The organism is Vibrio sp. DNB22_10_4 (assembly GCF_052879755.1).
In genome coordinates, this window is the sequence record NZ_JBNNXW010000010.1 from 1 (window position 1) to 57671 (window position 57671).

Annotated in this window: 53 protein-coding genes, 1 pseudogene and 1 riboswitch (1 of these 55 running past the window's edge); of the genes and pseudogenes, 23 read left to right on the forward strand and 31 right to left on the reverse strand. The window is 47.8% G+C overall.

Going from position 1 to position 57671, the window contains the following annotated elements:
• The first annotated feature begins 518 nt into the window (after positions 1 to 518).
• Positions 519 to 974 (forward strand): RNA-binding protein, encoded by a 456-nt coding sequence (locus ACVA6Q_RS18745; RefSeq protein ID WP_353497367.1) that lies wholly within the window; start codon positions 519 to 521, stop codon positions 972 to 974.
• Here ACVA6Q_RS18745 and murI read toward each other — a convergent pair.
• From murI to ACVA6Q_RS18760, 3 genes are all read right to left on the reverse strand, one after another.
• Positions 937 to 1728, reverse strand: a complete 792-nt coding sequence (gene murI / locus ACVA6Q_RS18750; protein WP_446648536.1) for a glutamate racemase — start codon at positions 1726 to 1728, stop codon at positions 937 to 939. The genes ACVA6Q_RS18745 and murI overlap by 38 nt on opposite strands.
• Positions 1729 to 1815: 87 nt before the next feature.
• A complete protein-coding gene (locus tag ACVA6Q_RS18755) occupies positions 1816 to 2472 on the reverse strand; it encodes a Dph6-related ATP pyrophosphatase (protein ID WP_446648537.1) in 657 nt (218 codons plus the stop codon).
• A 36-nt stretch (positions 2473 to 2508) separates the two neighbouring features.
• Positions 2509 to 4365 carry a TonB-dependent receptor domain-containing protein gene (locus ACVA6Q_RS18760; protein WP_446648538.1) on the reverse strand — a complete coding sequence of 619 codons (1857 nt, stop codon included), beginning with the start codon at positions 4363 to 4365 and terminating at the stop codon, positions 2509 to 2511.
• A 54-nt stretch (positions 4366 to 4419) separates the two neighbouring features.
• A riboswitch (cobalamin riboswitch) is annotated at positions 4420 to 4628 on the reverse strand.
• Positions 4629 to 4782: 154 nt separating this feature from the next.
• Between ACVA6Q_RS18760 and trmA the strand changes: the two genes are divergently transcribed.
• Positions 4783 to 5892, forward strand: a complete 1110-nt coding sequence (gene trmA / locus ACVA6Q_RS18765; protein ID WP_353497371.1) for a tRNA (uridine(54)-C5)-methyltransferase TrmA — start codon at positions 4783 to 4785, stop codon at positions 5890 to 5892.
• 73 nt (positions 5893 to 5965) lie between these two features.
• On the opposite strand, the gene ACVA6Q_RS18770 is transcribed toward trmA, so the two are convergent.
• Complete coding sequence (locus tag ACVA6Q_RS18770; RefSeq protein ID WP_353497372.1) at positions 5966 to 6337, reverse strand: YijD family membrane protein; 372 nt, start codon at positions 6335 to 6337, stop codon at positions 5966 to 5968.
• A complete protein-coding gene (fabR, locus tag ACVA6Q_RS18775) occupies positions 6337 to 6978 on the reverse strand; it encodes an HTH-type transcriptional repressor FabR (RefSeq protein ID WP_338163261.1) in 642 nt (213 codons plus the stop codon). Before fabR ends, ACVA6Q_RS18770 begins: the two co-directional genes overlap by 1 nt.
• Positions 6979 to 7361: 383 nt before the next feature.
• On the opposite strand from fabR, the gene sthA reads away from it, so the two are divergent.
• Positions 7362 to 8762: a Si-specific NAD(P)(+) transhydrogenase gene (sthA, locus tag ACVA6Q_RS18780; RefSeq protein WP_353497373.1), complete on the forward strand. Its 1401-nt coding sequence runs from the start codon at positions 7362 to 7364 to the stop codon at positions 8760 to 8762.
• Positions 8763 to 8848: 86 nt separating this feature from the next.
• Here sthA and dinF read toward each other — a convergent pair whose 3' ends face one another.
• The 3 genes from dinF to ACVA6Q_RS18795 all read right to left on the reverse strand — a co-directional run bounded on the left by dinF (position 8849) and on the right by ACVA6Q_RS18795 (position 12553).
• Complete coding sequence (gene dinF / locus ACVA6Q_RS18785) at positions 8849 to 10195, reverse strand: MATE family efflux transporter DinF (protein ID WP_446648539.1); 1347 nt, start codon at positions 10193 to 10195, stop codon at positions 8849 to 8851.
• A 95-nt stretch (positions 10196 to 10290) separates the two neighbouring features.
• Entirely contained in the window at positions 10291 to 11103 is an 813-nt protein-coding gene (locus ACVA6Q_RS18790; protein ID WP_446648540.1) for a class I SAM-dependent methyltransferase, read from the reverse strand.
• Between the two features lie 832 nt (positions 11104 to 11935).
• Positions 11936 to 12553, reverse strand: a complete 618-nt coding sequence (locus ACVA6Q_RS18795; RefSeq protein WP_353497376.1) for a c-type cytochrome — start codon at positions 12551 to 12553, stop codon at positions 11936 to 11938.
• A 195-nt stretch (positions 12554 to 12748) separates the two neighbouring features.
• On the opposite strand from ACVA6Q_RS18795, the gene yihA reads away from it, so the two are divergent.
• Entirely contained in the window at positions 12749 to 13417 is a 669-nt protein-coding gene (gene yihA / locus ACVA6Q_RS18800) for a ribosome biogenesis GTP-binding protein YihA/YsxC (RefSeq protein ID WP_353497377.1), read from the forward strand.
• 455 nt (positions 13418 to 13872) lie between these two features.
• Here yihA and ACVA6Q_RS18805 read toward each other — a convergent pair whose 3' ends face one another.
• The 3 genes from ACVA6Q_RS18805 to hemB form a co-directional block, all read right to left on the reverse strand.
• The gene (locus ACVA6Q_RS18805; RefSeq protein WP_438356636.1) at positions 13873 to 13920 is read right to left on the reverse strand and encodes a hypothetical protein; all 48 of its coding nucleotides are present in this window, start codon (positions 13918 to 13920) and stop codon (positions 13873 to 13875) included.
• Positions 13921 to 14113: 193 nt separating this feature from the next.
• Positions 14114 to 16903, reverse strand: coding sequence for a DNA polymerase I (gene polA / locus ACVA6Q_RS18810; RefSeq protein WP_446648541.1), 2790 nt, complete (start codon positions 16901 to 16903; stop codon positions 14114 to 14116).
• A 656-nt stretch (positions 16904 to 17559) separates the two neighbouring features.
• Entirely contained in the window at positions 17560 to 18582 is a 1023-nt protein-coding gene (hemB, locus tag ACVA6Q_RS18815) for a porphobilinogen synthase (protein ID WP_353497379.1), read from the reverse strand.
• 132 nt (positions 18583 to 18714) lie between these two features.
• On the opposite strand from hemB, the gene ACVA6Q_RS18820 reads away from it, so the two are divergent.
• Positions 18715 to 19476, forward strand: a complete 762-nt coding sequence (locus tag ACVA6Q_RS18820) for a TatD family hydrolase (RefSeq protein ID WP_446648542.1) — start codon at positions 18715 to 18717, stop codon at positions 19474 to 19476.
• Positions 19477 to 19886: 410 nt separating this feature from the next.
• Here the strand turns inward: ACVA6Q_RS18820 and tatC are convergent, their stop codons facing one another.
• From tatC to ACVA6Q_RS18895, 15 genes and pseudogenes are all read right to left on the reverse strand, one after another.
• Positions 19887 to 20639 carry a twin-arginine translocase subunit TatC gene (gene tatC, locus ACVA6Q_RS18825; protein ID WP_353497381.1) on the reverse strand — a complete coding sequence of 251 codons (753 nt, stop codon included), beginning with the start codon at positions 20637 to 20639 and terminating at the stop codon, positions 19887 to 19889.
• Positions 20640 to 20722: 83 nt separating this feature from the next.
• Positions 20723 to 21127 carry a Sec-independent protein translocase protein TatB gene (gene tatB, locus ACVA6Q_RS18830; RefSeq protein WP_418641802.1) on the reverse strand — a complete coding sequence of 135 codons (405 nt, stop codon included), beginning with the start codon at positions 21125 to 21127 and terminating at the stop codon, positions 20723 to 20725.
• A 3-nt stretch (positions 21128 to 21130) separates the two neighbouring features.
• Complete coding sequence (tatA, locus tag ACVA6Q_RS18835; protein WP_353497382.1) at positions 21131 to 21382, reverse strand: Sec-independent protein translocase subunit TatA; 252 nt, start codon at positions 21380 to 21382, stop codon at positions 21131 to 21133.
• 55 nt (positions 21383 to 21437) lie between these two features.
• Positions 21438 to 23072: a ubiquinone biosynthesis regulatory protein kinase UbiB gene (gene ubiB, locus ACVA6Q_RS18840; protein ID WP_446648543.1), complete on the reverse strand. Its 1635-nt coding sequence runs from the start codon at positions 23070 to 23072 to the stop codon at positions 21438 to 21440.
• A complete protein-coding gene (locus ACVA6Q_RS18845; protein ID WP_446648544.1) occupies positions 23069 to 23704 on the reverse strand; it encodes a ubiquinone biosynthesis accessory factor UbiJ in 636 nt (211 codons plus the stop codon). The genes ubiB and ACVA6Q_RS18845 overlap by 4 nt, the downstream gene beginning before the upstream one ends.
• A 10-nt stretch (positions 23705 to 23714) precedes the next feature.
• On the reverse strand, positions 23715 to 24497 hold the full coding sequence (ubiE, locus tag ACVA6Q_RS18850; RefSeq protein ID WP_353497385.1) for a bifunctional demethylmenaquinone methyltransferase/2-methoxy-6-polyprenyl-1,4-benzoquinol methylase UbiE: 783 nt from the start codon (positions 24495 to 24497) through the stop codon (positions 23715 to 23717).
• Positions 24498 to 24542: 45 nt separating this feature from the next.
• Positions 24543 to 25874 (reverse strand): annotated as a pseudogene (gene rmuC / locus ACVA6Q_RS18855) (DNA recombination protein RmuC); the annotation flags it as partial.
• Positions 25875 to 26124: 250 nt separating this feature from the next.
• Entirely contained in the window at positions 26125 to 26556 is a 432-nt protein-coding gene (gene fliJ / locus ACVA6Q_RS18860; RefSeq protein WP_446648545.1) for a flagellar export protein FliJ, read from the reverse strand.
• Between the two features lie 44 nt (positions 26557 to 26600).
• Positions 26601 to 27950, reverse strand: coding sequence for a flagellar protein export ATPase FliI (fliI, locus tag ACVA6Q_RS18865; RefSeq protein WP_353497388.1), 1350 nt, complete (start codon positions 27948 to 27950; stop codon positions 26601 to 26603).
• Complete coding sequence (fliH, locus tag ACVA6Q_RS18870; RefSeq protein ID WP_353497389.1) at positions 27943 to 28692, reverse strand: flagellar assembly protein FliH; 750 nt, start codon at positions 28690 to 28692, stop codon at positions 27943 to 27945. The genes fliI and fliH overlap by 8 nt, the downstream gene beginning before the upstream one ends.
• 2 nt (positions 28693 to 28694) lie before the next feature.
• Positions 28695 to 29711: a flagellar motor switch protein FliG gene (locus ACVA6Q_RS18875; RefSeq protein WP_446648546.1), complete on the reverse strand. Its 1017-nt coding sequence runs from the start codon at positions 29709 to 29711 to the stop codon at positions 28695 to 28697.
• Complete coding sequence (gene fliF / locus ACVA6Q_RS18880; RefSeq protein WP_446648547.1) at positions 29677 to 31419, reverse strand: flagellar basal-body MS-ring/collar protein FliF; 1743 nt, start codon at positions 31417 to 31419, stop codon at positions 29677 to 29679. The genes ACVA6Q_RS18875 and fliF overlap by 35 nt, the downstream gene beginning before the upstream one ends.
• A gap of 3 nt (positions 31420 to 31422) precedes the next feature.
• Positions 31423 to 31779: a flagellar hook-basal body complex protein FliE gene (fliE, locus tag ACVA6Q_RS18885; protein WP_042502074.1), complete on the reverse strand. Its 357-nt coding sequence runs from the start codon at positions 31777 to 31779 to the stop codon at positions 31423 to 31425.
• Positions 31780 to 31791: 12 nt separating this feature from the next.
• Positions 31792 to 33129: a sigma-54 dependent transcriptional regulator gene (locus ACVA6Q_RS18890; RefSeq protein WP_112480151.1), complete on the reverse strand. Its 1338-nt coding sequence runs from the start codon at positions 33127 to 33129 to the stop codon at positions 31792 to 31794.
• Between the two features lie 15 nt (positions 33130 to 33144).
• Complete coding sequence (locus ACVA6Q_RS18895) at positions 33145 to 33960, reverse strand: OmpA family protein (protein ID WP_446648548.1); 816 nt, start codon at positions 33958 to 33960, stop codon at positions 33145 to 33147.
• 571 nt (positions 33961 to 34531) lie between these two features.
• Here ACVA6Q_RS18895 and ACVA6Q_RS18900 point away from each other — a divergent pair.
• The 18 genes from ACVA6Q_RS18900 to ACVA6Q_RS18985 all read left to right on the forward strand — a co-directional run bounded on the left by ACVA6Q_RS18900 (position 34532) and on the right by ACVA6Q_RS18985 (position 49759).
• Positions 34532 to 35350, forward strand: a complete 819-nt coding sequence (locus ACVA6Q_RS18900) for a FliM/FliN family flagellar motor switch protein (protein WP_446648549.1) — start codon at positions 34532 to 34534, stop codon at positions 35348 to 35350.
• The gene (fliN, locus tag ACVA6Q_RS18905) at positions 35347 to 35718 is read left to right on the forward strand and encodes a flagellar motor switch protein FliN (RefSeq protein WP_353497394.1); all 372 of its coding nucleotides are present in this window, start codon (positions 35347 to 35349) and stop codon (positions 35716 to 35718) included. Before ACVA6Q_RS18900 ends, fliN begins: the two co-directional genes overlap by 4 nt.
• A 6-nt stretch (positions 35719 to 35724) precedes the next feature.
• Positions 35725 to 36513 (forward strand): flagellar type III secretion system pore protein FliP, encoded by a 789-nt coding sequence (fliP, locus tag ACVA6Q_RS18910; protein ID WP_353497395.1) that lies wholly within the window; start codon positions 35725 to 35727, stop codon positions 36511 to 36513.
• Positions 36514 to 36522: 9 nt separating this feature from the next.
• Positions 36523 to 36792, forward strand: a complete 270-nt coding sequence (fliQ, locus tag ACVA6Q_RS18915; protein ID WP_112461405.1) for a flagellar biosynthesis protein FliQ — start codon at positions 36523 to 36525, stop codon at positions 36790 to 36792.
• Positions 36792 to 37568: a flagellar biosynthetic protein FliR gene (gene fliR / locus ACVA6Q_RS18920; protein WP_446648550.1), complete on the forward strand. Its 777-nt coding sequence runs from the start codon at positions 36792 to 36794 to the stop codon at positions 37566 to 37568. The genes fliQ and fliR overlap by 1 nt, the downstream gene beginning before the upstream one ends.
• On the forward strand, positions 37565 to 38692 hold the full coding sequence (flhB, locus tag ACVA6Q_RS18925; protein WP_353497397.1) for a flagellar biosynthesis protein FlhB: 1128 nt from the start codon (positions 37565 to 37567) through the stop codon (positions 38690 to 38692). Before fliR ends, flhB begins: the two co-directional genes overlap by 4 nt.
• 36 nt (positions 38693 to 38728) lie before the next feature.
• The gene (gene flhA, locus ACVA6Q_RS18930) at positions 38729 to 40822 is read left to right on the forward strand and encodes a flagellar biosynthesis protein FlhA (protein WP_353497398.1); all 2094 of its coding nucleotides are present in this window, start codon (positions 38729 to 38731) and stop codon (positions 40820 to 40822) included.
• 40 nt (positions 40823 to 40862) lie between these two features.
• Complete coding sequence (locus tag ACVA6Q_RS18935) at positions 40863 to 41834, forward strand: diguanylate phosphodiesterase (RefSeq protein WP_446648551.1); 972 nt, start codon at positions 40863 to 40865, stop codon at positions 41832 to 41834.
• A 212-nt stretch (positions 41835 to 42046) separates the two neighbouring features.
• Positions 42047 to 42904 carry a lateral flagellin LafA gene (gene lafA, locus ACVA6Q_RS18940; RefSeq protein ID WP_446648552.1) on the forward strand — a complete coding sequence of 286 codons (858 nt, stop codon included), beginning with the start codon at positions 42047 to 42049 and terminating at the stop codon, positions 42902 to 42904.
• A 232-nt stretch (positions 42905 to 43136) separates the two neighbouring features.
• Positions 43137 to 44507, forward strand: a complete 1371-nt coding sequence (gene fliD, locus ACVA6Q_RS18945; protein WP_446648553.1) for a flagellar filament capping protein FliD — start codon at positions 43137 to 43139, stop codon at positions 44505 to 44507.
• Positions 44507 to 44893: a flagellar export chaperone FliS gene (fliS, locus tag ACVA6Q_RS18950; protein ID WP_446648554.1), complete on the forward strand. Its 387-nt coding sequence runs from the start codon at positions 44507 to 44509 to the stop codon at positions 44891 to 44893. Before fliD ends, fliS begins: the two co-directional genes overlap by 1 nt.
• Positions 44877 to 45188: a LafD gene (locus tag ACVA6Q_RS18955; RefSeq protein WP_353497403.1), complete on the forward strand. Its 312-nt coding sequence runs from the start codon at positions 44877 to 44879 to the stop codon at positions 45186 to 45188. The genes fliS and ACVA6Q_RS18955 overlap by 17 nt, the downstream gene beginning before the upstream one ends.
• Positions 45189 to 45192: 4 nt before the next feature.
• Complete coding sequence (locus ACVA6Q_RS18960; RefSeq protein ID WP_446648555.1) at positions 45193 to 46257, forward strand: flagellar hook-length control protein FliK; 1065 nt, start codon at positions 45193 to 45195, stop codon at positions 46255 to 46257.
• An 18-nt stretch (positions 46258 to 46275) separates the two neighbouring features.
• Entirely contained in the window at positions 46276 to 46752 is a 477-nt protein-coding gene (locus ACVA6Q_RS18965; RefSeq protein ID WP_353497405.1) for a flagellar basal body-associated FliL family protein, read from the forward strand.
• Positions 46753 to 46760: 8 nt separating this feature from the next.
• The gene (locus tag ACVA6Q_RS18970) at positions 46761 to 47489 is read left to right on the forward strand and encodes a FliA/WhiG family RNA polymerase sigma factor (protein WP_353497406.1); all 729 of its coding nucleotides are present in this window, start codon (positions 46761 to 46763) and stop codon (positions 47487 to 47489) included.
• A gap of 9 nt (positions 47490 to 47498) precedes the next feature.
• Positions 47499 to 48356 carry a flagellar motor stator protein MotA gene (gene motA / locus ACVA6Q_RS18975; protein WP_429761622.1) on the forward strand — a complete coding sequence of 286 codons (858 nt, stop codon included), beginning with the start codon at positions 47499 to 47501 and terminating at the stop codon, positions 48354 to 48356.
• Positions 48356 to 49363 (forward strand): flagellar motor protein MotB, encoded by a 1008-nt coding sequence (locus ACVA6Q_RS18980; protein ID WP_353497408.1) that lies wholly within the window; start codon positions 48356 to 48358, stop codon positions 49361 to 49363. The genes motA and ACVA6Q_RS18980 overlap by 1 nt, the downstream gene beginning before the upstream one ends.
• A 93-nt stretch (positions 49364 to 49456) precedes the next feature.
• Complete coding sequence (locus ACVA6Q_RS18985; protein ID WP_353497409.1) at positions 49457 to 49759, forward strand: hypothetical protein; 303 nt, start codon at positions 49457 to 49459, stop codon at positions 49757 to 49759.
• Positions 49760 to 49836: 77 nt separating this feature from the next.
• On the opposite strand, the gene ACVA6Q_RS18990 is transcribed toward ACVA6Q_RS18985, so the two are convergent.
• From ACVA6Q_RS18990 to ACVA6Q_RS19010, 5 genes are all read right to left on the reverse strand, one after another.
• The gene (locus ACVA6Q_RS18990; protein WP_446648556.1) at positions 49837 to 53913 is read right to left on the reverse strand and encodes a hypothetical protein; all 4077 of its coding nucleotides are present in this window, start codon (positions 53911 to 53913) and stop codon (positions 49837 to 49839) included.
• A gap of 240 nt (positions 53914 to 54153) precedes the next feature.
• Positions 54154 to 55191 carry a flagellin gene (locus tag ACVA6Q_RS18995; protein WP_446648557.1) on the reverse strand — a complete coding sequence of 346 codons (1038 nt, stop codon included), beginning with the start codon at positions 55189 to 55191 and terminating at the stop codon, positions 54154 to 54156.
• A gap of 44 nt (positions 55192 to 55235) precedes the next feature.
• Positions 55236 to 56138, reverse strand: coding sequence for a flagellar hook-associated protein FlgL (gene flgL / locus ACVA6Q_RS19000; RefSeq protein WP_446648558.1), 903 nt, complete (start codon positions 56136 to 56138; stop codon positions 55236 to 55238).
• A 9-nt stretch (positions 56139 to 56147) separates the two neighbouring features.
• Entirely contained in the window at positions 56148 to 57521 is a 1374-nt protein-coding gene (flgK, locus tag ACVA6Q_RS19005) for a flagellar hook-associated protein FlgK (RefSeq protein ID WP_446648559.1), read from the reverse strand.
• A gap of 5 nt (positions 57522 to 57526) precedes the next feature.
• Positions 57527 to 57671, reverse strand: the 3' portion of a protein-coding gene (locus ACVA6Q_RS19010) for a rod-binding protein (protein WP_353497413.1). 410 nt of this gene lie beyond the right edge of the window; the window shows 145 of its 555 coding nt (coding positions 411–555); its start codon lies off the right edge, out of view; the stop codon is at positions 57527 to 57529.

Below are 57671 nucleotides of genomic sequence, written 5' to 3' on the forward strand. Positions count from 1 at the left end.
GAACGATAATGAATTGACTGTGCCAAGTCTTTCGACTTGATTGGTCACTCAGTTCATTGAAAACCTAATTTGATACCTAGGTATCTAATTTGATTATCATCAACGAGTGCCCACACAGATTGATAGGTCTATATTTTTAAAGAACATTTTCTAACTTTCGGACCGCTTAGCGTCTCGTCGTTAGGGGTGCGTATCTTACGCTTCCCATTTTGAGAGTCAAGCGTTTTTTTCAAACTTTCTTTTCTCTCTCAACCGACTCCGCTTTGTGACTTTCGTCTCACTCCGTGTCGGTGAGGCGGCATTATAGAGATCACAGCATTGATGACAACCCTTTTTTTGAAATTATTTTCCGTTCGTTCAAAAAGCCATCAGACACGGTGTTTTTCGATAAAAATTCAACATTTGAAATACATCACACCAAATAATTGGAAAAATAACGCTCAACTACGTAATATTCCTATATCTATTTGTTAACGATAGATGCCATTATTCGTCAATAAGAAAAGTAGTACTTTAATATGGACTCCAATAAATCTCTTTTTCTAGTAATAGCGATCGCTATTTTGGGCGGTATTGTTTTTTCTCAGTTCGCCGACATCTCACCGGCTGTTGCTTTTGTGCTTGGTGTAGTAGCTACATTTTTCGTTGTTAAGTTTTCTTCTGCTACTCCAACCGTTTCGAAAGACAGTTCTCAATCAACAAAAACTCTTTACGTAGGTAACCTACCTTATAAAGCTAACGAATCTCACGTTAAGGATCTGTTCGCTGAATATGGGGAAGTATTTGCGGTAAGACTAATGAAGGATAAACGCACAGGTAAGCGTCGTGGATTTGGTTTCGTCGTAATGGCGAGCTCCGATGCCAAAGGGGCAATCGAAGCACTCAATGAAAAGGACTATATGCAAAGAACGTTAAAGGTTCGCATTGCCAATGATCCTAAGCATCCTGAATCTGAATCAATTGAACAGGACTAAAGCCGAGATCGTCTAAGGCTTTGTTAAGTGCTTCTTCTTGTATAGGGGAAGCACTGCTAAACACCTCTTTGAACCCTACTCCTTCTTGTTCGCCACTCTCTGCTAATAAGCTCACGACTCTACGAGCGATCGCCATACCCGAATCAATCAATTCGACACCTTTGCCTAGCACTTGCGATATCTCTTCTCGAATCAACGGAAAATGCGTACACCCTAATACGGCTACATCAATTACATCTACGAGTGGCTCTAGGATCTGATGCAAGTGAATCATGTCAGTGGGTTGACCTCTCAGCTTTTGCTCGGCCATATCCACCAGTTGACTGCTACCAAGCAGCTTTACATCTTTATCATCTGCAAAGTCTCGAATCAGATCATGAGTATACTGACGAGTAATGGTGGCAGGTGTGGCAATTAAACCGACAGCTTTTTTCGAAAGTAGAGAAGCGGGCTTGATTGCTGGTACGACACCGACAACCGGAATAGACAACACTTCTCTTAAATGAGGCAGCACGATGGTGCTCGCGGTATTGCAAGCGATAACGACGATATCAATGCGCTGGCGCTGCATCATCTGTTGAATAAGACGACAGGTACGATCAACCAATGTATCTGGTGCTAGCTCACCATAGGGATAGGCTTCGTTGTCGAATAAATAGAAGTAGTTTGCACACGGCAGCAAGTTTGCTATCTCTTTATATACAGAGAGACCACCTACCCCGGAGTCAAATATCAAAATGTTATGTCTATTCATCGCGTATTTCACCGACAGTTGTCGTTATCTATCCGCCGACATGATACTCACTACTGGTTAAGCGGTAAACCTATCTGCTCTCGATGCCTACTTCACTTTGTACCTTAGATGGCTGAATCGCTCAGCGGTTTCTATCGATAAGGAGTCTATCTCTATGGGATGGCTAAAGTACTTTGAATTACACACTAAGGTGTGGAACTCACCATCTTCGCCACATGGGTCAACATTGTCTGGCAACTCCGTGATGAGGCTCTCGGTATAACGCGCACCGCATAAAGACTCCTGCAATACTTGCCTGTCTATTGTCACCAAGACTGTATCAATCCCTCTTTCTATTATCTCTTGAGCTAGCTCTTGGCTATTTTCACCAACTAAAGGAAAAACCGCTTCAAACCCAGCAGGCTCTACATAGCTCTTTCGATACTCTACGATGCCATTGCAGAACATGTCCCCGAAGGCGATACCGTCAACATTAAGTCCTGATGACTTCACGCCGTCTAGTACTAGCGACTGGTATATGTCATTCGGCGGGAACACCTCCGGCAGTTCAATAGACACTAACGGCATACCTAGTCTATCGGCTTGCATCTGAACAACTTCGAGAGGTGTGACTTGGAAAGGCACCTCACCGCTTACGTGAGTGGTGTAAAGACCTACAACATTGTATTCGGAAGACTCCATAAGACGCTCAAAGGTCAATGTGGAATCTTTACCTGATGACCAGCTGATAATGATGTTTTTCATAAATAAAAAGGGGTGACGAGCACCCCTTATGTTTCCCTAGAATTTATAGTCTACGGTTGCAAAAACATTGCGCCCGTCTGCTTTGTAATAGTTTGTGCCTGAACCTAGAGCCGTGTAGATCTCTTCATCCAGTAAGTTATTGACTTTAACACTCACCGCTAGAGCCTCTGTCACCTTGTAGCCAGCGCCTATATCAACCGTGGTATAAGCATCAAGAGTGCCGCCTACTTTATCTTTACGTTCACCTACGTAATTGGCTATCAAAGCCAATTCAAGATCGTTGAGTTGATAGGTCGAGACCAGCTTAAAGTTCTGTTTCGCGCGGCGAATCAGCTGAGAACCGTCTTTCTCATTTACTGGATTTTTAAAATCCGCTGATAACTGGTGTTGAACTCCCCAAGTAGCAAACTGCCCTTGGAGCTCAATACCTTCAACTGACGCTTCATCTACATTACTTGGCACATAGTTACCCGAATCATTCGGCGCCCAGTTAATCAAATCTTTGATATCCGTTTTGTACGCGGTAATTTCCCATGTCATCCAAGACTGGTAACCCCTAACGCCAATTTCAGAAGACATGGAGGTTTCAGGCTTTAACGATTCGTTACCCGCATTGGGCCAATATAGGTCATTGAACGTTGGTGCCTTAAAAGCAGTCCCTGAACTTGCCACGAGTTGAATCGTATCTAGCACAAAGTAACCTGCACCTAGATTCCAAGTTGTGTGTCCACCAAACGCGCTATCGTCATCGTGGCGTGCACTTGCTTCAAGGGAAGCTTTGTTATACTCAAACAAAGCGCTCGCAAATGCAGCTTTGTTGTCTTTGGTTGTTTTGCCGTAGTCTGTGGTGTTGGAGCCACCGCGATTTGCTTTTTCCAGATAGTAATCTAAACCGGCATTAAGAGTTAGGTAGTCAAAACCGCTATAGCTGTTAAACCATAAAATAGAGTTTCGCGATGTGGTGAGTTCTGACTTAGCATTCTTACCTGCCGCATCTCCGTCTCGGCCTTGGTTATAGCTCGTACTCACCTGCAACTCGGAGTTGAATTGCTCCCTGTGGTAAAGAGCGGTGCCTGCGAGTGAATAGTTCGTGGATTCGCTCTCTTGCTTCGTTCCATCAAATGCATTGGCATACTCAACGTCTGATGCAGAACTCATACCATTCAGCTTTAACGTCCAGTTATCGTTGATACTATGGGCAAGATTGCCTATCACTACTTTCGAGTCATAACTGTGCTTGTCGCTCTCTGGTGCCATCTGATACACATTAAAGCCATCACTTCTCTCAGCTTGCAACGTAATGCCGCCAGACGTACTCTCCGAAATTTGCCCTGATGAGCGCCAGCCCAACTGCTTGGTATCGTGTGAACCGTAGCCAAGTCTCGCTTGATGATTGCGAGTCTTAGTCGCTGTTGTAATACTAATAACGCCACCAATCGCGTCGGAGCCATAAACCGCAGCGCGTGGTCCTCTCACGACTTCAACTCTTTCAATCGCGTATGCTGGGATCAAACCAATCGATGCACCGCCATTCGTAGCGGAGTTAAGTCGAACACCATCAAGGATCACTAGGGCGTGTTTCGTCAATGTGCCTCTAATGTAGATGCTTGTCTCTTGAGCATTGCCACCCGATGAATTGATTTCGATACCTGGAACGGTTCTTAGTACATCAAGAACACTGTTCGCCTTAATTTTTTCAATATCTTCGCGCGTAACAACCGTCGTAGGTGCTAACACCGAAGCTTTGCTTTGCTCTACACGGTTCGCCGTGACGACCATGGTCTCATCAGCCGATTTAGATTGATTACTTGAGCTTGTTACTTCTGCCAGTGAAAAAGAAGCATAAGAAGAGAGCGATGCAGTCACTGCTATCGCCAAACATGATTTGTTCATTTGTTGTGTTGTCCTAAATCGCGTAAGTCCTACCTACTCGAGCAATCCTTTTTCGCATCGAGTTGGCTGCTGGCAGGTATTCGGACTTAAGAGCACGAAACCATATTGGTTCCACCTACTGCCTCGACTTCCCGTTTATGTCAAACAGTGTCTTTTGAGGGGTTGTTCTCTCTTACCGCTGCGCGTCAGTTCTGGATTTGCACCAGATTCCCTTTTCAGTGAGATATCCATTTGATTCTCACACCAGCTAGGGGCCATGGTATTAACTGATTGATTATTTGTCCATAACGGATTGAACTAAGCTATAAGAGCACAGAGATAATGCGAGACAATTCTGGGAAAAACTGGACAACGACGGGAGATTGAATAAAATCTGCCCTCCTTAATACAACTCATTACCGACGATAGGCAACTACCATGGCAAATCTCGACTTCACACCAGAAGGCTATCAAATCCAGCTTGAAGAAAAATCTCAACGTTTGATCGATATGATGGCGCCGTATTCTGCTCCTGAACTCGAAGTATTTACTTCCCCAGAAAAGCACTATCGTATGCGTGCTGAATTCCGCGTTTGGCATGAAGGCGACGACATGTACTACATCATGTTCAACCAGGAAACGCGTGAAAAGTACCGAGTTGATCAATTCCCAGCAGCAAGCCGTCTTATCAATGACCTAATGCCACTGCTGATGGATGCGATGAAAGGCAACGAGGTATTACGAAAGAAACTGTTCCAAGTCGACTTTCTCTCAACCTTAAGCGGTGAGATCTTGGTATCTCTGCTCTACCACCGTCAACTAGATGATGCATGGAAAGAGCAAGCACAAGCACTGAAACAGCAGTTGAATGATGAAGGTTTCAAACTGAACCTGATTGGTCGTGCTCGTAAGATGAAAATCGTCATGGATCAAGACTATGTGGTGGAAACTCTGCATGTTAATGGTCAGCCATACCACTATCAGCAAGTGGAAAACAGCTTCACGCAACCCAATGGTCCTGTCGCGCAAAAGATGTTGGAATGGGCTGTTGATTGTACCCAAGACAGCAAAGGTGATTTGCTAGAGCTTTACTGTGGTAACGGCAACTTCTCATTGGCATTGGCACAAAACTTCGAGCGAGTCCTTGCGACGGAGTTGGCGAAGCCTTCAGTAGAATCGGCGCAATACAACATTGCAGCCAACAAGATTGATAATGTACAAATCATTCGCATGTCAGCGGAAGAGTTTACTGAGGCTATGGAAGGCAAACGTGAGTTCCGACGTTTGCAGCAGCAGAATGTCGATCTAAAAAGCTACAACTGCAACACGATTTTCGTTGATCCACCGCGTGCAGGTATGGATATCGATACCTGTAAAATGGTTCAAGGCTACGAGCGCATTCTGTATATTTCATGCAATCCAGAAACCTTGAAAGACAACTTGGACGTGCTGGGTGAAACGCACCACATTACGCGATTTGCTCTATTCGATCAGTTCCCGTTTACTCATCATATTGAAGCGGGCGTATTACTTGAGCGCAAAGCCTAATCAATAACAAACAAAAAACGAGCCAACTGGCTCGTTTTTTTATGCTCGCGCTCTACGAATAGAGACCAACAAATTAAGCTTCTTTGAGGATGTAGCCCATTTTTTTACCAATCCAGAATAGCAGTACCAAGACGACTACGATGGCGATGAAGTTGGAACCAGCATCAGGGTATTGCGCCTTGGTAAACGCAGAGTGACCAAACGCACCTACGAAGAATGCCGCAAGACCAACCATTGGGAAGTCTTCTGGAATTGGGTTTCTTAGATACTCTTGATACAGAGCCTGAACTGACAGCACGAGTGCAATCAGTGGAAAAATCGAGAATGCCACTTCGCTGATGGTGAGCCAAGACAACATTGCGTTACCACACATACCTGCAATCAGAGCAAGTACGAGCGTTTTTTTGCCGCTTTCGCGGTTTTCGGAGGACACTTCATTGGACATTATTTGGACCCTTCTTTTTGACGGTTTCTTTCACGTTCTTTGCGATACCAGTGTGCACCCTTGGCCACTATCCTTAATTGGACAATCAGCCTCTCCGCCAGTTCATATCTTTCTTTTTTGCTAAGATCTAACGCCTCTGCACCTGAACTGAACACGAGAATGACAGAAGCTTCCGCTTGGGCAAATGCTTCGTCACGGTCCATACCTGTGCTAACCAAATATTCAGTTAGCTCAGCCGAAAAGTGTTGGATTTCTCGAGCCACTGCGGCTCGAAAGTCAAAAGAGGTACCAGAACGCTCCCTTAATAATAGGCGGAACACGTTGGGACTGCTTTCAATGAACTCCATAAACGTTTCGACTGAAGTACGGATCACACTGCCTTCTTTGACAATACGTTGGCGCGCTTGTCGCATTAACTGCCTTAGCAGCAGGCCTCCTTCATCTACCATGGTCAGCCCCAGCTCATCCATATCTTTAAAATGACGATAGAAAGAAGTTGGAGCAATACCGGCTTCGCGCGCGACTTCGCGCAGGCTCAAATTCGAAAAGCTGCGATCGGCACTAAGCTGGCTAAAAGCAGCATCGATCAATGAACGACGCGTTTTTTCTTTTTGTTGTGCACGAATACCCATTGATTTCATGTTTAACCTAGGTGCTCTTATTGGTTACCATCGATGACGGTAATTGAGGGAGTGGAGGTAATATAGCGCGAATAGTCACTTTGTATAAGTGTATGGCTGGCGATTTTGCTAAAAAACCTATACGCATCTCACTTCATTTACTCAGCATTATGCTTGAACAAGTTTCATTATTTTGCATACATCAAACGTTTATCCGATGCTAACTCTCAATAAAACTGCGTGATCTTTCACACTCTATTCACGCAGTCATATTTACCAACGTTAATAATCCGTTAAAATCTCGCCATTGCCAGTCTATGAATTGCACTCATCACTCCTGCCCTACTTGTCGCTATTAATGCTGAACGTTTTGTAGAGAGTGAGAGGAACTACGAGGATACTATATGAGTCGCGCTAAACATTTTGATGCCATCGTAATCGGCAGTGGCCCAGGTGGTGAAGGGGCTGCGATGGGGCTAACTAAAGCTGGCCTCAACGTTGCGATCATCGAAAAAGAGAGCAGCGTCGGTGGTGGTTGCACCCACTGGGGTACCATACCTTCAAAAGCACTGCGTCATGCAGTCAGCCGTATCATTGAGTTCAACAGCAACCCACTGTTTTGTGGTAACAACACCAGCCTGCACTCGACGTTTTCCAATATTTTGGGACACGCAAAAACCGTTATCGATAAGCAAACCCGACTGCGCCAAGGCTTCTATGACCGAAATGAGTGCACCTTGCTATACGGAACGGCACGCTTTGTCGATACTCACAGCCTAGAGGTCACTAAGTCCGATGGTACTATCGATACTTATACGGCCGACAAGTTTGTGATTGCAACCGGTTCAAGACCGTATCGCCCTGCTGATGTCGACTTTAATCACCCACGTGTTTACGATAGCGATTCAATTCTTTCTCTTGAGCACGACCCTAGACACATTATTATTTACGGTGCCGGTGTCATTGGTTGTGAGTATGCGTCTATCTTCCGTGGCTTGGATGTAAAAACCGATCTCATCAACACCCGTGAGCGACTTCTGGCGTTCCTAGATAACGAGATGTCAGACTCTTTGTCCTATCACTTCTGGAACAGCGGCATGATGATCCGCAACGATGAAACCTACGCCAAGATCGAAGGTACCGAAGACGGCGTCATCATCCACCTCAACTCAGGCAAGAAGATGCGCGCGGATTGCTTACTGTATGCCAATGGTCGAACAGGTAACACTGACGCACTCAATCTGGATGCCGTTGGACTAGTCGCGGATTCTCGCGGCCAGCTCAAAGTCGACACCAACTACCAAACCGACATCGACCATGTCTATGCTGTGGGGGATGTGATTGGCTACCCAAGCTTAGCGAGTGCGGCATACGACCAAGGCCGATTCGTAGCTCAAGCGATTACTCAAGGTGAAGCTGAAGGTAAGCTAATTGAAGATATTCCGACAGGTATCTACACCATTCCAGAAATCAGCTCTGTGGGTAAAACTGAGCAAGAGCTGACTGAAGCCAAGATTCCGTACGAGGTAGGACGCTCGTCATTCAAACACCTTGCGCGTGCACAGATCGCCGGTAAAGACGTGGGAAGTTTAAAAATACTCTTCCACCGCGAGACCAAAGAAATCTTGGGCATTCACTGTTTTGGTGAGCGTGCTGCAGAAATCATCCACATCGGCCAGGCCATCATGGAGCAAAAAGGCGAAGCGAATACCATCGAGTACTTCGTTAACACCACCTTTAACTACCCGACCATGGCAGAAGCCTATCGTGTTGCTGCGCTCAATGGTTTAAACCGTCTGTTCTAACCTAATTGCAGTGCATAGCACTTTAGAGCAATACTACAAAGGCGACATCATGTCGCCTTTGTTTTTCCTTTTACGCAGATGAAACGCTAAGCCAGTAAAAACTGACCGCGACGCCACTGGTAAATAAAAATCACCGCCAACCCCAAACCTCGAATACCCATAAAGCTGAGCATCGCGAACCAAAGTGCATGATTTCCTAAACTGCTGGCGGCAAAAAACAAAGCAAAGAAACAACACGTGGCGGCAAACATACTATTGCGCATATCTCTGCCTTTTGTCGCGCCCACAAAAATACCATCAAATAGAAAGCACCACATGGACACCAGCGGCATAGCAACCAGCCAAGGTAAGAAGAATTCCGCTTGCGTTTGCACTGCGGCGATGGAAGTAATCATCGCAATCAAATCACTCCCTAAACCTGCAAATACCAGTGTCAGCAGCACACAAATAACCGCACTCCAGAAAAAGGTCACGACAAGCGAATCAATGAGCTGACTGCGACTCTTGGCACCAATCGCTTTGCCTACCATAGCTTCCATAGCGTAAGCGAAACCATCCATGCCATAAGAAATGAGCATCAAGAAGCTCATCAATACCGCATTCGCCGCGACGATATCATCTCCAAATGCTGCGCCCTGAAAGGTCATAAAACTAAAAGTAGCTTGTAGGCACAATGAACGAAGAAAGATGTCACGATTGAGCTTCACAAAACGTCCAATATCCTGACTCACATCAGAGGCCAATTGCAGCACATTTGGCAGGACTCTTTGACGCCAAGTGCGCGCGGCACACCATAGGCCAAATGCACAACCTGAGTAGTCAGCAATGACCGACGCCAAGGCCGCACCTTCGACTTTCCACCCCAAACCAATGACAAACAAGACATCAAGGCCGATATTTACCAGGTTAGTAATGATCACCATCCACATTGGCGCTTTCGCGTTTTGTGTCCCTAGTAACCAGCCAAGAATTACAAAATTCATCAACGCTGCAGGGGCACTCCAAGCTCTTATCGCAAAATACTGATAACCATAATGCTTCACTTCTTCACTGGCAGAGCTAAACGAAAAAATAACATCAGCGAGAGAGGTATGCACGAGTAAGAACAGCGCAGCAAACCCCAATGCCATAAGACTCCCCTGCAAAAACACCAGCGCAAGTTGGCGCGTATCATTGGCGCCATAACTTTGAGCGGCGAGGCCTGTGGTCGACATTCTCAAAAAACCCAGCAGCCAGAAGGTGACACTTATCATGGTGCTGCCAAGCGCAACGCCACCTAAATACCAGGCGTGCTCTAGGTGGCCAATCACAGCGGCGTCAACCAGTCCTAATAGCGGGACAGTAATATTGGATAGCACCATAGGAATGGCCAATAGCAAGACTCGGCGGTGCAAGGGCAGATCAGACAGAATGGTAATTGATTGTTGAAACACGAACACTCCAGCACGTCGAGACTCCACTAGAAATGCTTTAGTGGAGAGGATACTTGAAGCGCTATAGTAACGTTATTTACAGGCGAGCACCGCAACTACCACTCAATATTGACGATGTTCGGCGTGAGACGATGTCGATAGATGGGCAGCTTCGCCACCACTCGCTGCCAACGAGACCAGCGTTGACAATGCTTGTCGATGGGCGATTCAATCGAGACTTTGTATGTCCACGGTAGCCAATGAAGCAACTTATCAAGCGGCTTTCTCATGCCATGTTGATAACGCTCACACCCCATCTTTTGCCCTAAGTGACTCGCTGTGAGGTCACCGGCCAGCACCAAGCAGGCTTTGGCATGTTGAAAGTGACATCCGATGGCTTGCACAAAGTGCGCTATTCGAGTCTCAGTTTGTTCCAGTAGAGCATGTTCACATACAACTAGAATCGGTTTGTCAGCAGGAATCAATAGCGTCGACAACCAGCTCATATCATCAATCGAGCCACAGATGAGTGAGTACCGCTCGCTTTTGTGAAACAACCGTTGGCGCCACACCAAATGCTCATTGGTATCGACTTCAAGCCAATGACAGCGGCCATTGTCCAAACGGTAGAAGCGGGTATCAAGGCGCGCGCCGACATTAATAACCCAACCATCAGGGTTGGTCTCAAGAAACCGCTTTACTTGCAAATCGCAAAGCTGAGTTAAGGTGGCATGCAATAACTGACTTTGGTCAACGTTACCCGTGATGCAATCGGGCGCAAGTTGGCAACGGCGACATGCATGGGCGGCGATAGGGTCATAGATGATGCCATCATCCAGCAAACTTTCACGACTGCGAAACCATAGCGGCCTAAGCAGTTTGCTAGGTACATCTAGGGGAACGGTTTGACGGTTGTTACGATTGTCCATACTGCCTCCATGTATAGAGTTACAGATGATAATCGCTCTCAATAATCATTTCAACATAAATGAAATTAATTATCATTTACAACCTATCTTTGGGCGTAAAAAAAGCGACAGGCGGACCTGTCGCTTTCCATCACCATAGGGGTGAAATTGTTGGCACTCTTTGAATGCCTCACAAATATCCATTTGTTATTTGTGCTTCCACTGCTAATTCTTGTTTGTCATCGTCCTGATGCGTTTTCACGATCCCTGGCAAAACCTTTTGCTCGAGTTCTTCCTAAACCCTGTCCATTTGTTTTCTCATCCTGAGAATAGTCGACCATCCGTATCTGCCCACACTCCGAGTCTGAGCAATATCCTTATTATTATTTTTGGCGCTCCTCGCCAAACATCCTTGAAGACCTTCTTGGTCTGAAATCCTTGTGTCAGCATCCTGTCGACAAGGAACAATTTACCTGACTCAGAATGGAAGACAACCAAGCACAACGTTTTTTCTAGTTCGCAACAATACACAAACAATTAAAGTAATATAAATCATAAACTTAATAATTATTAACGGCAATTTTGCGCTAACAAGTATGGCAAATATCTCACAAAGCATCTGGATAACTCGCCAATCACGCTCAAAGAGCATCAAGATCGAAGTGAGATCTGAATCACCCAATGCGTGACACCACTACCAACAGATCTACCAACAACAACGCTACCCAAGCACCAAAAACAACAATGCCCCTTCATCAGAAGAGGCATTGCAAGCTCGGTTTGGCGTTAAAGAAACCCGTTTAGACATTAAACAAACTAGGTTAGGCTGCTAGTTTTTGTAACGCGGTTCGGATTAGTGAAGACCGCCCACGTATTTAGAAAGAACGTCGATATCTTCGTCGTTCAGCTTTTTGGCGATATCACGCATCATAGCGTTCATGTCGTTGGCACGATCGCCGCTGCGGAATTTCTCTAGTTGTGATTTCACATAATCAGCATGCTGACCAGAAATTTTAGGGAATCCTGATAGCTCAGTGCCGTTACCACGAGGACCGTGACAAGCAATACACGCGGTAATTCCACGCTCAGCATCACCAGCGGTGTAAAGAACTTTACCCACTTCGACCACATTTTCAGGGGTACTATTGGCTGCGATTGGCATAGACGCATAGTAAGCCGCAAGATCCGCCATATCTTCCTCAGACAGTGGCATTGCCATACCACTCATCACAGGATCATAACGACCTTGTTTACCGCCACTTGTCATACCAAGCTTTAGGTCTTTCAGTTGTTTTTCAATATATTTTGCGTGCTGTCCTGCGATGCTTGGGTACATCGTTAGCAGACTGTTACCGTCCGCTCCATGACACGCTACACACGTTTGGGATTTTGCTTTACCAGCTTCAATATCGCCTTGGGCCCATACTGAGCAGCTGACTACAAGACTCAAGATTAGCGCTAATTTTTTCATGACATTCCATTATAATTATCAAGCTTCCAGTACCACTATACGCCTCGCTAAACCCTACAGATTGGTGTCAAAGGGACAAAATAAGGTAACGCGGGCAATTAATACCGATCATGGTACAATGTGTGGCCATATGCCGAGCACGGTTATTTTACACAATTTCACAAAAAAGTAATCAATCGACTACACAAAGTCGAGATGGAGTTAACAGTGAGCGTAAAAATTCATTATCAAAACACGCATTTCATTACAAGTGCACCCGATATTCGTCACTTGCCAGAGGATGAAGGGATCGAAATTGCGTTTGCAGGACGCTCCAATGCAGGTAAATCCAGTTCACTGAACCGCCTTACTAACCAAAGAGCGCTGGCGAAAACCAGTAAAACACCAGGCCGTACCCAATTGATTAACCTTTTCAAGGTAGACGAAGGTTGTCACATCGTTGACTTACCTGGATACGGCTTTGCTCAAGTTCCTCTTGAGATGAAAAAGAAATGGCAAAAATCGCTAGGCGAATATTTGCAGAAACGTCGTTGCCTGAAAGGCCTAGTGGTACTGATGGACATTCGTCACCCAATGAAAGACCTTGACCAGCAGTTAATTGAATGGGCTGTTGAGTCTGGTATTCCAGTTCAGGTTCTTCTGACGAAAGCAGACAAATTGAAAAGTGGTGCTCGCAAAGCACAAGTGTTGAAGATACGTGAGGCAGCACTGGCGTTTGGTGGTGATGTGCAAGTCGATCCGTTTTCGTCACTAAAAGGCATTGGTGTTGATCAATTACGAAATAAACTCGACACCTGGTTTGCGCCAGCGTTTGCACACCTTGAGCAATCTGACGATTTAGAAGGTGGTGAGCAAGACGCTTAACTGTCTTTGGTGGTAAAACTATCTTTTAGTGGTAAAACTATCTTTCGGTAGTAAAACATCGTTCTACAGAAACAAAACGCCCCGCCTTCCTGGCAGGGCAATGGGAGAGAGAAGATTTAGTATTATTGTTTGTTCCAAGCATCTATGAAGCTTTCAAACAATGCAATCACCAGCCATACAAACTGTGAGCTAGTCTTCTCTTACCATCCCAATTCCCACAATACTCACAACCCAATAAAGTCTTATATTTCAGATAGTAAAACCCTGGTTACTCGCTGTTTTTCTACGCTTGATTCTAGTTGAGAATTATACAAAGTGTGAAGGTCGTTTAATTACAGAATTTGGTAATCAAATGTCGTAATGACGAAGAGAGAAAAGTGAGAAGAAGGGCGCTAAAAAATTTTCTTTGCCACAAGAAAAAACGCCCCAGTCAAATACTGACTGGGGCGGCTGAATCAGCCTAATCCAATAACGTGAAACAAAAGGTCTGAAAGATAGAACATCTTACCTCTGTACCCTACGCGTTCTAATGTACAACAAGTGATCAGGAAATGAAACTATTTTTGTAGTTTTTTTTCATGAAGTTTTTGTTAATAGACATAAGTCGCTTAGATGCATGAACTTTTTTAACATCAAAAAAAAGCCAGCGACTGTGCGCTGGCTCATGTTAATTTAATAATTTAGCTCAAAATATGACTAATGAGCCTGATCCCAGTTGTCTCCGTGACCAGAGTCAGCAACAAGTGGAACAGCCAATTCTGCTGCAGATTCCATCAATTTTTGTACTTTACTTTCAATTTCGCCTAAAGATGACGATTCCACTTCAAAGACCAGTTCATCGTGCACTTGCATCAGTAGTTTCACCTTGCCATCACCTTCGGCTTGGATCCACTCATCCACCAACAACATCGCTTTCTTAATGATGTCCGCAGCAGTACCTTGCATTGGCGCGTTGATTGCCGCACGCTCCGCCGCTTTGCGACGCATACCATTACGAGACTTAATCTCAGGTAAGTGCAGTCTGCGGCCAAAGATGGTTTCAACGTAGCCTTTCTCACTCGCTAAAGCACGCGTGTCTTCCATGTATTGCATCACGCCAGGATAGCGCTCGAAGTAAGTATCCATATATTGCTGCGCCTCACCACGAGGAATACCGAGCTGCTTAGACAGACCAAACGCACTCATGCCATAGATAAGTCCGAAGTTAACCGCTTTGGCACGGCGACGCTGTTCACTGGTGACTTGCTCAATATCGACACCAATGATCTCCGCCGCTGTGGCAGCGTGGATATCTTTACCTTGTCTAAACGCATCCAGTAGCGCCTTATCACCTGACAAGTGCGCCATGATACGAAGTTCAATCTGAGAGTAATCCACCGCAAGGATCTTCCAGCCATGCGGAGCCACAAACGCCTGACGAATGCGTCGGCCTTCATCGTTACGGATAGGAATATTCTGCAAGTTTGGATCGGTCGATGACAAACGACCGGTTGCAGTGACAGCCTGATGATAAGACGTGTGTACTCGACCCGTTTCTGGGTTGATCATCTTCGGTAGCTTGTCTGTGTAGGTGGACTTGAGTTTAGCTAGGCCGCGATACTCCAAAATCAACTTAGGCAGTGGGTAATCCAACGCCAACTCTTGCAGCACCTCTTCATTGGTAGAAGGTGCGCCTGATGGCGTTTTCTTAAGTACCGGCAAGCCCATTTTCTCAAAGAAGATCGCTTGCAGCTGCTTAGGCGAGCTCAAGTTAAACTCTTCGCCAGCAATCTCATAGGCTTTCTGCTCCAGCTCATCAAGACGCGCCGCGATCTCTTGAGATTGAGCGCCCAAAAGCATGTCATCAATCAGTACACCGGTGCGCTCGATACGAGATAACACAGGCACCAACGGTACTTCGATGTCTTGATAGACACGATTCAGTGCTTCGTTTTTCTCAAGCTCTGCATTGATGCGCTGGTGAAGACGCAAAGTCACATCCGCATCTTCTGCCGCGTATGGTGCTGCCTGATCCATCTCGATTTGGTTGAAAGTCAGTTTCGATTTGCCTTTACCGGCAATTTGCTCGAATGAGATGCAGCTATGCTGCAAAAAGCGCAGTGCCAAGCTGTCCATATCGTGCTTACCGCCGACGCTGTTGTAGACGTAAGAAGCAAGCATGGTGTCGTATTTAATGCCCTTAAGCTCAATACCATAGCGTGCAATCACACTGGCGTCATACTTCAGGTTTTGACCAACTTTCACTACGTTGTCGTCTTCAAGCAATGGCTTCAATTGCTCAAGAACCCAATCACGGTCAAGCTGCTCTGGTGCGCCCATGTAGTCGTGCGCAACAGGCAGATAAGCGGCCACGCCTTCTTCGGTCGCAAACGACAGACCGATAAGATTCGCCACCATATAATCCAAGCTGTCCGTCTCAGTATCGAACGCAATCACGGAAGCTGCTTTTAGCTTCTCTAACCAATTGGCAAACTGCTCTTCGGTTAGGATGGTTTCGTACTGGCTGCGGTCAATTTTAACTGCTGATGTATCCATCGCTGGAGCATCATCATCGCTAGAAATACGTTTTGCTGCACTCTCCACCGCTTGCACTTCACCTGTGCCGCCTTCAAGAAGCTCATTGAGCCAAGATTTAAACGTCAATTGGCCGTACAGCTTGGTCAGTTCATCAACGTTTGGTGTCTCTTTCAGCAGAGATTCAGGCGTGCAATCGAGTTCCACATCCAGTTTGATGGTCGCCAGATCATAAGAAAGTAATGCATTTTCTTTGTTCTCGGTAAGCTTCTTAGCCATGGTTTTTGAACCACGAAAGCCAAGAGGGGCGATATCATCGAGTCTATCGTATAGGTCTTTAATGCCGCCGATACCTTGCAATAGTGCTGTTGCTGTTTTGTCACCTACGCCTGGTACACCTGGGATGTTATCCACTTTATCGCCCATCAGTGCCAGATAGTCGATAATAAGCTCAGGTGGAATACCAAACTTATCCACTACGCCTGCTCTGTCCATCACCACATTGGTCATGGTGTTGATAAGGGTAACGTTGTCATCAACCAGTTGAGCCATATCTTTATCGCCCGTGCTGATCAATACTGGCATACTCGCTTGTGAAGCTTGATGCGCCAAAGTACCAATGACATCATCCGCTTCCACGCCTGGTACACAGATAAGCGGTAGACCCATAGCACGAATCACGTTATGCAAAGGTTCAATTTGGCAACGAAGATCATCCGGCATAGGTGGACGGTTTGCCTTGTACTCAGGGTACATATCATCACGGAATGTTTTGCCTTTGGCATCAAACACCACCGCGATACGATCAGAGGCAAACTGACGCATCATGCTTCTTAGCATGTTAACAACACCGTAAACCGCATTGGTTGGGATTTCGCCATTGCTCATCGTTTCTGGATAAGCATGAAATGCTCGATAGAGATAAGAAGAACCATCGATAAGGATCAATGGGTTGTCTGGTATTTGCGCCATGTTTAGTCGTCCAAAATTTTTGGTAGTGATCTATAAGGATGCCATGACTCGCAGCGCGATGCTACGCTCTTTCACTGTCTATATACACAGTTACCAAATTAAACTGCGCTCTCGCCCCCCTCAGCCTGTGGATAAATCTGTTTATAGAGTTGTTTTAACAAATGATAAAGTTATTCAAGGTCATCAAAAAACAAATATAAGCCACTGTAATTAAAGCATTAAATATCAGATCCCCCACCCTTCCCATGATCCTTCTCGGATCATGCCATGTGGAAAACCTAATTTTGCGTTTAATGTCAGCGATAGGATTATATTCTAGTCAGAGTGTGCAATTAATCTGCAAAGAGTAGATAGAAAAAAAGCGACACCAAAGGTGTCGCCTAGCAATAATTTAAGGAGGTTATCTCGTTTAACGAGTACGGCTAACCAACCAAAAGCTATAAATACACTGGAAGCAATGTGAGCAATGTCGTGTCAAAAAAGAACCGATTAAGTGAACTGAGCCATGTCGCTAGTTGTTTAACCTTTTCCCTTAGGACGAGTTAATAGTAATCATTCTCATTTAATGCGTCAACCACTAATTGAGAATATTTATCATTTAATTTCTGAGCACAAAAAAACCGGCGTAATGCCGGCTTCTAATGTCGCGGTGTTTATTAATCTTGCTGGCTATCTTGTGCCAACCACTCCGCCACATCTTTGGCAAAGTAAGTCAGAATGCCATCCGCACCGGCGCGCTTAAAGCACAGCAGTGATTCAAGTACCGTTTCACGCTCTTTTAGCCAACCATTTTGAATCGCGGCTTTGTGCATTGCATACTCACCAGAGACTTGATAAGCAAACGTCGGTACCTGAAGCTCGCTTTTCACACGACGCACCACGTCTAGGTATGGCATACCTGGCTTGACCATCACCATATCCGCACCTTCATTGATGTCCATCGCAACTTCATGCAAGGCTTCATCACTGTTGGCAGGATCCATCTGGTAATTTTTCTTATCACCGCCCTTAAGATTGGAGGCCGAACCGACAGCATCTCGGAATGGACCATAGTAGTTTGATGCATATTTCGCAGAGTAAGCCATGATCTGTGTATGTACATGACCCGCTTCTTCTAGCGCTTCACGAATACGACCAATACGACCATCCATCATATCCGACGGCGCAACGACATCTGCGCCAGCTTCTGCATGGGACAAGGCTTGTTTGATGAGCACATCAGTAGTTTCATCATTCTGTACATAACCATCTTCGTCGATAATGCCGTCTTGACCATGAGTCGTAAACGGATCTAACGCTACGTCTGTGATTACGCCCATTTGTGGCACATTTTCCTTTAGTGAGCGCACAGCGCGCTGCACCAAGCCTTCTGGATTATAGGCTTCCGCCGCACAGAGACTTTTTGCATCTTGGTTAACTACTGGGAACAGCGCAATGGCAGGTACGCCCAGTTTTGCTAGATATTCGGCTTCTTCTAGCATCAAATCAATAGAAAGACGCTCAACCCCAGGCATGGACTCCACTGTTTCGCGGCGATTTTTGCCCATTAGAATGAACATTGGGTAGATCAAGTCATCCACCGACACCTTATTCTCTGCCATTAAACGTCGGCTAAAGTCATGTTTGCGCATACGGCGCATACGGCGTGCTGGAAATTGACCTTGAATCGATACAGACACCTTTCTCTCCTTGTCTGGAAAAATGCGAAAATCAAGCATATCACTCTCGCATGTTCATGCTAGTAGTAAAATTGGAAAATGCTAAACCACAAACGATATACTGAAGCTATTACTCACCAAATTTAGTTAGCCATGATAGATACACACGCCCATATTTACGCCACCGAATTCGACCAAGACCGTGATGAAGTGGTGCAGCGCGCCCTAGATGCTGGTATTGAGCACATTTTGCTACCCAACATCGACCTCGACTCCATTGAGCCTATGCTGGCGACCGAAGCGGCTTATCCTCAAGTATGCCGCTCGATGATGGGTCTGCATCCATGCTATGTCGATGCTAATGTCGATCAAACGCTCGACACCATCCATTCTTGGTTCGACAAGCATAACTTTATTGCTGTAGGTGAAATTGGTATCGACTTGTACTGGGATAAAACCTACCGCAAGGAGCAGGAGCATGCCTTCATCACTCAGTTGAATTGGGCCAAAGAGATGGATCTGCCTGTAGTGATCCATACACGAGATTCGATTGAAGAAACTTTGGCTCTACTTAGATCGGAGCAAAACGGCGACTTGCGCGGCGTGTTCCACTGCTTCGGCGGCACAATTGAAGAAGCGAAAGCCATTAACGATCTTGGCTTTCACCTTGGCCTAGGTGGTGTCTCTACCTTTAAAAATTCAGGCATGGACAAAGTGATTCCTGAGCTAGATTTGAGCAAAGTGATTCTAGAAACCGACTGCCCTTACCTAGCACCAGTGCCACATCGTGGAAAACGCAATGAGCCTGCGTATACTGAACTGGTGCTAAAACGCATAGCGGATCTCACCGAATTGAGTAGTAAAAAAGTGGCACAGATAACAACAAACAATGCAAAATCACTGTTTTCATTGTAGTTTTTCATAATTTATTACTCATTCCGTGACGGAGATCGAGTTTGGTGTACACAAGACAACCTCAAGTTAACGTAGAATATGCATCAATTTTATATGCCACTGCCGACAAAGGAAGCGTGGCAGAGATCACGCAGTTCTATCTCGGAGGTGGAGTATGTGCCAACATGGAAATCTATTACAACGTCAGCATCGCACATTTTGGCAAAAGCTAATGGGCGTGAAAGAAGTGTATGTATGCTCTAATTGCGGCTACGTTCTGAAAATCCGCTAACCTCAAAGCTCAGTTGTCAGAATGAAGAAGCCAGTATTACTGCAACAAAGAATGCCACGACAAAGAATGCAGAGAAAAAAATAGCGGCCTAGGCCGCTATTTTTACATCTAAGATGATGTCATCAATCCATCACAAGCTTTACTCTTGCTCAGCCTCTTCGCTGTCATCTGTCTTACGTGTATAGAAGCGTGCAAAGAACAGTCCCACTTCAAACAGCAAACACATAGGAATCGCTAGCAGAGTTTGCGAAATCATATCCGGCGGAGTGAGGAGCATCCCCACGATAAACGCTCCAACTACGATATACGGACGCTTTTGCTTCAAGCTTTCAACATCCGTCGCCCCTGTCCAACACAACAAAATAATGGCCACAGGTACTTCAAACGCAATACCAAATGCCAAAAATAGCGCCAATACAAAATCCAGATAGCTGGAGATATCGGTCGCGAATTCTACGCCGCCAAGCGATATCGCGGTGAAAAAGCCAAACACCAGCGGAAATACCACAAAGTACGCAAACGCAACGCCGCAATAAAACAGCAGCGAGCTCGAGAACATCAATGGCATGACCAGCTTTTTCTCATGCTTGTACAAGCCAGGTGCGACAAAAGCCCATACCTGATAAAGAATATAAGGCACGGCCACAAACACCGATGCGATCAAAGTAAGTTTGAGCGGGGTGAAGAATGGCGACGCTACGTCGGTAGCGATCATGGTCGCCCCCTCTGGTAATCTTTCTACCAAAGGCTTAGAAACGAAATCGTAAATATTGCCAGAGAAATAAACCAAGGCTAAGAACACCACCAACACAGCGACAATCGCACGCAGCAGTCGGTTACGAAGCTCTAACAGATGGCTAATCAAAGGCTGTGTCTGTTCGACGGAAGACATGAAAACCTCGAATAAAATACCGTGAAGATGAGCAAACTAAAGGCCCATCCACGGGAGACATATATACAGACAAGGGCTGATGTTCAGCCCTTGTTTAGATCTTTTTCTGGAGACTCATTCTCGGCAGGTTTAGCAGGCTCTGGTTGCACCGTCTCTTGCGGACGGGAATCAGGTTCTGCAGTTGTCACCTTATCACTTGCGTAAGGTCGGGTGACTTCTTTTGCCGCCTGCTTCAATTCTTCTACCGAACTTTTCAGTTCCGGTGAGAGGTCTTCCATGCCCATTTTCTCAGCTTTTCGCAGGTTCTCTTGAAGCTCTTGAACTTTAAGCTCATGCGACAGCTCGTCTTTGACGTTATTCGCCATCGCTTTTGCTGAGCTGATAAAACGAGAAACACTTCGGATAGCCGTTGGTAGGCGCTCTGGCCCCAGAACCACCAAACCAACTACAGAGATGAGTACCAGTTCCCAAAAACCGATATCAAACACGAATTATGCCTGCTCTTTATCTTTCTTTGTTTCAGTAGAAGCGTCTGTTTTCTGTTGCTCAATGTTCTTTGGTTCAAAATCTGCATCTTTGTCGTCAGATTTCTTTGCCGTTTGCTCATCTTCGCTCATGGCTTTCTTAAAGCCTTTTACAGCACCACCTAAGTCGCCGCCAATACCACGCAGTTTCTTGGTTCCAAATAGCAGAATCACAATCACTGCAATGATAAGAAGTTGCCAAATACTAATACCGCCCATTCTTTCTACCTCGGGTCTTGATTAACAAACAAATGATTTAATACGAGTTTATCGCTTAACGCCTGTAAGTACGCCAACTGAACAACCAAAATGTGATACCAGCAACGCCAGATGCAACTGACAGCTGATCGTAAGGTCCTTCAAGTAATATGGCGGAGCATACGATTAAAGTTGCACCAACGCCAAACAAAAATTTACCTGTCCCATGTTGCCGTTTTGTTTCACGGTATCCTTGGTACAAGGTATCCATGCGTTGATTCATAGCTTTACCTTGTTTCAGGCTATCGTACAGCAACTCTGGAAGTTCCGGCAATTTTTCTGCCCAAAACGGCGCACGATCTTTGATACCGTTAATAACTGCCTGCGGTCCAACTTGATTCATCATCCAGTTTTCGAGAAATGGCTTCGCCGTCTCCCATAAGTCTAGCTGCGGATAAAGCTGTCTGCCGAGCCCCTCAACATAGAGCAGAGTCTTCTGCAACAATACCAGCTGTGGCTGCACTTCCATATTGAAGCGGCGAGCAGTATTGAAGAGGTTCAGTAGTACATGACCAAAGGAAATTTCGCACAGTGGCTTAGCAAAAATCGGCTCACACACCATACGAATCGCAAACTCGAACTCGTCGACATTGGTATCGCGTGGCACCCAACCAGAATCCACATGAAGCTCAGCCACTTTACGATAGTCTCGATTAAAGAAAGCTAGGAAGTTCTCAGCTAGGTAGCGCTTGTCGTCGCTATTGAGTGTGCCGACAATACCGCAGTCAAGACCAATCCACAGTGGGTTTTCAGGGTGGTCATAACTAACAAACACGTTGCCAGGGTGCATGTCGGCATGGAAGAAGCTATCGCGAAACACCTGGGTGAAGAAAACGCTCACACCACGCTCCGCCAGTAGCTTCATGTTGGTGCCATTTGCTTCTAGCGTCGGGATATCAGAAACCTGAATACCATAGATGCGCTCAGAGACCATCAAGCTTTCGCTGCTAAAATCTGGCAATACTTCCGGCACATACAACTCTTCGCTGCCTTCGAAATTGCGGCGCAGCTGAATCGCGTTGGCCGCTTCTCGGCGCAGATCGAGCTCATCAAGCAAGGTCTTTTCATACTCACGAACTACCTCGACTGGCTTCAATCTACGAGCATCGGGCAGCGCCCTCGACACGATGCGTGCCATGCGATACATGAGCTTTAGGTCGGCATCGATCACCGGACGAATATCCGGACGAATCACTTTAAGTACGACCTCTTGGCCGGTCGATTTCAGCTTAGCGGTATGTACCTGAGCAATAGACGCAGACGCCAGTGGCTTGATATCAAAATCGTCAAACCAGTTTTCAATCGGACCACCGAGTGCCAACTCCATTTGCGACTTAGCCAGCTCACCATCAAACGGAGAGACTTGGTCTTGCAACAGAGCCAGTTGGTCGGCGATGTGTGGTGGGAACAGATCGCGACGCGTCGACATCATCTGTCCAAATTTGATCCACACCGGACCGAGTTCTTGCAGCGCCAAACGCAGGCGCTCACCTAACGGCTTTTCTGGATGCTTGTTCTTCATCCAAAACAGCGAACGTCTGACCAGCAGAGGGGCTTTGGTTAATTGATGCGTTGGCATCAGTTCATCAAGGCCATACTCAAGTTGTACCTTGATGATGTGATAAAGGCGCTTTATTTCACTCGGAGTCATACACGCTCCGAGTCGGTATTGTCACTGCCAGCGGCTGCTAGCAGCGCATCAAGGCGAGCATTGAGTCGCTCAGCTTGGCTGCGTACGTCGTCGACATCATCGCAAAAGGCTGCAATCGCCAACGGTGGCGGGGCAATTTTCCACTCTTCGGTGAGCACCTGGCCGAAATGGTCTTGATGCTTTGACGCGTGTGAAGCGATAAAACCAAACAGGTTTTTAGCCCCTTGTACTGCAGTATGCGCAACCACATCACCGGTTACGCGTGACAACCACTCTTCGATATCCGGTTTACAGTCGGTCAGCAATGCTGAGAATTTTTGCGCTAACTGAATATCGCCTTCCAGCTCCAGTTTATCTTGTTTAATAAGCTTGGTGATGTTGGCCTGATCTTTAAGCTCAGGCAGCACAGAAAGGCTCAGTGACAGATAACAATCTGACTCACCTTCATAATTAGCCAGCACATCAAGTTGATGACTGAACACAAAGGTCAGTGATTTGTTGAATTCACGCAGGTGAACTTGAATCACCTGGCCTTTAAGGCGAGTGACACGACTGACCAGCGCATCGTCATCGTTGATCAGCGTATTCAGTGTGGTTTCCACCACCGCGGTCACTAATGGGTCAAATGGCATGACTCAATCCTTAGAATTTGTATCCACGGTGCAGGGCTACAATGCCACCGGTTAGGTTGTAGTATTTGGTGTGTTCAAAGCCTGCCTCTTGCATCATGCCTTCCAGAGTATCTTGGTCTGGGTGCATGCGGATCGATTCCGCAAGATAGCGATAGCTTTCCGCATCATTCGCCACCAACTCGCCCATTTTTGGCAGCAAGTGGAATGAGTACGCGTCATACACTTTTGACAGTGGCTCAACGATAGGTTTAGAGAACTCCAACACCAATAGACGACCGCCCGGCTTCAATACGCGGAACATCGAACGCAGAGCTTTGTCTTTGTCGGTTACGTTGCGTAGGCAAAAACTGATAGTAATACAGTCGAAGTAATTGTCTGGGAATGGCAGCTCTTCGGCGTTCGCTTGCACGTAGTGCACGTTGCCAACGATACCAGTATCACGCAGTTTATCGCGACCGACATTGAGCATTGAGTTGTTAATGTCGGCAAGTACCACATGGCCCTTGTCACCAACAATACGAGAGAACTTTGCGGTCAAATCACCCGTACCGCCACCTAGGTCAAGAATGCGCTGACCCGGTCTTGCACCACTGCAATCAATAGTGAAGCGTTTCCATAAACGGTGGACACCGCCCGACATTAGGTCGTTCATGATGTCGTATTTCGCCGCTACCGAGTGGAACACTTCCGCAACGCGCGTCACTTTTTCTTGTTTCGCGACTGTTTCAAAGCCGAAGTGCGTGGTGTCGTCTTGTTGATTTAGCTGATTCGATTGCACAGTACTTTCCGTCATTATTCTTCCTCTTGGGCAGCGTTACGTCTCTGTCGCCGCAAGCGGTCAGTTTACTTTATCCATGTCTGGTTGTCTTTCCACCAGCGCATCATTTTGTGCGATTTCTGTGAGCGAAGGAGAAATCGAGCGTTTTACCTCAACACCAAGCTGTTTAAAGCTTTCCGCCTGACGAATCGCATTGCCGCGTCCCGTGGCTAACTTATTCATCGCACCTTGGTAACTTTGGTTGGCTTTATCAAGCGCGCCGCCAAGCCCTTCCATGTCATCAACGAACAATCTTAGCTTGTCGTAAAGCTTACTGGCCTTGTCAGCAATGACTTGAGCATTTTGATTTTGTCGGTCGTTGCGCCATAAATTATCAATAGTGCGCAGCGCCACCAGTAAGGTGGTTGGGCTGACAAGAATGATGTTGCTCTCCATTGCTTCTTTCACCAAGTTTGGATCGGCCTGAATCGCAACCTGGAACGCAGGTTCGACTGGGATAAACATAAGTACGTAATCCAGCGAGCGAATGCCTTTGAGCTGATGGTAATCTTTTTGTGACAAGCCACGAATGTGATTACGCAGCGCCAGTAAGTGGTCACTTAGGGCACGAGCGCGCTCAGTATCGGTTTCTGCATTGAAGTAGCGCTCATAGGCCACCAGCACCATTTTCGAATCAATCACCACCTGCTTCTCTTGAGGTAAGTGAACAATCACATCAGGCTGGTAACGCTTGCCAGCTTCATTTTGCAGGCTCACCTGGGTTTGATACTCATGGCCTTCACGCAACCCCGATTCCGCGAGTACGCGAGCGAGTACTACCTCACCCCAGTTACCTTGTTGTTTGTTGTCCCCTTTCAATGCCTGAGTCAGGTTCATCGCCTCTTTGGTCATCTGGTCATTGAGGCGCTGCAAGTTCTTAAGTTCGTGCACTAAGGTATGACGCTCTTTGGCTTCTTGGCTAAAACTGTCATTGACCTGCTTCTTAAAGCCTTCAAGCTGCTCTTTGAGAGGCGTTAAAATGCCTTCTAAGCTTTGACGGTTTTGCACGTCGACTTTGGCGGTTTTGGCTTCAAATACCTGATTGGCGAGGCGTTCAAACTGCTCCTTTAGGCGCAGTTCTGATTGCTGCAATAGTTCGAGCTTCTCACTGTCAGAGCGCTGCTGCTGTTGATAAGTGGCAAGCTGCTCACGCAATTGGGCTTCCGATTGGGCGCGCTGCTGCTTCACTTGCTCAAGTTCGCTAGCGTATTGCTGACGCTCTTGCTTCACGGCATCGAAATAGCGCAGCTTCTCCATCGCGGCCATGACCTTGCCATGGGCTTGCTTAAGTTCAAATGCCGACTTATCCCGCTCATCATCAAGCTCGTCAAGCTCTTGTTTTGCTTCTTTTAATTCGGTTCTAAGACGCTCAATTTGCTGCTCTAGCGCTGAGGCTTCTAACTCAGCCTTGTGCTCTGCCAAAGCTTGCAACTGACGAGATTTAAAATGCAGTACTGCGGCGGCGGAAAAACCGACCACTGAGCCTAGTGAAGTGATTGAAAGTAGGAGGGTTTGATTATCAATAATCCATTGCATGCTTTGCTTGCCATCAGCCGAAACTCTTAAGCTAATGGTAATTTATACTGGATAAATGTCCAGATATTTACAGGTTGCGACGCTTGAAACGGGCGTTGATAATATCTTCGATAAGCTTTTGCTCACGCTTAGCTTTTTCGTAATTCTGTTTTTTGTTCCAGCGCTCTAGCACCTGCTCTAAGCCTTGCACTCGTGCTGCTTTTTGCTGCAGTTGTTTTTGAACTGACTGACACTGAGCTTCCATCACGGCCTGCTCTTGCTGATGATGAAGCAGCATTTTTTGCAGCATTTGATCGGCCAGGTTGAGGTTCATCAGTCCCACGCTGCAGGTTTTGGTCGCCCCTTGGAAGTTGCGCGCTTTAAGCTCGGATAGTGCCGCGAGCTGTTGGCTTAGCTGCTCACTTTGATGGCGCATCGACTCTAGCTGAGCGCCAATTTGATCACGTCTTAGCTCTTCCACTTGGGTCATCTTACCGACGGCGCGAATTTTACTTTCCATTCTTCCCTTCCCTACGTTGCTATTCCCTCAACGAACTATTTCAATCAAGCACTCGGCTGAGCCTGAAACAGCGTCGCGAGCTCAGTCAAACTACTGGTAAGGTTCACCGCTTCGTTAGCGTCTTGTAGTAAATAGCCTTTGAGCTGAGGATGCATCGCCACCGCACGGTCTAGTTCAGGATCTTGCCCTGGCTGATAACCGCCAAGGGGCAGAAGCTCTTTGACCTGCAAGTAGCTCGAGTAAAGCTGCCTGAATTGATTGGCAATAGTCGAATGCGCCTGCGGGGTACAGCCCGACATACAGCGGCTTATCGAGGCGTTAATATCAATCGCTGGATAGTGGCCTTGCTCCGCCAGTTGACGAGAAAGCACCACATGACCATCAAGGATAGCTCGCGCCGAATCGACCACCGGATCTTGCTGGTCGTCACCCTCTGCCAACACAGTATAGATAGCGGTTAAACTGCCATCAGGGTGCTCACTGTTACCGGAACGCTCCAACAATTGTGGCAAGACACTGAATACCGAGGGCGGATACCCTCGAGAAGCTGGCGGCTCGCCCAGTGCTAAGGCGATTTCACGCTGCGCCATGGCATAGCGGGTGAGTGAATCCATCAACAGCAACACGTCGTTGCCTTTGTCTCGAAAATACTCGGCCACACGATGGCAAAGAAGGGTCGCACGTAACCGCATTAGCGGCGATTCATCGGCAGGGGCTGCAATGATGATTGCTTTGCGGCGCATCTCTTCGGTGAGATTGCGCTCAATAAATTCGCGCACCTCACGACCACGTTCACCAATGAGTCCAACAACAATCACGTCCGCTTCGGTGTTTTGGGTAATCATCCCCATCAGGACACTTTTACCGACGCCACTGCCCGCCATCAAACCGATGCGCTGGCCTTTACCCACTGTTAGCAAACCATTAATGGCACGCACGCCGACATCGAGCGGCGTATCCACCGGACGTCTTTTAAGTGGGTTGATCGGATTCGGCTCTAACGACACTCGCTCGCCGCCTTTGAGTTTCACGCCATCATCAAGCGCTTCACCCAGTCCATTCACCACTCGGCCTAACCAGTGATTGCCCAGATTGACAGAGCTATCACCATCGAGCGGCACCACTTTGGCACCAGCAAACAGCCCGCCCAGTCTGCGCACAGGCATAAGATAAGCAATATTGTGGTCAAAACCCACCACTTGGGCTTCAATCATGTCGCCTTCGTCGGTTTCTACCAAGCAGCGCTGCTCGAGCTTAAATCGACAGCCGACCGCTTGTAGCATCAGGCCATTCACTTTTACCAAACGCCCGGTCACTCGCGCGACGGGAATGGTACTCAGCGAGGCAATCGCATCGTGTAAGCGATCGTTCAGAAGAGGCGAAACGTTAGACATCGCGTTCCTCAGCGTCATTGGCAATCACTTCATCCAGCAAATGCTCTTTTACGGCATCCATGCAGGTCTCTAAGCGCGAGTCGCAGCTGGCATCAGCTTCTGCCTCATCGGTGACCAGATGACAGCCACCGACAGGAAGCTCAGCTTTCGCAACCAGCTTCCAACCCGCGGCAAGTTCTGGATTGATATCGGTAATACGCTCTAGGTCTTGAGGGTTTAGGAACACAGTGACCTTTTCCGATTTACCCGGCATCGCTTCAAGCGTTTCATCGACTAGGGCAAGAATTTGTTGTGGCATCAGAGTCAGTTCAGCACGAATCACTTGCTGGGCTACCTTTTGCACCAACTCACAAATCACATGCCGTTGCTGCTGCTCTTTCTCTTCCTGCCAGCGCGAGAGCGCCACGTAAATATCGTTGACCGGTTTGACAGCGTCCAAGTAGGTCTGCTTACCGGCTTGCTCACCTGAGACAAAGCCTTGCTGAAAGCCTTCTTTTTGGCCTTCGGTCATCCCTTGCTGCTTGCCTTGCTCAACGCCTTGGTTAAACCCTTCGCGATGACCGCGTTCAAGGCCTTGCTGAAAACCTTCTTCCAGACGCTGCTGAATATCCATTTGCGTCGGTGCGTCATCCCAGTTGAGATCCGCTGCCAGTTCTTCACTGGCAGAAGGCTGGGCAACAGGCGGAAAGCGGTGCTGACGATAGCCTGTTGCTGGCAATGTGAATACTTTGCTGCGCGTCATGATTACTCCACCGTCTGCTCTTGATACAGAGTGAGTTCAATCTCACCAGCTTCCGACATCTCTTTGATGATTTGCATGATCTCATTGCGGGCACGCTCCACCGTACTCAGTGGTACTGCACCGCGCAATTGCATGTCATCTTCTAGCGCTTTGACCATACGCTGCGGCATCGAGGCTTTGATCGCTTGCTGCAAGGTGATTTCCGCGCCTTTCAGTGCGACAGACCAAAGCTCAGCAGGCACCTGTTGTACCAAGGCATCCATGGTGTCTTCACGTTGCCTGCCAAGCACCATAAAGTCGAACATGTTCTCTTCAATTTCGCTCACCACTTTCTCATCATGCAGCTTGAGCATTTCCATCAACATAGCGCGGTCGCCAGAGAAGCGGTTGATGATGTCAGCCACCTGCTTCACACCAGACATCGGCGCACTTTGACTCACCGAGACTTGCTCGATGCAGCGCTCAATAAGCTCATTCAGATCGCCCACCACTTGGTGGTCAATATCTTGCAATGTGGCAATGCGATACAGCAGCTCATCATGGTAGTCCGATGGCAAATGGTTCAGCACTTGCGACGAGGTTTCTGGTGGCAAGTAAGCTAAGAAAATCGCCTGCATTTGCGGGTGCTCGCTGGCAACAAAGCGCGCCAGTACTTCAGCTTCAACCCATTGCAGCCTTTGCATGTTGTTGCGAATTTCATCGCCATACAGGTTGTTCAGTAGTCCTTTAGCCAAATCGTTACCCAACGCCTTACGCAGCGTATTCGACAGATACTCTTTTGATGCGCCGCGAATACCACTGTGCTGCCTAAAGTCGTCAAAGAAGTGCTGGATAACATTTTTCGCACTGTCACTCTTGATGCCACTGAGCTTTGCCATGGCTTTAGTGACGCGCTGAGTTTCATCACGAGAGAAGTGACGCAATACCTGTGCGGCGGCATCTTCTCCCATGCCGAGCAGCACCAATGCCGTGCGTTCGACGTGACTAAGCGTTGCTGGCGTTGACTGTGCTGTTTTCATTGACGTTTACCCATTGTTTAAGGACTTCGGCCACGCGCTCCGGCTCTTCGGTCGCGATAAGTTGTAGATGTTTCAATTGCAGTTCAAGCGGTGAGCCTGGAGGTGGCAACATATCGCTGCTCGCATCCAGTCCAGACGATGTCGACTCAATTCCGCGCTCAGTCAGCTTGCGGTTGAGACGTTCTTCGCGCTCACGCTCTTCGCGAGTTTGAATGTTTTCTTGGTACTCTTCTTCTTGAGGCTCAGCAAACTCCAGCTCATGCCCACGTCTGTCTGCACCCGTCAAATGCATGATCAGTGGACGCAACACAAAGAAGATCATTGCCATGCCGAGCATGCCGCCAATCACATAACGCAGCGGCTGCTGAACCGTAGGGTCTTGCCACCACGGCATGGCTGGCGGCGCTTCAATTTCGATAGGTGTGAAGTTAAAGCTCATCAAGCTCAAACTATCGCCGCGTTCGGTAGAGATGCCCACCGCATCGGTGATCATGGTAGAGATTTGTGCACGCTCTGCCGGTGTCCAGGCAGTGCCATTTGGCGCCGCAGTCTCGTTAAGTAGAACAGAAACACTTAACTTGTCGATTTGACCTTGCTGGTACTGGGTGCGACGAACGCTGCTACCAACCGCATACTGACGATTTAGCTCACTGCGTGCGTTGGTATTTTGGCTGTCATTAGTCGGCACCTCACCGGTGACTGGCGGTTGGTTACTCAAAGAGCCCGGAATACCAAGAGCAATCTTATCGACCGTGTTGTTTTGAATGCTGTACTCGTTACGAACCACCGGGTTGGAGTCGAGAATTTCTTGAGTCTCTTCAACTTGACTGAAGTCCATATCCGCCGCCACTTGGACACGGAAGTTACTTGGCCCGACAATCGGCGTTAACATGTCCGCCGCGCGCTGGATGATCTGCTTCTCAACGTTCTTTTGATACTCCAGATATTTCGCATTCACCTTACCGGTTGCCGCCGAAGCAACATCAGCACTGAGCAAGCGGCCGTATTGGTCGATAACCGATACCGATTCAGACTTCATCCCAGTGACACTGCCCACCACCAAATTGATGATCGCTTCCACTTGATCCGGCTTGAGATCTTCACCCGGTTTTAGCTCAATCATCACCGACGCCGAAGGATCTTCACCTTGTTGGCGCACAAACAGGGTTTGTCTTGGAATGGCTAGGTGCACACGAGCATTGGAAATAGCATTAAGAGAAATAATGGTGCGAACCAACTCCCCTTCCAAGCCATGACGATAGCGCGCGTTTTCCATAAATTGGCTAGTACCGAGTGAGCTGTCTTCCTTAAGAGAGTCCAGACCGGTTGGCAACTGAGCTTTAACGCCTTTTGCTGCCAGTAGCATGCGGATCTTCGCCACTTGCCCTTCGGCAACAAGCACTTGGCCATTTTGCTCTTGAAGACGATAAGCGATGCCTTCCGACTCCAACACCGAGACAATTTCGCCAATATCAAATCGCTCTTGCTGGCTATACAGCGGACGATAGCTTTGCGATGAACTCCATAGCGCGACCACAATGATCGCTGCAACTATCGCTGCCAACACAGCAGACAATACAAGGTTACGCTGCGAGCTCGACCACAGCTTTTTCAATCTGGCTTGAACGTCATCTGTTTTGGATGCCGACTTAGGCGCGACATCAATAGAGCCCGGCATGGTCGCCGTTTGAGGGGCTAATTCAGACATAGGTTACACCGGCATCTTCATGACATCTTCAAATGACGCCACAACCTTGTTGCGAACCTGCATCAGTGCCGAGAACGACAAGCTGGCTTTTTGACTGGCGATCATCGCGCCCACCAAGTCATCACTTTGACCCGTTTCCACCGCCGTCATTTTCTTCGACGCTAGCGATTGGTGCTCATTGACCATATCCAAAACGTTTTTCATCGCACCAGAAAATGCCAACGGTTGATTGACCTTTTGAGTGTCCATTGGATTGTTGGTCACCATAAAGTCCGGTTGAACTTGCTGCTGCATCGCTTGCATCTTGGTCAGCATCAACTGCTCTGCAGATACGGCATTATTGATAGGTTGCATCGCCATCTAATTTCTCCTTTATGCAGCCGAGCCGATGGCTGACTGTAAATCAATTCCTTGCTCGCGCATCGCGGCTAGCTTGTAGCGCAGTGCACGTGTGGTTACCCCAAGCGCATCCGCCGTTTTAGTGCGGTTACCGCCAAATTGGCGCAACTTTTCGAGAATAAACTGGAACTCGGCCTGCTTTTTCACTTCCACATGCCCCATACCTTGTTTTCCCATCCCTTGATGGATAGCCGCACTCGCCGTTGGCAGCTCTACTGGCAGCATCAAATCGTGCGCGGTAATGTAGTCACCGTGGCGCATGACTAGGGCGCGCTGAATAACGTTCTCCAGTTCACGGATATTGCCCGGCCAGTGGTAGTGACACAGCGCTTGCTCGGCATCAGCCGATAAATGGCAATTGCTATGCTCTTTGTATTTGTTGATGAAGAATTGGCTGATCGGCAAGATGTCTTCTTTGCGATCACGCAGTGGTGGCCAGTGCAGTGGCAGCACATCTAAGCGGTAATAGAGATCTTCTCGGAATTGACCTTTGCGCACTTCCTCACGCAGGTCTTTGTTAGTCGCGGCAATCACACGAATATCTAAAGCGATCGCTTTGTGGCTACCGACACGCTCAACCTCGCGCTCTTGAAGCACACGCAGTAACTTAGCTTGTACTGCTGGTGACATTTCACCAATTTCATCGAGCAAGATAGTGCCGCCGTTGGCCTCTTCAAACTTACCCGACTGAGAGCCTGTCGCTCCGGTAAATGCACCTTTAACGTGACCAAACAGCACCGCTTCTAGCATCGATTCTGGGATCGCCGCACAGTTCACTGCTACAAAAGGCTGATTGCTGCGTGGGGATTGATCGTGAACGTAACGTGCTAAAACTTCTTTACCAGTACCTGATTCACCCGTGATCAACACACTGGCACTGGTACAAGCGGCACGATGCGCCAATTGCAATACTTGTTTACTGCGCCATGATTCCGCCACGATGTTAGCCATCGGTTTTTCCAGCGCTTCCACGCGCTGAATAAGACTAAGCAGCTGCGCGCCTTCAAATGGACGTAATAGGTAATCCGTCGCACCCGCTTTCATCGCTTCCGCCGCCAAAATCCCTTGGTCTTGTTCAACAATGGCAATCGCTACACCCGGATTGGACTTACGTTGATGACAAGCGATCCATTCGCGAACACTCATGTCCGGCAGCGCCGAGCTGATTAAGCTGATGGTGGCTTTATCCTGGAGCAGTGCCGCACGGCCTGTTTTCACATGCGTCACACTAAAGCCCTGCTCTGTCAGCAAGTCGATTATTGGCGCGGCATTGATGTCGCAAGGCTCAACGAAGAGAATATCCTTATGCATTAGCTGAGTTGGCATTTATTGCACCTCTGTCTTCTGATCCATTGAAGACGCTGATTGTGAAGAATCGTGTCTGACTACGCGCACAGTAACGCGGCGGTTTTTCGCTTGGCCAAATTCGGTATCGTTGGTGCTCACTGGATAACGAGCTCCATGAGCACGGACTTCGATAAGCGACTTTGGTGCGCCAAGCTCCATCAAAGTGCTGGCCACATCATCAGCTCGCACACGAGACATCTGTAAATTACTCGTGGTACTGCCTACGTTGTCGGTATGCCCATCGACCAATACTTTAGACACGCTCTGATCGGCATTGAGATAGCTCACCAGAGATTCCAAGGTACGACGTTGTTCGCTCGATACCACACGCTGACCAAATTCAAAGTTCAGCACCACGTCGCGTGCTTGCTGATAGCTCATTTCTGGTAAGGCAATCCGGCAGGCGTTGAATCGAATAAACGCAGACTCAATGCGAGTCGATGGCAATACGTAAGCGTCACTGTGCGTTTGCGCACCCGACATGGCACTGACTCGAACCCAAGCACCTTTGCTCACTGCACCGAGTAGCGATTCAATACCAACATCGAAAATCGCATAGCCCTTGGTAGTTTTTGCGGCTCTATCGACCATGCTGTGTTGTGCCGGGGTTTGCCAAGGCGCAGTCAGCTGAAATAGCTCGGCTTGTTGAATAGGTTTATTAGGTAAATAAAGAACAGCGGAAAGCGGATTATTTGGTTCCGCGTGGAAGTAAAACTTCCCCATATTATTTGGCAACTGATGTTCAAGCTGGCACTCAAATTCACCGTCTTTGGACTGCCAATTAACCAAATCCATAGGTATATTAACGTCAGCGCCAAATGAGAGGTTAGTCCCAAAAACAAAGCTGCTAGAAACAAGTAGCACAAACAATTTATTAACAACTTTAGTTTGAAAGTGTATTTTACAGTCCCTTGACTCAGTAAAACTAGCCAATAATAAAGAGATTCTATTCTTCCCTGCCCGAGAATTCATATTGCCACCCATCTAATGTTTATGTTGCTGACATATACAAACCTAGTGTCATATAAGCCACGTCGCTTGAACGCCATCAGCCAAGTGCTTATAAAACATAAATTTAGGTAAATTACTCATTCTGACACTGATAGCCTACGCGGTACGCAGGCTATTTACCTGGCGAATTAAACGCCTAGATATAATTATTATGCGATTAAGCTACCTGCATTTATTTTATATTTAAAGATGGTTTATTAAGTGATAACAAACATATGAACCAAGTTCACATATTTACATTCAAAGGCTAAAAACAACTAAAAAAACCAGAGTAGACTGACAAAAAATGACATTGTTAACGCCAATTAGCGTGTCATTTACAACAGGTAAATCAGTCAAGAGATTTAAGATGAATATGGATGAACAAATTGTAACCGAACCAGATTCTGTTCAAGCACTAAATGTTGAATTATTAGGCAAGCCTATTCATATCATCAAAAATAAGCTTGAGTCGATTATTAATAGCTCACAGCAATATTTAACCAATGAGCTTCAAGCTTGGTTAAAAACACCTAACATTCATGTCGAACTGACTGACATTCAGCTCAGTACGCTAGGTGCAAATCTACTTGATAGCCGCAACTGCGCAGCGCAAAAGCACGCCAATCAAGGCGCGTTGTATGTCTCTGTTGAGCCTATGATGCTCATGAGACTCTCCGATGAATTCTACGGTGCAGGCATCGAGCGCAGTCAAGCTGAGCTCACCAACAGCGATGTTCGTTTGCTGCAACGCATTAGCAAACATGTAGCGAACTGGATTGCCCCAAATGACACTTGGCAAACGCAAGAACTCGAGACCCTAACTGGGATTGGCATTGTCGCCACCCTCACTATTCAAATGCAAGATAAGCAGGCGCCCCTAACCATGGTGTTGGATAGCGATCTGATTCAGACCTTGGTCAGCGAACTTGAGCTTACGGCCAACCCAGAGCTTGCCAGCGAATTTTGTCAGGCACTGCACACTACGCCAGTCAAACTGAATGTGCAGCTTAGCAAGAATGTCATGCCACTGACCGAGGTACTCGATCTCAAGCCAGACGACATTCTACCCATCGAATTACTTAACCACGCCCCAGTTAACATCGGCAAACAAACGCTGTTTACGGGTCGAGTCGCCGAACAAGACGGCCAACTGGTACTGATTTTAAACGAAGATAAGGAAACCCACCGATGAGCGAATCGCTAGATCAGACGGCTTTCGATAGCAACGATTTACAGTTCGATGATTTTGAACTGGAAGATTTCGATACCGATACGCCAGTTGCTGCCGCGCCGAACACCGCGACACGCAATCTGGATTTTTTCAAAAACATTCCTGTTACCGTGACGCTGGAAGTCGCCAGCAAAGAGGTTGCCCTTGGCGATCTCATGACTGCAGGAGAAGGCAGCATTATTGAGTTAGATAAACTTAACGGTGAACCACTGGATGTGAAAGTGAACGGCTCCCTAATGGGACATGCTGAAGTTGTGGTCGTCAATGATAAGTACGGTCTACGTCTTATCGACGTGGTGGAATCGGCTCTCACCTCCATGGGTAAGTAGCCTAGCATGTTGAGTTTACGCACTCAGACAATTCCTACGTCAAGATGGCGCGCACTCGCCTCGATCTTTGTGATTGGCGTGCTGCTATTGGTCAGCAGCCAGCCTGCCTGGGCTGAGAATGGACTGACTTTTTTGACCGTCAACGATGGTCAGTCGGAGCAAGAGTACAGCGTTAAGCTGCAAATTTTGCTGCTAATGACAGCACTGAGCTTTCTGCCAGCATTCTTGCTGATGGCCACCAGCTTCACGCGCATCATTGTTGTGTTGGCCATCTTGCGTCAGGCTCTCGGCTTACAGCAAAGCCCGCCCAACCGAGTGCTGATTGGTATTGCCCTGTGTTTGAGTATTCTCATCATGCGACCTGTCTGGAGCGATGTGTATGAGAATGCGTTTTTGCCCTACGACCAGGGTGAAATCACTTTGATGCAAGCGTTCTCAACCGCAGAAAAACCGGTTCGTCATTTTATGTTGGCGCAGACCCAGCGCAACTCGCTTGAACAAATGTTGCGCATTGCCAATGAACCCGTTGACTCTAATGTTGAAGAAATCTCGTTTGCGATTGTGCTCCCCGCGTTTGTTATCAGTGAGCTAAAAACCGCGTTTCAAATTGGCTTTATGCTGTTTATTCCTTTTTTGATCATCGACTTAGTCGTAGCCAGCGTGTTGATGGCCATGGGTATGATGATGCTGTCGCCGCTGATCGTATCACTGCCATTTAAATTGGTGGTGTTCGTATTGGTCGATGGCTGGGCGATGACGGTAGGCACACTGTCTGCCAGTTTTAGTACCGGGTAAGGACACGCTATGACCCCAGAAATGACCGTCGCGCTGTTCTCTAACGCCGTTTGGCTCATCATCACTATGGTGATGGTACTCGTGGTACCCGGACTTTTGGTTGGTTTAGTGATTGCGGTGTTTCAGGCTGCAACCCAAATCCAAGAACAAACATTAAGTTTTCTCCCTAAGCTTTTAGCTACTTTGCTGATGGTGATCTTCGCCGGTCACTGGATGCTGCGAAAGCTGATGGAATTATTCGACTACTTGTTCCACAACATTCCAGGGATGATTGGTTGATGCAAATTACGTTCGCCGAAATTTCACAATGGCTCGGCCAATTATGGTGGCCCTTTTTCAGGATTGGGGCTGCTTTTTTGGCCATGCCATTTTTCGGCGACGCGTTAATTCCGGTATGGGTACGAGCACTGCTCGCCCTATCGATAGTGGTGATCACCGCACCACTGATGCCAGCGATGCCTGCTGTCGACTTGTTCTCGATGACGTCGCTGTTTCTCGCCTTTGAGCAAGCCATGTGGGGCGTGTTCTTTGGCCTTATCCTGCACCTATTTTTCAATATCTTCACCATGCTGGGACAGATAGTGTCACTGCAAATGGGTCTCGGTATGGCCATCATGAACGATCCGGTCAATGGCCTATCGGTCGCCATTCTCGGTCGCATCTTTTTGCTTCTATGTACCTTGCTGTTTTTGGCGCTCGAAGGCCATCTTCTGGTGATCGACATTCTGGTGCAAAGCTTTGTCATTTGGCCGGTAGGTTCCGGATTATCGGTGTTCTCACTTGATAGCTTGGTCTCGCTGTTTGGCTGGATGTTCGCGTCTGCATTGGCACTGGCGCTGCCGGCGATTGTGTCTATGCTGCTTGCCAACATCAGTTTTGGTGTCATGAACCGCGCCGCGCCTAGTTTGAACGTTTACGCGCTTGGTTTTCCCATGACCATGTTACTGGGTCTATTTAGTATTTTGATCACGGTGAGCGGTATCCCAAGTCGCTATACCGCGCTGGTGCACGAGACGCTGTCTTACCTCAACCTGTTTATGGTGGGCGGCGCATGAGTGAGCAATCGAGTCAGGACAAAACCGAGAAAGCCTCGCCCCAGAAAGTCAAAAAGGCGAGGCAAGAAGGCCAAATACCCCGCGCCAAAGAGTTCACCACTGCGGTGCTATTTTTGATTGTGGCGATGTTTTTCTACAGCCAACTGCCTTGGATTTGGGAGCACATCTCTGGGGTGTTTCACTTTAATATGTCGCTAACACGCCACGATTTAGAAAACCCACAACAAATGCTCGAGCAGCTTGGACAAAGTCTGGCGATCATCATTGAGCTGTTGCTACCGCTGTTTGCTGTCATCATCATTGCCTCCGTTGGCAGCAGTTTGATTTTGGGCGGCTGGATGTTTCGACCTGCCAATATCCAGCCAAAGCTGAGTAAGCTCAACCCACTGTCAGGCATCAAGCGCATGTTCTCTTCGCGCTCAGTGGTTGAGCTCATTAAATCCTCACTCAAAGTCGCGGTGATTTTTGCCCTGCTTTATACCTATCTCGACAGCAATTTTTCGCAGTTGCTTGGTATGCAAAAGCTGACGTTAAATCAGGGCATTACCCTAGTCATGACTATCTTGTTTGAAGGCTTGCTTCTGATGGGCGTAGCCCTGCTGATTTTTGGGGTAATTGATATTCCCTACCAGCGTTACGAGCACCTAAAGCAGCTCAAAATGACTAAACAAGAGCTCAAAGAAGAATATAAGAACAACGAAGGTCGACCAGAGGTTAAACAGCGTATTCGCCAAATCCAGCAACAGTTCGCTCGTCGCAAAATCGACCAAGCGGTACCGAAAGCCGATGTGGTGATCACCAACCCGACTCACTACGCGGTCGCTCTCAAATACGACAATGATTTATCAGAAGCGCCATTTGTGGTCGCCAAAGGCATCGATGAAACCGCAATGCACATTCAGCGCATTGCCAGAGAAAACAACGTGGAGGTACTTAACTCACCGCCACTCACTCGTGCCATTTACCATACCACTGCGATAGAGCAAGCCATACCCAGCCAGCTCTATATCGCCGTGGCGCACATACTGACTTACGTCATGCAGCTCAAAGCATTTCGTCGCGGCAGCGGTAAAAAACCGATGCCGCTACCGTCGTTTACTATCCCTAAGCACTTGCAGCATTAACCTGCTTAGCGCGCTCGAAACAACAAAGGAACACATATGTTGAATCGTCTTCATCAACTTAGACGCTCAGGAAAAGGATACATTGGCATTCCCATTGTATTGCTGATGATTTTGGCCATGGTGATTTTGCCATTGCCACCTTTGCTACTGGATGCCCTGTTTACCTTCAACATCGTACTGGCGATTTTGGTACTTTTGGTGAGTACCACCGCGAAGCGTCCACTCGACTTTTCTATATTCCCAACCATATTGCTTATCGCGACCTTGATGCGTTTGACGCTCAACGTGGCCTCGACACGTGTTGTGTTGCTTGAAGGCCACAACGGCGGTGATGCTGCGGGTAAGGTAATTCAAGCGTTTGGTGAAGTGGTGATCGGCGGCAACTATGTGGTCGGTATGGTAATTTTCGTCATCTTGATGATCATTAACTTTGTGGTGATCACCAAAGGTGGTGAGCGCATTTCTGAAGTATCGGCGCGCTTTACCCTTGATGCCCTACCGGGTAAGCAAATGGCGATCGACGCAGACTTGAATGCCGGTCTTATCGACCAAGAATCCGCACGCACGAGGCGTAAAGAAGTCGCCAACGAAGCGGACTTCCATGGCTCGATGGATGGTGCATCCAAGTTTGTGCGCGGCGATGCGGTAGCCGGTTTGATGATCCTGTTCATCAACATCATTGGTGGTATCAGCATTGGTGTGTTTGAGCACGGACTGCCTGCATCGGAAGCGTTTAAAACCTACGCCCTACTGACCATCGGTGATGGCTTGGTAGCTCAGATTCCATCGCTACTGCTTGCGACCGCTGCTGCCATTATTGTGACGCGCATTAATGACAGCGACAGCGATATGGCTGACACCATGCAAAAGCAGCTGTTGGCAACACCAGCCACGCTGTACACCGTTTCGGCGATCATGTTGATTATTGGTCTAGTGCCAGGCATGCCACACTTGGCCTTCTTTACCTTTTCCGCCGTTTTAGCCTTTGCGGGCTGGAAGCAATCGAAAGCGCCCAATGATGATCCGCAGCTTGATGAAGTCGAAGCCATTAGCCATGCGATGCAAAACGACAACGAGCTTCCACTCTCTTGGGATGATATTCCCCATGTGCAAAGTTTGTCGCTCGCGCTTGGGTATCGTTTGGTGCATTTGGTGAATAAAGAGCAAGGCGCACCGGTACTGCAGCGTATTCGCGGAGTACGGAAGAACCTTTCAGAGCAAGTGGGCTTTTTGCTGCCAGAAGTGCGCATTCGCGACAATCTAAGCTTAAAACCCAACCAGTACACCGTTGCACTTAACGGTGAGATCATCGAAGAAGGCTTTATCGAGCCAGACCGCCTCATGGCGATTGCTGTGGGCGAAACCTATGGCGAAGTCGACGGTATCTTGGGTAGCGATCCTGCTTATCATCTGCCTGCAGTTTGGATTGAGCACAACGACAAAGCCAAAGCGCTCAACATGGGTTATCAAGTGGTGGACGACGCTACCGTGATTGCCACCCACATCAGCAAAGTGATGAAATCCCATCTTGCGGAGCTATTTACCCACGACGATGTTGACGCAATGAACCTGCGTTTAACCCAACAAGCGCCCAAGCTTGCAGAAGCTCTTGGTGCAGCTTTAAACCCAGCACAGCAGTTAAAGGTGTACAGGCAACTGCTGCTAGATCAGGTACCACTAAAAGACATTCGCACCATTGCCAATACTATGTTGGAGTCGGCAGAAAATACCAAAGAGCCGATCTTGCTTGCCTCGGACGTGCGCTGTGCATTGCGCCGCACTCTGGTTAACCTCGTCGCAGGCCAGCGCAAAGAGCTCAACGTTTACGCGCTTTCCGATGAGTTAGAACAAATGCTTATGCAGTCACTGCATCAAGCTCAAGCGAATGGTAATGTGATTCTGGATAGCTTCCCGATTGAACCGAATATTTTGAGTCAGTTCCAACAGAATCTGCCTCTGATACAACAGCAGCTAAAGCAGCAAGGATTGGCACCAATACTCTTGGTGATGCCGCAGCTAAGGCCGCTGATTGCGCGCTATGCCCGCACCTTCTCCCAGGGATTGGCCGTGTTGTCATACAACGAAATCCCTGAAAGCAAACAAATCAACGTGGTAGGAAACCTTGGATAATTTAAGTAGCTATAGGGCCCAGTTCCTCTTTGTGCTGCGCATGATAGAGGACAATGCGGTCACAGATGACGATCATAAGCTTGCCGAGCTCATGGCTGCCGATGAGGTGTGTCATGCGTGCCAGCCTATTCGGTATTGCAGCAGTGACGAGATAGAGTATCAGTACATCACCTTGCGTTATGGTGACAAGAAAGACCTTAGCGTTTTCGCGCTCGACATATCGGATACTGTTCGCGCAGCACTCGATCTGTTCGCCTTGTATCTGGCGGTTAGGCAAACCCAATTTGAGCTAGAGACCTTTCATCCAGATCTACTCAACAACCTCGTGTTTTCCATGAACGCCTGCACCTTGCTGCGCCCAGAAGGCAAACACTTTATCGACCAGTTAGGCCAACACTTCAAGCAGCCTATGTCGATGTTGATCCCGAGCCTATACCTCACACCAGGTGAGGCCAGCAACCCCGCCACTAAGGCCATGCTGGAGCGACTTGAAGATCGCTTCCACAAAGTTTGTTTTGACGTGCATCTACCAATCAGTGATTTAGAATACCTGACGCCATTTGACCCACAGATGATTAAAATTTCTAACTCACTCGACAGCCAAGACGAAAAGCGCGCGCTACTACCAGTGATCCGCTATATCAAGCGTCGTAAAGCGACCTTAGTGGCCGGTCGCGTCACCAGCCAAAATACCTTGTCGCAATATAAGATGCTTGGCGCTAAGTTCTATTTTGGTTACGTATCTGACGTGCCAATTCCAGTGCATTTCAAAGGTTTTGAAGACCCAAAAGCAGAAATGCGTAAAAAACAGCGCGAGCGCGCCAAAGCCGAACAGTTCGCCGATCAACAAATCGAAGCCCAAAACCAACTCGCGCAAGAACAAGCCGAACGCGACCAACAGCAAGCGCTGCTTGATGCCAGTATCGACAATATGTATCAGTCGGCGAAGACTGAGTTTGTTGATGAAGAGATTGAAGCGATTGTTAGGCAGGTAGAAGAAAAGAATGAGTAAAAGCGGGTAAGAGCGGCCCTAGGTCCTTGGTGATATGAGCCCCAAGGACCAAAAAGCCTAAAATACCTGAACCAACATCACAACTTTCCCGCTACTTTTCAATTTCTTATCTTTTTTTCTTATTTCCAATTAATTTTCAAAATCAACCAACCGCCTCTAGTTAGTGAGCGGGGCGATAGTCCCACATTGAGACAAATCTAGGAGAATTCACAATGGCTCTATCAATGCACACTAACTACGCTTCGCTAGTTACTCAAAACAACCTAAACCGCACTAACGATCTACTAAACACGTCGATGGAGCGTCTAAGTACTGGTCTTCGCATCAACTCTGCAGCTGATGATGCAGCAGGTCTGCAAATTTCTAACCGTCTAGAAGCGCAAACACGCGGCATGTCAGTCGCAATGCGTAACGCTCAAGATGGCATCTCAATGCTACAAACAGCAGAAGGTGCGATGGATGAGATGACGAACATCGCATACCGCATGAACGACCTAGCTCTACAAGCAGCGAACGATACGAACACAGCCGATGACCGCGCAGCGCTGGATGCTGAATATCAACAACTAGGTGCAGAACTGAACAACATCCTCGATAACACTAACTTTGGTGGTCAAAACTTATTTGGTACAGGTGGCGTAATGAATGGCGCACTAGAGTTTCAAATTGGTTCAACTGCAAATGAAAAGATGACCTTTGATTTAGCAGCTGGTGGTTCAACTGCCCTTGCTGATATCAAAACATTTGCGGGTGCCGCAGGCGACCTAACTGACAAAGCTAATTCACAAGCTGCTGCAGCAGCAATTTCTGAGAGTGCTGGGAACCTAATCTCTAATATGGGTGAGGTTCGAGCTACTTTCGGTGCAAGTATCAACCGTCTAGACCACACAATCACTAACCTACAGAACATGTCTGAAAACCTTCAGGCTTCAAAAGGTCGAATCACAGACGCTGACTTCGCCGTTGAATCTGCCAACATGACGAAGAACCAAATGCTGATGCAAGCGGGTACACAGATGCTAGCTCAATCTAAGCAGCTACCTGGCATGGCTATGTCTCTTCTAGGCTAAGCGTGACAGCAACTCCGATTTTTAAGCCTCCTTCACGGAGGCTTTTTTATCCGCGAAACACACTGCGTAACTGACAAAAACTCGGAAGCTCAAATAGGAAAACACACCCTTAAAAATGGGAAGCGGTGTTTCCGCAAAAACACATAAGCTTTTAAAAACAACAACTTAATTCAGGCACACTTCTTGTATCACTTCTTTATATCGTCGTAACCGTGCCCAGCAAGGAATGATTATGAGTTCATTTGATCCAATTACCATGGCAACCCAATTGGCGACCTTTGAGATTCAACCTTTTCAAATTCGTTATCAAAGGCAGGCTGATACTTATCAGGCACAGCTCAGCGCGCTAAGCAGCGTAGAATCGGCACTGCGCGAGTTTCGCACTGCCATAACCGAAATGAACAACAGCAGCAATAGCATTGTAAAAAACAGTGCCAGTGTATCTAACGAAGGTAACCTGACCGCTGAAGCTGATGCCAACGCCATTGCGGGTAGTTATCAGATGTTCGTCGAGCAGCTCGCCAGTAGCCACCAGATAGTGGCCGGTATGCCAAATGACCTCAGCGCAGACACGGTATTGCCGAAGTCCGGTGAGATGACCTTGAATGTGGGCAGCGACCAATTTGTTGTTGATTTCTCAACACTCGATGTCAATGACGCGGGTGAACCAACAATTCAATCCTTGGTTAAGGCCATAAATGAGCACCCTGATAACACAGGAGTGAGTGCTTCACTGGTACGAAGCAACGGTGAAACCAACTTCATTCTCACTAGCACAGAAACAGGCAAAGATAACAGCATCTCAGCAGGCATCTCAAACACACCACCAGCAGAAGATTGGACATGGTTCTCAGATGCATTTCAAACCGCAAACTTAACCACACTCTCTGAGCCTAAAGATGCCATCGTAAGGTTAGGCGGCGAGACTGGGCTTGCGATTACCAGCGCATCCAACACCTTTGATAACGCTATTGAAGGTGTCAAGTTTACCGTCACTAAACCCCATGAAGCAGGCTCCTTAGGCACCACTTTAACCGTTGGCTCCGACAGCGAAGCAACCAAAGAGCAGGTCACCGCTTTTGTTGATGCGTACAACGCACTGCTTGAGACCATGGACAAATACACCGCCATTGGTTCAGAGAGCACCGAGCGCGGTGTTCTCGCCAACGACTCCACTCTACGTTCCATCGAAAGCCAAGTTAGCGGCCTGCTTCGCGGTACATTTGAGGGCGTTTCCCTAAGAGAAATTGGCCTTAGCTTTGAGCGAGACGGCTCACTGAGTCTAGACACCAAAAAGCTTGATGAAGCGCAGCAAAATAACGCTGCGCAGCTGGAAGCCATTTTTAATGGCGACGGTAACTTATTCGACTCCCTTGATGCTGCCATTGACCCGTTTTTGAAGTCATCCGTCGGACTTTTCCAAGGCCGTAAAGACAATCTACAGGAAAACCTAAGCCGGATTGAAGACAAACAAATGGGCTTAGAAAGAAAATATGACATGGCGTACAACCGCTATCTCGCCCAATACACCCAAATGAACAACATCATGAACCAAATGAACAGCACCATGGGTATGTTCGGCTCAACCTCAGGAGAATACTAATGTTAATGGACTCAGGCTATGACTCATACCAACAAGTTGATTTAGATGCACAGGCTGCCGCTGCCAATCCTCATCAACTCGTCGTCATGCTTATTGATGGACTGCTCGATGAAGTTGAACGCGTTCGTGGCCACATCATCGCTAATCGCTTAGAGCAAAAGGGCCAAGGCATCACCAAGTGCATGAACATTCTTGTTGGCCTAGATAGTGCTCTTGATGATGAACATGGCGGTGAAATTGCGGCTAACTTGCACCAACTTTACGATTTTTGCCAGGCGGAGCTGTATCAAGCGAGTGTCAACAATGATGTCGACAAATTGGAAAATGTCGAAAAAGTCATGACCAACATAAAAGAAGGATGGCAGAACTTTGGTAAGCACGCATAAGGTATCACCCGAGCGGTTTCGCCACCTCAGCCAATGCATGACGGTGGCGGCCAAAACCGAGGATTGGCAGTCACTCAAACGCTACGATGGTCAGCTTCGTGAGCTTTTGGACACCCATAGACCTTTCCTTAAAGACCCACGTTTAGCACCAGAAATAGAGCGTGCTCGACGCGCGCATTTACGCGCCTACGAAGCGCTATCGTTAGCGACCAGTAAGCTGAAACAGAAATTAGATAGCAGTGATGCGGAAAAAGAACGTGCCATGGCTTATCAACTGGCGATGACCTTGGAGTAATACCATGCTAGTGAGCAACCAATTAGTGAACAATCACATTGGCAGCGCGTCTGCCAGCAAACAAGGCCATAGCACAGGGCAAACTTCGATTAGCCAAGCGCTAGACAGCAAAGAAAATGGCCTGCCTATCGTGCGTGGCTTTGGCTCGCTGCTCTCGCCTAAATCAACCTCTGACAAGGATGCTACACCTGCGTCTTTATTGGATGAGGCTTTAGTTGAAAATGAAATTACCGATGGTGCGCTATTGACGCAGTATGTCACTCCGCCAGCGCAGTCGTTCGGCTCTGCAGGTGCAAGTAACGCTGCGCTAGATGCAGAGGCACTCTCAAAGTCCACTAGCCCTATGCTGGCTCAGCTCAGTGGTTCACAGCGCAGCTTTGGTGAAGTCAACCCGCAGCTTACTAACAGCCCTGCTCAGAGCACCGCAAAAGAGGCCGCTCTGCCGACAGGCTTGTTACAAACATCAGCGACTCAAACCGAGCTCAGCGGGAAATCACTGGCAACCGATATAGCCAATCTGCTCAGTGCCAATCAAACACAAAACGGCGCCGCTGCTCTACCCACTGGCTCACAAGCAGGAGCACCCTCCGTCAACCCAACGACCACAGTAAACACAGCGGCTGCGACGACGGAATGGGCACCGGTTCGCATCGACCCTCAGGCAGGAAAGTGGGGCGAACAAATGCTGCAGGTACTCAATGATCGAGTCACGCTGCAAGCACAGCAAAATCTTCAAGAAGCACGGATCAGATTAGATCCGCCCGATCTTGGTAAATTGGATCTTATGGTGCGTGTCGAAGGCGACAAACTCAGCGTTCAGCTCAATGCCAACGTTGCCGCCACGCGCGAAGCCTTAGTTCAAGTGTCGGAGCGCCTACGCGCCGAGCTACAAAACCAAAGTTTGATGCACGTTGATGTGCAAATTGGTGGCGGTGACAAACAAGAGTCCAACGGCCAACCAGCTCCCGAGCAAAGCTCAACCATTTTTGCCAATGAGCGCCATGAGTCTGGCAGCAATAACGCCACGGCCTTCTCCACGGATGAACACTGGCTTAGTACCCAAGTGTGATCGCTTTAGGAATACAGCATGAATAAAAAACAGTTTCTTTCACTCTTTGCCACCTGCGTTGTAACTAGTGCTCTCGTCTCTGGCGGCACAGTTGCGGGTGCAATGTGGTACCTCAACTCACCCTCGACATTAAGTGATGGCCAGTTTTCGTTTTTGGAATCTGAGCCAAAGCCGAGTGCCGGTCCTAAATTTCACGCCCTAGACAATGTGATTGTCAGTGTGCGCGGTAAAAAACAGACTCACTTTGTGATGTTGGAGCTGGCGCTGGAAACGCGTCACATCGAGCGTCTTGAGTTCGCCAACGACTACATGCCAAAAGTCAGACACGCAATGCTTAACCTGTTCAGTCAAAAACGTTATGAAGATCTGCATGGTGCAGATGCATTGGATCAGCTTCAGCGGGAGGTGAAAGCCTCGGTGATGACGGCTTACGCCGATACCCAGTTAAACCGAGATATTGACGACGTTCTGCTGACGAAATTTGTTATTCAGTAGGAGCGATTATGCTGGATATGAATCACTCAGACAGCTACGGCGTCGCCGAAGATGTCACATCAAACGCCACTCGTATCGATGAAAATCGCCTACTTAGCCAACATCAAATCTTGGTTAAGCGCGTGGTGAACCAACTGCGCAACCACGCCACGACCCATTGTAGCATTGAAGACATGCAGCAGATTGGACTGATTGGCTTGCTTGAGGCTGGGCGCCGCTATGGCAACATCGATGACCCTAACTTTCCGGCGTTCGCCGTGTGTCGTATTCGCGGTTCTATCTTGGATGAGCTGCGTCGCCTTGACTGGCGTTCACGCAAAACTCGTCAGGAGGCTCATGAGCTCAATGATGTCACGCGTGATTTAACCAAGCGCCTGCGCCGAGCACCGAGTGAGCAAGAGATCATCGCAGCCCTTGGCACTACACCTCAGGACTATCATGCCAGGCTAAACGCGACCATGGCGGCTGAGATGCAGAGCTTGGATCAACTGATTGAAGGCGGCTTTGAAAGCTCAGTGGAGTCCGGGTGTGAGGGCGTAAATCACGAACATATCCGCCGCAGCCTGGAGAAGGCACTCAGCCAGCTACCCAAACGCGAGCAGCTACTGCTGACGCTGTTCTACCAACACGATTTGAACTTACACGAGATTGCTCTGGTGTTAGAGCTGACCCCGCCACGGATTTGTCAGCTTCACAAGCAAGCGCTCAAGCAACTCAACCAACTACTGTCTTCTTAGGAGTCCACTATGCAAAAGTTTACTGGCGCAATCATCATTTTGATGTGTGTCTTCGGCGGTTACGTCTGGGCTGGAGGCAGTCTGATGGCCATTTGGCAACCGGCAGAAATGCTAATCATCATCGGCGCGACCATTGGCTCCCTCATCATAGGCAACCCGCCTCAAGTTCTTAAAGAGATGCGCAATCAGCTACGAGGCATCATCTCTCCCCCTAAGGATGAGCGCGAGTTCTACATGGAACTGATGGCGCTGCTGCAAGTATTGCTGGAAACCGTGCGCAGTGGTGGTTTCAAAGCACTAGATAAGCACATTGAAAACCCAGAACAGAGCGATATTTTTGCTCGTTACCCACGCGTAAGCGGTGATTATCGCTTAGTTTCTTTCATTACCGACAATTTACGTTTAATGGCAATGGGACAAATGTCGCCTCATGAGTTAGAGGGACTACTAGAGCAAGAGATTGAAGCGATTGAGGCCGACTATATGCAGCCCGCTCGCTCCATGCAGCGCACCGCAGAAGCCATGCCTGGCTTTGGTATTTTGGCTGCCGTTGGCGGCATCATCATTACCATGTCCGCCATAGATGGCTCTATTGCCATGATTGGCTATCACGTTGCTGCCGCTCTAGTAGGCACATTTATCGGTATTTTCGGCTGTTACTGCTGCTTAGACCCAGCAAGTAACGCCATGGCTCAACGCGTTAAACGCAACATGTCCGCTTTCGACTGCACCCGCGCCACCTTAGTGGCCTACGTCGCGAAGAAGCCGACACTATTGGCGATTGACGCTGGCCGCAAGCACATTCAGCTAGACATTAAACCGACCTTTAATCAAATGGAGGTGTGGCTCGCTGAACAGGAGGGATAATGCAAAAACATGAGCAAGTAGTCTTCAAACGCGCCAGTCGTAGTCATCATCATGAGTCTCATGGTGGTGCATGGAAAGTAGCGTTTGCTGACTTTATGATTGCCTTGATGGCGTTATTCCTCGTACTTTGGGTCATGCAGGTGGTCGACAAAGAAGAGCGCAAAGCGATTGTCGCCCATTTGCAAATGGCCAGTGTCTTTGACCAAGGCAGTGGCAACCTATTCGACACCTCAAAAAGCATTTCTCCTATCGATCTAACCACGGATTCGTCCGTGGCCAGTCGTCACGATTCGGTGCATTCGGTTAGTTCTTTTTTCCAAGGCGATCGCGAAGGGCCAGAATCGGACTCACTTATCGACGGCACCTTTGATACCCAAGAGCGCCTAGCGGCTCTTGCTGAGGTCATCAATGACATGGTGCGTCAGATCAATGCTCAAGGAAATGTCGATGTCACCGTTACGCCTCAAGGATTGCGCATCGTGCTGCAAGATGACTACAAACAGAACATGTTTGGTCGCGGCGGCTCAACGTTAACGCCATTTTTTGAAGATTTATTGCTAGCTTTAGCACCTGTGTTTGAGCGAGTGGAAAATCCAATGATCATCAGCGGTCATACCGATGCGACTCAGTATCGTAAAACCTTCTCCAGCAAATCCAACTGGGAGCTCTCTGCCTCACGCGCCAACGTCGCTAGACAGACTCTCGCCTCTGGCGGCATGCCAGAGCAACGTGTGCTGCAAGTAACGGGCATGTCTGACCGTGCCTTACTCAATCACAGCGATCCCTCATCAAGCGAAAACCGCCGAATCGAACTGTTTATCCTCACCACACCCGCGGCTGAGGTCATCAACACCTTGTTTGGACAATCGCCCAACAGTGAATCGAAGAACGAGCTAGAGAAGGCGCGCGACAAGGCCAAATTCAATCAACCTGTGTTTCGAACCGACACCATTCGATTTGACGCAGGCGACGCCTCAAACGCGACCTCCAACGTGCAAGCACTGTAACTTGCACCTTTAATAGGGTGTTCTATGCTTTTGGTAGTACACCCTTGATCTCACTATCTTTTGCTATTGAGCACCCAGTCAGTAGGGCATGTTATGCGACAATCTATCCCGCACATACCGCCAAAATCAAACCGATCGCCAGATGGATTACAAAAGGCGTTCCTATGGCTGATCATCATTGATTACGCCCTACTTGCACTGTTCTTAAGTCAACTCACCACCCTCTCGCTAAAGGGCGGTACGTTAATCAGCTTGTTATTAGTGGTATACAACAGCCTACTTACTTTTATGTGCTTTAGACGCACCGCACGTCAAGATGCCTACATCATCTATCCGACGATATCGGCTACCTTGTTGGCGTTTGTGTGTTTTTTGTATTTTTTCTTTTTGGTGTGATGGCGGAAGGTTGATAACGGTGTATACAAAGGCACATAGAAAAATGCCAGTGCATGTTTGCACTGGCATTTGCTCATTTAAAGGCTAGGGTTTCGGTGTTGTAAATACCAGATCTCCTGCCCTCTGCCGGTATCATTTAATAGGAACCAAGTATTTTGACTTTGAAGAAGGCTATAGTTGATAGTCACATTCTTTGGCAGCGCATACATCTCACTATCAATAGACCAACCTTCAGCATTACGAATACCCATGTTCATACTAAATATTTGCACCCACTCATTATCTACGTGTGGATTATTTTGTCCCAAATCAGTCGAGTCATGGGCTATAAACTCATATTTAGTCGGCTGAGCAATGCCATGAGAATCTCTCCAATCAAGTAGATAGGTTTTGGTGGTAGCCATACTAGGGTTTAGTTCATTGACCTGTATGAACTCCTCATCATTAATCCTCGTCAAGTAAGACTGTCCGATAATATTCCCATTTGGCAATTGGTTCGCGACACTTCCGTAGCTCCCTCCAATCACTACTTCTTCACCCTTCATTGGATCTGGGTATATACCATAAGGTAACTGCGTTATGTCAGACCAAAGGTGATAGCCATCGGTTTCAACACAATATCCCGCGAAAACAAACGGCGATGCTTGCGGTATCAATTGAGGAGTTCCTTTACATGTGCCATCGCCCACTGCGCGCTCAGTCATAGAAATGCTGCGTTCTAACAAACCCGTACTTCGCGAAATGAAGTGATAGGTGGGAAGTACTTGCTCTGTCGAATTGAAGTATGTGGTGTCCGCAACAACGATATGGTCAGGGTAACTCTTCAACTGGATAACTTCACCTTTCACGCTGGAGCCTAGGCTCCAAGATTGGTTTGCTTTGTTATAGCGATAAACGAACACATGACTGCTGTCATGATCAGCAATGATCGGTGTACCATCCTTATCGACAAATACAACTTGCTCACTGTCAGATATGCTCAAGTATCTATTGGTAGGGCTAAACTGCTCCTTAGAAATAACAACAGGCTCTCCTAATTCGCCTGTTTTAAGATCAAGGAGTTGCAAGAACTGAACTTCAGTCGAGTTTTGAGTAACCATAGCGTAGTACCCATGCCCTCCACCATCTATTAACTCGTTATTAATGACAACTCTATTGTCTAACAACTTGCGGTATTCAGACACCCCATTTTTGTCTACTTTACCAACATAAACATCATAGTAGGGTCCATTGTCCACATTCCAGAATCGATAAATAGTATCGTTTGAAACAATCGTCTGCGCCTCAAACGCATCTTCACCTACTACTGTGTCTATAATTCTATGCCACTGATACACGTCGGGGTTGTTGGAAATGCTTACTTTTAGATTGGTGTAGCTGCGATTTGGCGATAAGTCCTGTTGACCGTCAACATAGAGCCTGAGCAGCTCATTGAGTCGCGCTGGCATACTGCTTAGCTGAAGGGAGTTATGAGTCCCTTTACGCACAGCTCGTATATAGCGTTCTGTTTTGTTGAGCTTGACAACATTCAGTCCAGACTCATCAACATAATCCGACCTGGAACCAGAATGGAAGTAGGTTACTTGGTTGAAAGACTCGGTCGTTCCATCGGTAAACGTGAAGGTAATATCCATTGGCACTTTGTCGCCTTCCGTCAACGTCAGCGTGCCCGTTAACCAATCTGGAGACATACTAGCAACCGTTGGTGGCAATACAGTAATTTCAACGGTAGGAGCAACAGCGTCTTTTAGCTTGGCTGTTAGGGTCGCACTGCCTTCTGCTTTAGCGACCAAAGTCATATCGCTGACACCAAGAACGGTCTCATCACTCACCGTCCAGATGACACCTTCGGTGATCACTTTTGTCGTGTCATCGGTGAGTGTCGCAACCACTTCTAAAGGTAGCTGCTCCCCTTTATTGAAATCGCTGGCGTCGATATTGAGCGCAATGTCGGTAATTTCAGCTTCGCCAATCGCGAGGTTGTAAGTATGCTCTTTACCTTGATAACTAGCCGTGATCGCGGTTGAACCAGGTTTCAGTGCCTTGATTTGGTTACTAGCAATAGCGGCTACTAAAGTATCCGAACTCTTCCATGTGACTTGGTCTGTAATTGGCTTATCTGACCCATCACTATATCGACCAAATACAGTTGGCAGGTTCAGTATCAGGCCTGTTGCTAAGCTCTCAGGTAAGCCGGTAAAACGAATATCTTCTAGATCCGCCTTTACAACCGTGTATGACTTGGATTCTGTAAAGCCACCAAAGCTAGCTTCTACCGTGGCACTACCGACCGCTAAGGCTTTAACATTACCGCCCTCGATTACAGCGACAGAAGGGCTAAGACTGCGCCATACAGCACCCTCGATAACTCCTCCGCTACCATCACTATAAATACCTGAAACTCCACCAAGCTCCAAGCTATCTCCGACTCTCAGCTCCTTCAGGCCAATAGTAATCGTAATCCCAGTTAGTGTTGGTTCAAGCACTTCAATAGTGATAGTTTTACTTACGCCTTGATAAGTCGCAGTTAGACTATAACTACCTTGTGCGATGCCATTAAGAGTATTGCCACTGACCAAACCTGCTGTGTCACTTGACCACTCAATGCCAGAACTAACTGTTTCTGCCGTGCCATCGCTAAACGTCACCTCAATGGCGCCAAGCTGCATCGAAGTACCAGCATGAAGTTTAGAGGTATCAACACTAAAAGACATCGCTGTAGCTACTGGAGGTAGTATTTTCAATGACAGTGACTCACTGAACCCTTCGTAACTCGCAGTCAGCATAACTGTGCCTTCTTGTTTTGCAACTAGCTTCCCGTCTTCAACCACTAACTTACTACTGTCTGATGTGGTCCATGTGACACCTGCTGTTAATGGTGACTGGCTACCGTCACTTAGAAGGGAAGTAACGACCGGCAAATCGCCCCGATCTCCTTTGCGCAGCTCTTGACTCGCCATTTCAATTGAAATGCCATCGAGTATTGCAGCGGTTACCTCAAATGCTACCGAGTGGCTAAGCTCGCCATAATTTGCGATGATCTGCGTGGTGCCAAGACCAAGAGCATGAAGTTTGCCATTTTCAATTTTAGCAACCGCTTGATTGCTACTTTCCCACGTCACACCGGAATACAGATTTCGAGAGTTACCATTCGGGAATTTCGCTTTGGCACGCCCTAGACTTTGAGCTTTACCTTTGGCCAAGCTATTTGATGCTAACTCAAAACTGATTGATGAAACGACTTCAACTTCTGGAATCGTCCAAACGACATCACCAGGATTCCATTCAGGCAACGAGACAATGCCTTTACTAAAATCGATATTGCCAACTAGGTCTTTATCCACAAAGTGATCGCGGTACTTTTCAGCATTGTCGTTGGCGTGACGCTGGACTTTGCTAATTAAGTCAACCAGTAAATAGTGGTAGGTATCCTTATATGCCAATACAGACTCTTCATTGCCTTCACTCTCTTTGAGCTTGTTTACTTGCTCGTTAAGCTGCTTAAGCAGTTTGGCTTTTTGAATAACGTAGCTGCGAGCGACATTATGAAGGGTTTTGGCTTGCCACTGTGCCAAAGCCATATCACCATTTTCATCGGCAAATCCTTGAGAAACATAGTCACCGAATACCAGCGATGAGTTGTTGGTGACATTGGTTAGTGAATCGATCACCGTCTGTTTTGCTTGAGCAACCAAATCATTAGTGACCTCAGCATCTGGTGTATCCAACTGCTTCATTAGCGCTTCGTGTACCATGGAAGTGTATGGCGTAATCACATTAAACTGACTTGCGCGCGGGACTGTCAGGACAAAAGATTCTGCAACAGGCGAGCCATCAAGATTATCCTCATCAATGGTCACCCCTTTCACCGCATAAGCACACAGTGTGTGGTTGAGATATTTATTAGCGATTTCAGCTTTACCGTGCTCGGTGGTGTTTGCGATCACCGCTTGGTCACCAAGTTGGGTATCACATCGCCCACTCTCAATAGCTGTTATACTTGCTTTGTTCAAATAGCCATCTATGACAGTTATTGAAAAAATCCCTTCCGTGCCTGAGTTAGCTCCAGCACCGGAGTCATCGCCACCGCCTCCACAGGCACTCAAGCCCGCAGCAACCAATGAGATCACAATAGGGTTTAATGCTTTTTTCATCCTACGATTCCTTCGTTGACAATCTAGCGCGTGATTGTAATGTCAGAACCGTGTCAATTAGTTGCCCTAGATGCACTTTATTTCATAATGTGCGGATTGTTTTATAAATATGCACACTCAGTCATAAAGCAATTAATAAATCGTTGATATGTGTTGTATACATTGATAAAGGCACTTTATTTCAATCACTTATATGTAAAACACCAAGCATTCATGACAAAAATGAGTGGCATTCATTTATCACTTAAGCAGCGCCACGACCGTATGACGTCTCACATTCGCCTGCGCATTGAGTGCCTGAAATGTTGTCGTGAAATCTTGTGAAAGCTGACTAAAACCAGAGAGTGTTTCGCTGACTTGTTGCGCGGAAGGGAGCTTAGATTGGCTCTGAATACGCGTCATTTGCGTATCGAGTTGGGATTGGAATTGCCTTGCTTCGCTTAGGCTGGATTGTGCTTGTTTTAGGTGTTGGTTCACCTTGGCGATGGATTGTTTGATGCCATCACGAGAACCTAAGTCAAATTTGAGTTCCGCCATGCCATCCGGCTCGGCTTGAATGGAAAAGGTGTTGGCCTGGCCTGCTGGGAAGCGGTGGCCTTCGCCTGTGACTCGAACTTGCTGCTGCATCGCTGCGTATGCCGACTCATGCACTTCAAATACGATGCTGCCATCGTTGGCGAGTGACGCGCGCATGCCCATTGGGATAACACTGCGGTCGAGCTGTTTAACGGTGCGCTGACCATCGGACTGACCGTCAAATTGCAGCATCACCGAGCCGCCGCTTGGAAAGTCTAGACGCACTTGTTCGGCACGCTCGCTCATGCGGTGCACATTGAGACCCGGGATCGAAAAGCGCCTTACATCCGAGGTATCAAGCTTTAGATGCAGCTCATTGTCGACCACACGTTTACCATCAAAGCGTGCCTGATTAAGCGTTGCTTCAATCACTTGCTTTGAACGCGACAGCTTGTCGGTCATCTGTGGCGTAGAGCCGTGCGATAACGCTTGGGTGAGCTGCTTTTTCACTTGTGTCAGCTCTTTACCCACGCCTTGTAGTGCTTTCGTGGCAATTTGTACCGACGTGGCGTGCTGCTGACCTTGTGTCAGCAGCACGCCGGATAACGAATAAGCGGAAGCGATTTCCGCTTGCGGCTTGAGAAGATGTTTGGAGAGCGAGGTTGTTGTGGTATCAGACGCTTGCGAGGGAGCAATACTCGTCGTTCCCTGCCCTGTGAGCTTTATACTATGCGGTCTAACTTCAACCGTACTTACTGCCATAACACCGTTCCTTGAGCCTTATTGCCGAGTGGCAAAAACGACCGCTAAATGCGGTCGAATAGAGATAAATCATTAATCTGCATGTAGCTGGCCTGTGTGGCTTGCAGCGCTGCCATATAGTTGCTAAGCCGCACCGACGCCTCGCCGTAATCGAGTGCAGAGACATCACTAGTCACCTTGTCGACAAACAGCTTGTTCTCACTGTGGGCACCATCCATCAAATCGAGGTTGTTGTGACGGCCGCCAATTTCTGTCATCGCACCAAGCACATTGCCTAAGGTATTATCAATGGCATCCAGACTGGCACCAACTTCGGTTTGAAAATTTGGACTCGGGTTCTGAAATTCCACAATCAATCGGTCGATTTGATTCAATACATTGTCGCCGCCACCTAAATCTAAGATGTCTTGCGCCGTAGTATTAGCCTCCATTGTTACGCCTTTAGCGACGGTCACTACACGCTTATCACTGTTGCCATCCAAGGAATACACACCGCCTCCCGCATCAGAAATCGCTGGGGTATCGGTTTTAGTACCGGAGAAAAGGTAATGACCCTCTTCATCTTGAGAGTTGAATGATGACTGAACCGAGTCTCGCAAGCTTTCAAGTTCAGTGATCATCCCCTGTCGATCTTCATCGGTGAGCGTGCCGTTCGCTCCCCAAAGCACCAACTCGCGCATGCTTTTTAGACTCTCATTGACCGAGTCTAGGTGAACTTCTTGACTAGATAGCGTGGTTTTGACATTGGCGATGTTGCGCTGATACTGATTGATTGCCGCGCCTTCTCGATCAAGGTTGAGCAATTGAATCGATGCCATTGGGTCATCTGACAATTTAGTCAGTCGATCGCCTGTGGCCATTTGCTGCATCACCTTGCCAAGGCCTGCGTTATTGGTTTGCAGGCTTTGCAGCATCATTTGGCTAAATTGAGTATCACTGATCCTCATGGTCTCTCCTTAAAATAGCTGCAATACCGAATCAAACAATTGATTCGCTGTACTGATCACTTTCATGTTGGCGTTGTGTGCGTTAGCAAACGTCATTAGGTTCGCTGCTTCTTCGTCGCTGTTGACCGCACTGACATTATCGCGTGCGGCAACCGCTTGCTCAGACATCGCCTGCTTCGCCTGATAATCCGACTCAGCCTGTCTAGCTCGAATAGCGGTGTCACCTACCATAGCGGTAAATGCATCATTGAGGGTGACTGACCCATAACCGCTGATGGCCACCGGTTTGTTACTGATATCAATCAGGTCTTTAAGATTGTCGCTGTTGCCTGGATTCCCATCGCTAGAAAATGCCAATTCATCAGCACTGATGGCAGTAATATCTAAACTGGCCGCAGGGTTAGCAGGGTCGTAAGTAAACAGCGGCGCACCCGGATTACCATTGAGATCAGTGCCAGCTGCCAATACCGCATTAAACTCGTCGGCCACACTGCGCGCCATATCATCAATCGCTTGTTGATTCGGCTTGAGCACGTCGACTTGATAATCATGCAGCGCCCCCAGCTTGCCGCCAATATCCCCTTTGGCTGCAAACGTCTGATTGCCAAATTCGATGTGCAAATCGGCAAGGTAAGGGTCACTTGGATCTGGAATCGCTTTGATGACACTGGCATCTGAGCCCATGACTAAGGGCTGACCAGACGCTAAAGAGACTTGAACACTGCCATCAGGCTGCTCTGTAGTTTTCACCGCCATGATGGTAGACAACTCACCAATCAAGGCATCACGGGTATCCATTAGTTGCGAAGAATTGCCGCCCGTGCCTTGCATCTCAACGATCTGCTTGTTCACTTGGGCAATGTTCGCCATCACACTGTTGGCATGCGACAGTGCAGCATTGCGCTGATCGTGTACATCTTTATGCTGATTATGCAGCGATTCGGTGAGCGTATTGAAGCGGCGCGCTAGGGCTTCCGATTCATTGATCACCTGCTGACGAAGTGGGGTCGATTCTGGTTTGGTGGTCGCATCGTTGAGTGAAGCAAACAGGCTATCAAGCCCAGATGACAAACTGAAACCATCGGCACCCAGCATATTTTCTAACTGGCTCATCGCCGACGTATAGCCAGCAGAGTAGTTAGCTTCACTGGCTGTGGACCAGGTTTGCTTCACCAAGTATTGATCGGTCACGCGGCGAATGCTGGTGACTTCCACGCCCATTCCTGGTGAATTGTAATCGTATTTTCCCCCCGTTACCGAAGACATGAGTGCCTGCTGGCGACTGTATCCAGGGGTATTCACGTTCGCCACGTTTTGCGCGGTGACATTTAATGCCACGCGACTGGCATTCATCCCGGTGAGGGCGATATTAATAAGACTCATGACGATTAACGCTCCGTGATTTTCATAAGAGGCTGAGAAAATGCCATGGTCATGGCTGCCTCACTAGGCGACTGAAGATTAAAGGCGGCCGCGTTATTGGCTTCATTAACCGCAGGTGCGCCATTTGTAAGGCTGGCTGTATGAGATTGT

Excerpts from the sequence above, each read along its gene's own strand:
- ACVA6Q_RS18745 (WP_353497367.1), top strand. The coding sequence starts at position 519 with ATGGACTCCAATAAATCTCTTTTTCTAGTAATAGCGATCGCTATTTTG.
- fliQ (WP_112461405.1), top strand. The coding sequence starts at position 36,523 with ATGACCCCAGAAATGACCGTCGCGCTGTTCTCTAACGCCGTTTGGCTC.
- ACVA6Q_RS18875 (WP_446648546.1), bottom strand. The coding sequence starts at position 29,711 with ATGAAAACAGCACAGTCAACGCCAGCAACGCTTAGTCACGTCGAACGC.
- ACVA6Q_RS18995 (WP_446648557.1), bottom strand. The coding sequence starts at position 55,191 with ATGGCAGTAAGTACGGTTGAAGTTAGACCGCATAGTATAAAGCTCACA.
- fliD (WP_446648553.1), top strand. The coding sequence starts at position 43,137 with ATGAGTTCATTTGATCCAATTACCATGGCAACCCAATTGGCGACCTTT.
- ACVA6Q_RS18820 (WP_446648542.1), top strand. The coding sequence starts at position 18,715 with ATGATAGATACACACGCCCATATTTACGCCACCGAATTCGACCAAGAC.
- flgK (WP_446648559.1), bottom strand. The coding sequence starts at position 57,521 with ATGAGTCTTATTAATATCGCCCTCACCGGGATGAATGCCAGTCGCGTG.
- murI (WP_446648536.1), bottom strand. The coding sequence starts at position 1,728 with ATGAATAGACATAACATTTTGATATTTGACTCCGGGGTAGGTGGTCTC.
- tatA (WP_353497382.1), bottom strand. The coding sequence starts at position 21,382 with ATGGGCGGTATTAGTATTTGGCAACTTCTTATCATTGCAGTGATTGTG.
- fliF (WP_446648547.1), bottom strand. The coding sequence starts at position 31,419 with ATGTCTGAATTAGCCCCTCAAACGGCGACCATGCCGGGCTCTATTGAT.
- fliE (WP_042502074.1), bottom strand. The coding sequence starts at position 31,779 with ATGGCGATGCAACCTATCAATAATGCCGTATCTGCAGAGCAGTTGATG.
- ACVA6Q_RS18755 (WP_446648537.1), bottom strand. The coding sequence starts at position 2,472 with ATGAAAAACATCATTATCAGCTGGTCATCAGGTAAAGATTCCACATTG.
- fliI (WP_353497388.1), bottom strand. The coding sequence starts at position 27,950 with ATGTCTAACGTTTCGCCTCTTCTGAACGATCGCTTACACGATGCGATT.
- ACVA6Q_RS18900 (WP_446648549.1), top strand. The coding sequence starts at position 34,532 with ATGGATGAACAAATTGTAACCGAACCAGATTCTGTTCAAGCACTAAAT.
- ACVA6Q_RS18935 (WP_446648551.1), top strand. The coding sequence starts at position 40,863 with ATGATAGAGGACAATGCGGTCACAGATGACGATCATAAGCTTGCCGAG.
- tatC (WP_353497381.1), bottom strand. The coding sequence starts at position 20,639 with ATGTCTTCCGTCGAACAGACACAGCCTTTGATTAGCCATCTGTTAGAG.
- ACVA6Q_RS18890 (WP_112480151.1), bottom strand. The coding sequence starts at position 33,129 with ATGCATAAGGATATTCTCTTCGTTGAGCCTTGCGACATCAATGCCGCG.
- sthA (WP_353497373.1), top strand. The coding sequence starts at position 7,362 with ATGAGTCGCGCTAAACATTTTGATGCCATCGTAATCGGCAGTGGCCCA.
- flhB (WP_353497397.1), top strand. The coding sequence starts at position 37,565 with ATGAGTGAGCAATCGAGTCAGGACAAAACCGAGAAAGCCTCGCCCCAG.
- ACVA6Q_RS18895 (WP_446648548.1), bottom strand. The coding sequence starts at position 33,960 with ATGGATTTGGTTAATTGGCAGTCCAAAGACGGTGAATTTGAGTGCCAG.
- fliN (WP_353497394.1), top strand. The coding sequence starts at position 35,347 with ATGAGCGAATCGCTAGATCAGACGGCTTTCGATAGCAACGATTTACAG.
- lafA (WP_446648552.1), top strand. The coding sequence starts at position 42,047 with ATGGCTCTATCAATGCACACTAACTACGCTTCGCTAGTTACTCAAAAC.
- yihA (WP_353497377.1), top strand. The coding sequence starts at position 12,749 with ATGGAGTTAACAGTGAGCGTAAAAATTCATTATCAAAACACGCATTTC.
- fliP (WP_353497395.1), top strand. The coding sequence starts at position 35,725 with ATGTTGAGTTTACGCACTCAGACAATTCCTACGTCAAGATGGCGCGCA.
- ACVA6Q_RS18970 (WP_353497406.1), top strand. The coding sequence starts at position 46,761 with ATGCTGGATATGAATCACTCAGACAGCTACGGCGTCGCCGAAGATGTC.
- ACVA6Q_RS18795 (WP_353497376.1), bottom strand. The coding sequence starts at position 12,553 with ATGAAAAAATTAGCGCTAATCTTGAGTCTTGTAGTCAGCTGCTCAGTA.
- ACVA6Q_RS18760 (WP_446648538.1), bottom strand. The coding sequence starts at position 4,365 with ATGAACAAATCATGTTTGGCGATAGCAGTGACTGCATCGCTCTCTTCT.
- flgL (WP_446648558.1), bottom strand. The coding sequence starts at position 56,138 with ATGAGGATCAGTGATACTCAATTTAGCCAAATGATGCTGCAAAGCCTG.
- ACVA6Q_RS18980 (WP_353497408.1), top strand. The coding sequence starts at position 48,356 with ATGCAAAAACATGAGCAAGTAGTCTTCAAACGCGCCAGTCGTAGTCAT.
- ACVA6Q_RS18770 (WP_353497372.1), bottom strand. The coding sequence starts at position 6,337 with ATGTCCAATGAAGTGTCCTCCGAAAACCGCGAAAGCGGCAAAAAAACG.
- fliJ (WP_446648545.1), bottom strand. The coding sequence starts at position 26,556 with ATGGAAAGTAAAATTCGCGCCGTCGGTAAGATGACCCAAGTGGAAGAG.
- ACVA6Q_RS18960 (WP_446648555.1), top strand. The coding sequence starts at position 45,193 with ATGCTAGTGAGCAACCAATTAGTGAACAATCACATTGGCAGCGCGTCT.
- polA (WP_446648541.1), bottom strand. The coding sequence starts at position 16,903 with ATGGCGCAAATACCAGACAACCCATTGATCCTTATCGATGGTTCTTCT.
- motA (WP_429761622.1), top strand. The coding sequence starts at position 47,499 with ATGCAAAAGTTTACTGGCGCAATCATCATTTTGATGTGTGTCTTCGGC.
- fabR (WP_338163261.1), bottom strand. The coding sequence starts at position 6,978 with ATGAAATCAATGGGTATTCGTGCACAACAAAAAGAAAAAACGCGTCGT.
- ubiE (WP_353497385.1), bottom strand. The coding sequence starts at position 24,497 with ATGACGGAAAGTACTGTGCAATCGAATCAGCTAAATCAACAAGACGAC.
- ACVA6Q_RS18845 (WP_446648544.1), bottom strand. The coding sequence starts at position 23,704 with ATGCCATTTGACCCATTAGTGACCGCGGTGGTGGAAACCACACTGAAT.
- fliH (WP_353497389.1), bottom strand. The coding sequence starts at position 28,692 with ATGACGCGCAGCAAAGTATTCACATTGCCAGCAACAGGCTATCGTCAG.
- ACVA6Q_RS18790 (WP_446648540.1), bottom strand. The coding sequence starts at position 11,103 with ATGGACAATCGTAACAACCGTCAAACCGTTCCCCTAGATGTACCTAGC.
- trmA (WP_353497371.1), top strand. The coding sequence starts at position 4,783 with ATGGCAAATCTCGACTTCACACCAGAAGGCTATCAAATCCAGCTTGAA.
- fliS (WP_446648554.1), top strand. The coding sequence starts at position 44,507 with ATGTTAATGGACTCAGGCTATGACTCATACCAACAAGTTGATTTAGAT.
- ACVA6Q_RS18985 (WP_353497409.1), top strand. The coding sequence starts at position 49,457 with ATGCGACAATCTATCCCGCACATACCGCCAAAATCAAACCGATCGCCA.
- flhA (WP_353497398.1), top strand. The coding sequence starts at position 38,729 with ATGTTGAATCGTCTTCATCAACTTAGACGCTCAGGAAAAGGATACATT.
- fliR (WP_446648550.1), top strand. The coding sequence starts at position 36,792 with ATGCAAATTACGTTCGCCGAAATTTCACAATGGCTCGGCCAATTATGG.
- ubiB (WP_446648543.1), bottom strand. The coding sequence starts at position 23,072 with ATGACTCCGAGTGAAATAAAGCGCCTTTATCACATCATCAAGGTACAA.
- ACVA6Q_RS18990 (WP_446648556.1), bottom strand. The coding sequence starts at position 53,913 with ATGAAAAAAGCATTAAACCCTATTGTGATCTCATTGGTTGCTGCGGGC.
- ACVA6Q_RS18965 (WP_353497405.1), top strand. The coding sequence starts at position 46,276 with ATGAATAAAAAACAGTTTCTTTCACTCTTTGCCACCTGCGTTGTAACT.